General features: G+C 40.8%; 22 protein-coding genes (1 of these 22 running past the window's edge). 1 reads left to right on the plus strand and 21 read right to left on the minus strand.

The genetic code is table 11. The annotated features are described in order from the left end of the window. The 10 genes from AAC026_RS15710 to AAC026_RS15755 form a co-directional block, all read right to left on the minus strand. Positions 1-196, minus strand: the 5' end (the start) of a protein-coding gene (locus AAC026_RS15710; RefSeq protein ID WP_339699958.1) for a sigma-70 family RNA polymerase sigma factor. Its footprint begins 362 nt before the window's first position; the window shows 196 of its 558 coding nt (coding positions 1-196); its start codon is at positions 194-196; its stop codon lies off the left edge, out of view. Next, positions 196-1089, minus strand: coding sequence for a hypothetical protein (locus AAC026_RS15715; protein ID WP_339699961.1), 894 nt, complete (start codon positions 1087-1089; stop codon positions 196-198). Before AAC026_RS15715 ends, AAC026_RS15710 begins: the two co-directional genes overlap by 1 nt. Then, positions 1086-3473 (minus strand): ATP-binding cassette domain-containing protein, encoded by a 2388-nt coding sequence (locus AAC026_RS15720; protein ID WP_339699964.1) that lies wholly within the window; start codon positions 3471-3473, stop codon positions 1086-1088. Before AAC026_RS15720 ends, AAC026_RS15715 begins: the two co-directional genes overlap by 4 nt. 5 nt (positions 3474-3478) lie before the next feature. Then, a complete protein-coding gene (locus AAC026_RS15725; RefSeq protein ID WP_339699967.1) occupies positions 3479-4312 on the minus strand; it encodes a M48 family metallopeptidase in 834 nt (277 codons plus the stop codon). A gap of 419 nt (positions 4313-4731) precedes the next feature. Then, complete coding sequence (locus tag AAC026_RS15730; RefSeq protein WP_339699970.1) at positions 4732-6360, minus strand: PorP/SprF family type IX secretion system membrane protein; 1629 nt, start codon at positions 6358-6360, stop codon at positions 4732-4734. A gap of 11 nt (positions 6361-6371) precedes the next feature. Then, the gene (locus AAC026_RS15735) at positions 6372-21782 is read right to left on the minus strand and encodes a BspA family leucine-rich repeat surface protein (RefSeq protein ID WP_339699973.1); all 15411 of its coding nucleotides are present in this window, start codon (positions 21780-21782) and stop codon (positions 6372-6374) included. 534 nt (positions 21783-22316) lie between these two features. Beyond that, positions 22317-22694, minus strand: a complete 378-nt coding sequence (locus tag AAC026_RS15740; RefSeq protein ID WP_339699976.1) for a type II toxin-antitoxin system VapC family toxin — start codon at positions 22692-22694, stop codon at positions 22317-22319. Continuing rightward, complete coding sequence (locus AAC026_RS15745) at positions 22688-23041, minus strand: helix-turn-helix transcriptional regulator (RefSeq protein ID WP_339699979.1); 354 nt, start codon at positions 23039-23041, stop codon at positions 22688-22690. Before AAC026_RS15745 ends, AAC026_RS15740 begins: the two co-directional genes overlap by 7 nt. Positions 23042-23133: 92 nt before the next feature. Further along, a complete protein-coding gene (locus AAC026_RS15750; protein WP_339699982.1) occupies positions 23134-23862 on the minus strand; it encodes a response regulator in 729 nt (242 codons plus the stop codon). Between the two features lie 2 nt (positions 23863-23864). Then, positions 23865-25919: a sensor histidine kinase gene (locus tag AAC026_RS15755; protein ID WP_339699985.1), complete on the minus strand. Its 2055-nt coding sequence runs from the start codon at positions 25917-25919 to the stop codon at positions 23865-23867. Positions 25920-26355: 436 nt separating this feature from the next. Between AAC026_RS15755 and AAC026_RS15760 the strand changes: the two genes are divergently transcribed. Then, positions 26356-27639, plus strand: a complete 1284-nt coding sequence (locus tag AAC026_RS15760; protein ID WP_339699988.1) for a DUF3472 domain-containing protein — start codon at positions 26356-26358, stop codon at positions 27637-27639. A 23-nt stretch (positions 27640-27662) separates the two neighbouring features. On the opposite strand, the gene AAC026_RS15765 is transcribed toward AAC026_RS15760, so the two are convergent. The 11 genes from AAC026_RS15765 to murI form a co-directional block, all read right to left on the minus strand. Then, the gene (locus AAC026_RS15765) at positions 27663-29555 is read right to left on the minus strand and encodes an amidophosphoribosyltransferase (protein ID WP_339699991.1); all 1893 of its coding nucleotides are present in this window, start codon (positions 29553-29555) and stop codon (positions 27663-27665) included. A 9-nt stretch (positions 29556-29564) separates the two neighbouring features. Beyond that, complete coding sequence (locus tag AAC026_RS15770; RefSeq protein ID WP_339699994.1) at positions 29565-31076, minus strand: NADH-quinone oxidoreductase subunit N; 1512 nt, start codon at positions 31074-31076, stop codon at positions 29565-29567. Beyond that, on the minus strand, positions 31073-32788 hold the full coding sequence (locus tag AAC026_RS15775) for an NADH-quinone oxidoreductase subunit M (RefSeq protein WP_339699996.1): 1716 nt from the start codon (positions 32786-32788) through the stop codon (positions 31073-31075). Before AAC026_RS15775 ends, AAC026_RS15770 begins: the two co-directional genes overlap by 4 nt. A gap of 4 nt (positions 32789-32792) precedes the next feature. Further along, positions 32793-34922, minus strand: coding sequence for an NADH-quinone oxidoreductase subunit L (nuoL, locus tag AAC026_RS15780; RefSeq protein ID WP_339699998.1), 2130 nt, complete (start codon positions 34920-34922; stop codon positions 32793-32795). Between the two features lie 5 nt (positions 34923-34927). Beyond that, on the minus strand, positions 34928-35230 hold the full coding sequence (nuoK, locus tag AAC026_RS15785; protein ID WP_339700000.1) for an NADH-quinone oxidoreductase subunit NuoK: 303 nt from the start codon (positions 35228-35230) through the stop codon (positions 34928-34930). Then, positions 35220-35747 (minus strand): NADH-quinone oxidoreductase subunit J, encoded by a 528-nt coding sequence (locus AAC026_RS15790; RefSeq protein ID WP_339700002.1) that lies wholly within the window; start codon positions 35745-35747, stop codon positions 35220-35222. The genes nuoK and AAC026_RS15790 overlap by 11 nt, the downstream gene beginning before the upstream one ends. Positions 35748-35750: 3 nt before the next feature. Further along, the gene (locus AAC026_RS15795) at positions 35751-36782 is read right to left on the minus strand and encodes a 4Fe-4S dicluster domain-containing protein (RefSeq protein WP_339700004.1); all 1032 of its coding nucleotides are present in this window, start codon (positions 36780-36782) and stop codon (positions 35751-35753) included. Then, a complete protein-coding gene (locus AAC026_RS15800; RefSeq protein WP_339700006.1) occupies positions 36779-37876 on the minus strand; it encodes a complex I subunit 1 family protein in 1098 nt (365 codons plus the stop codon). The genes AAC026_RS15795 and AAC026_RS15800 overlap by 4 nt, the downstream gene beginning before the upstream one ends. 280 nt (positions 37877-38156) lie before the next feature. Further along, positions 38157-39428: a hypothetical protein gene (locus AAC026_RS15805; RefSeq protein ID WP_339700007.1), complete on the minus strand. Its 1272-nt coding sequence runs from the start codon at positions 39426-39428 to the stop codon at positions 38157-38159. Next, positions 39425-39670 carry a hypothetical protein gene (locus tag AAC026_RS15810; RefSeq protein WP_339700009.1) on the minus strand — a complete coding sequence of 82 codons (246 nt, stop codon included), beginning with the start codon at positions 39668-39670 and terminating at the stop codon, positions 39425-39427. Before AAC026_RS15810 ends, AAC026_RS15805 begins: the two co-directional genes overlap by 4 nt. A gap of 440 nt (positions 39671-40110) precedes the next feature. Then, positions 40111-40920, minus strand: a complete 810-nt coding sequence (murI, locus tag AAC026_RS15815; RefSeq protein WP_339700011.1) for a glutamate racemase — start codon at positions 40918-40920, stop codon at positions 40111-40113. Positions 40921-41227 lie beyond the last annotated feature (307 nt).

Consider the following 41227-nt stretch of genomic DNA (forward strand, 5'->3'; position numbering starts at 1 on the left):
TTCGGTGTTCATATTTATCCTGCATCAGGTTTTTATAAAAGACAATAATCGCTTCTTGGAAAAGATCCTTGGCTTCATCTTCTCCACCATTATTTCTCATTACCCAACGCTTCACCAGATTAAGGTGGACATATAAATATTTAAGGCAATATTCATTGCCCTTTTTCAATTCCGATATGATTTCTTTGTCGCTCATTACCTGTTCATTCCTACTAAATCACTTAAATCTATAAATTGAGAATCTTCAATGGGAACTGTGAATTTGTACCCTCCCATTTCAATTTCCATTTGGCCTTCCATTATAAAATCTACTTTTCGTAAGAATAACCACTTTAAATTAAGCCCACTCATCAGATTGAAGTTATTTGTAGTAACATCAGCTGTCAACTCTTGGAGCTCCATACTATTCATCACAATGAGTTCATCCAACTTCCAATTGGCAATTGGCTTTGATTTCTCCTTAATATAAAATGTCAGTTGCATATCGTCCAACCTATAACTGAAAGGCAAATCATTATATACTTGAATAACAGTCTTGAAATGCGTAACACCTAATCTAGGTGATATGCTCATTTTCACCTTCCTTAATTTAAAGTTGTCCCTGTTTTGTAAGTGCTTAGAAACTTGAGATTCAATAATTTCTCTAGTGTCAAGTTCGATTTGATCCTCAAATTTCATTTTGACATTACTCATAGCAAAACTCACTTCATTTTTACCTTTAATATTAAATTTGGCTTTCTCATATCTTAGCAATTCAGGATAGTACTTAGCCAATTTTGGAATATTCACTTCAAAATGTACTGGGATTCTCAGGGTATCCCTAGGGCTAAGTTGAGTGGAATTCTCTAGCCAACCTTTACCCACAAGTGTATCTTTGTAGTAAATTAGCATTTCTGAATCCTTCAATTCAGTCTTAGACCTATTAGGGTTATATATGATATAATCTAACCTAAGCATTAACAATGTATCTGTTACACCTTGAATTTCTACATTTTCAATAGCAACAAACTTTGGCTTTTTAGCACAAGAGTATACCCCCATCAATAGGGCTATTAAAAACAAGGGGACATAAAATAATCTATTTTTCATATGCTGTCCTTTCGCTTCAATGAATAATAAATCATTAGATATACCACAAGATTCATCACCATTACTACTGATATGTTAGCTTGAAGAGTATCAAATATTCCTCCGATCAAATCACCATTTTTCAATAATTCTTCATTATAATAATCAAGTCTGGTAAGTGCCGAGCCTGGTTGCATAGGGTTTATGCCAATAAAAAAAACACTCTGCACTTCTCCTTTTTCAGCAATTTGACTTGCTCCATCTTGAATTCTTGCAAGACCCTCAGTACCCCACCTTCCCAACATAAAAAAACTAAAGAATTCTATTAGAACATTGTCAATTTTGGTGATTACTCCAGACAGCATTATTTGGGGCATAAGTGCAATTGGAACAACAGTCATAACCTTTTCTGTTGTATCGAAATAGGAAGAAAGCCAAAGACCAATAAGTATAGCAGAAAACGATATAAAAAACATGTAAGCGATACTACCACTAAAAGATTGAAGGTATATATTGTCATATCCCTCAACAGTTAGAGCCCTAAACTTCACATAAAGAATAGCAACGAAAATGAGTGTCTGAACAAACGAAATTATAGCTAAAACACTCCATTTTGAAAAAATATAAGTATTGAGGTTGAGGTTGAACATCCGTTCTCTCCTATAAATTGCCAGTTCGCTTACTATTTCCTTTGAAGCATTGCTAACCCCAAACCAAATGGCGGAAACAGACATTAAAAAAAGGACTCCAACAGTCATTTCATCAAAAATGAGACATATTAAACTAGCAATTATTACAGGTTGTGACACTAATAACAATACACTGTTGTTGTCTGTGGTTTTGATTTTAAGGTATCTTGAAAACAGCCAAAAAAATTGCACCATGAGTGAGTCAGGCTTATCTCTTTCGATCTCCACGTTATTGGCAGAACGATGAGCTCGTTCTATGGGTCTTACATAATATTGTTCAATGTGTTTCTGAAGCTTGCCCTTATCACTTAATTTGGCATACACCTTTACAATGTCGTCAACTTGAAAGTGTGCATTCAAATTACCAGCTTTACCAAAATAGGTCAAATAGCCTTTTACCATTAAAAATATCACGTTGTCTACATAATTGAGATCTTCTGGTTTATGAGTGACCATGATAATGGTTGTTCCCTCTTTTGCTAGTTTCTGTAAGCTCTTGAGGAAACTATCGATAGACTCTGGGTCAAGAGGTGAAGTAGGCTCATCTAAAAAAAGAATAGTTGGTTCTACCAAAAGTTCAACAGCAATAGAAACTCGTTTTCGTTGCCCACCAGACAAATCCCTCACTCTGACTTTCCTTACATCAGTATCTTTGTCCTGATCTAGATTCAGACTTTCAATTACCTTATTAATTCTTACATCGATCTCTTTATTGCTTGTATCGTCCGGCAATCTCAGTTTAGCCGCATAAAAAAGCGTTTTGTAAACTGTTAATTCTGTATGAATTATATCATCTTGTGGTACATAACCTATTTTTCTCTTTAGGAGATTGAAGTTCTTTTTCAATGCCAAACCATGAATAAGAACCTCTCCTTGCGTTGCTGGATTATCACCGTTCAAACATTTTAGCAGAGTAGACTTACCGCAACCTGAAGGCCCCATTAGGGCCACAAAATTAGAGTAGGGAATGTCTACCGATAAAGGCTGGAGTCCGACTTTATTATTCGGATATTCTTTAAAGATGTTTTTCGCTGAAATAGCATACTTCTGTTTTCTCAGGTCAACCCTTCCTTCTAATAAATTGAAAGTATTCAGGGCAATGACAACATTGTCAGTATCAGTTAATAAGGTTTTTCCTTTAACTCGCTCATTCCCGTTGAGATAAGTTCCATTCAATGAATCCAAATCGACAAGCCAAAATTGACCCTCCTCATATATAACCTCAGCGTGATATCTTCCTACAGTGGGGTCATCTATCACAATATCATTATCAGGTTTTCTCCCAATACGTAATTTACCTTGGGACATAATCCTATCCTTAACCCCTGCAAACACTTGTTTAGGTTCAGGTTTTGAGTGTATGCTAGCCAAAGGATATTCTGTGTCTTCTTTAGATTTGTCGTCTGTAGGAGATGGTTCAGTATTCTCTGTGACGAGTGATAGATAAGAGCTAACTATCTTTACTTTATCATAGTTGCCAACCAAAACCCATTCATTCTCAGCAATCCTTCGCTCATTGAGATAGACGCCATTCAGACTTTTAGTATCTTGAATGAAAAGTTGCTGACCTCTCAATTCGATTGCAGCATGTCTTCTGGATGCCAAACGGTCATCTATTTCCAAATCAGCCCCAAAGCCTTTTCTTCCAATGCTCATCACTTGACCATCAGCTATCTCTATTTTATTATTATCAAAGTTGAAGTAAATATGATCCATCAGCATTATTTAGTTTTGATGTACCCATCGATACATGCTTTCCTATCTGCAGCGAAGGGATGCGTTGAAAGAAGTTTATTCAGTATATTTCTATCCTGATATTTCGATAGCTTTTCAAAAAAGGAATCGAATTTTTTAGCATCATACCCAGCCCTTTTTGCGAGCGAAACCCCGTATTCATCTGCCTCGTATTCGTCTATCTGATCAAATGGAGCATTTAACATAAGTTCTATATTTACTGCAATCTCAGTTAGATGTTGCATATCCATAAAGTCCGCAAACGCTGAAGCTAAAAGCAATTTCTTTTGTTTGCGAACGGTGTGTTCCTTGTCTATATGGGATACCTCATGACCAATTATAAAAGCTAACTCATCAAAGGAATCTACAAAATCGATAATTGAGGAGGTGAGAAAAATATTCCCCCCTACAGTTGCAAAAGCATTAATTTCCTCGGAATCGATAATATGAATTTGATATTTAATACCTTTTCGATCCACATATCTAACCATATTATTCAAAATACTCTGTACTTGATCTTTAGCCCAGTGGCTTGTCAATATCTTTTCCCTCTTTTGAATTTCCTTGAAAGCATCATTCCCCATCTCCATTTCATCACTTTCACTCATAAATAAAAGTGCATCTAAAGTAGTATTTTGCCCAATCTTCATTATGAAGGCTGGGCCATCTAGAATATTTCCACAACCTTGAAGATTCATAAATTGATCGCTATGAGCCTCGTAACTTTTCAGGATTTGATCAAATTCGTCTGAACCTTTGTTTTGAGCAAGCCCCTGCAAAGGCAGAATGATCAAAAGGGGGACTAAGTATCTTATTTTCATAGTAGAAAATTATTGGTTTCAGGGATGTATAACAGAAGTAGGCAAAACGTCATCGTCCAATAGATATATTTTTTTCTACTCAGCAGCAACAAATATAAATCTTGAAATAAATTAGGCGATTTTTTTACTCTTTTAAAAGTATAAAGCTTTCACCGAAACTGACTTGATTAAAAGGAACCCTCCTATAAGTATAAGATAGTAAAACCTTTAACCTTCTTAAATTATAAATAATGTAATATCGTTAATCTGTCCCGCCCTGAAATAGCGTTACAGTTTTACAAGGATAAGTATTAATGAGGCCGTCTGAAAAGTAATTTCAGACGGCCTCTTCATTGACTGTCATATTAATTACCTCAACCAATATAATCCGTCATCTTTGATTTCTTGCTTTTAGGAATCGAATCGCTAAAAACTATTTTCTACTTAATGATGGTCAGTTCCACTCTTCTGTTTTGAGCCCTGCCCTCCTTTGTTGTATTATCAGCTCTTGGATTATCAATCCCGAAACCTTTGGCTGTAAGTCTATTTTCTGAAACTCCCTTTTCAATGAGGTAAGCTTTTACCGCTTCAGCCCTACGTTTTGATAGCTCTAGATTAGAGGCTGCATCTCCGCTATTATCGGTATATCCGCTCATTGCTAGTTTTAGTTGTGAGTTATCTATCAGCAATTTGGCCACCTCATCCAATGATACTATTGAGCTTTCGACAAGTGTACTGCTACCGCTGGTAAAAGAGATTTCTTCGGTAGCCATCATCAGTATTTCATTGATTTTGGCTTCGGCTTTTTGGCGAGCGGCTTCTTTGGCTAGCCTCTCTAATTCTTGCAACCTCAAACGTTCCATTTCAGCGGCTTCCCTTTGCTTTTCTAGGCGCTCCGCTTCTGCTTGCTCAGCTTGTAACTTGGCTAACCTTTCGCTTTCTAGCTTGGCTAATTCAGCAGCCTTCACTTTGGCGAAAAGGGCTTGATATGCTGCTTCTGCATTCAAGTTCTTTTCCCTGCGATTACCTTCTTCCAAGCTTCTGAAGTAACAAAGGGCTTTCTCTTTGTCTTCCATGTTCACCAAGTCTTCATCAAAAATCCCTTGGTCAACAATGTAGTTTACTACTTTCTCTCCTGTCAAAGCACAGTCTTCTACTACTTTTGTATCCAACTTAAGGTGAAGCCCAAACTCATTAAAGCCATCGGCTAAGAATGGCGCATTCTTTTGCCCAAAATCATAATTATAGGTAAATAGTATTTTGGAAAATATCTGAACACCAAGGCCAGCGCTTACTCCAAAATTGTCGCGATAACCTAAGGTTGCCCTAAACTTATCTTTAAAATTCAGTTCGCCCATTACATCTAGTTCTGCTCCTATTGTCTTTCTCATTCTAACGCCTCCATAAGGGGTGAAATTCAGGTCTGGATTGATGGAAAAGTTATAGCGCACTCCACCTATAAAGTCGGGAAGATTGTCATCATTAATGCGCGTATAGGCGTCATCGGAAAGACTCTCGTTTATTACTGTGGGCAATGCCACATCTGCTCCAAAGTTGCCTTTACGATAACTGGCTGAGAAGTCAAAACTGAGTGCTGTACCACTTTGCCCTAGAAGGTCTGCTAGCACATTGTCTACTGGGTTTTCTGGATTCACTCTGTCTTCATTCAAACTGAAAAATGAAAGACTCATTTGGCTACCTACTGAAAAGCCATCTTTTCCTTCTCCAAAAAGTTTATAACCTATTCCTCCTGATACTTTTACCTGGCTTGTGAAACCAATGTCGGCCGTGGTAATATTGCTACTGAAAGCGACTCTATTTTTTACAGACGAATTGTAAGCCAAGGCAAAGTTTTTAGGAGAACCTACCAAACCCCCAAACTGGTCTCTGTAAACAAAGCTTACATAACGGTTCTCCTGAAAAACAGTGCCTGACGGATAGGCCAAACTGCCTGAATAATAGTATTGATTAAACAGTGGTACTTGCTGTGCTTTTGCGCTATTGGCTATCAAAGCCAAGGTAAACGCAAGGATGAATATGTTTCTTAAGTTTTTCATTTGCTTTTGCATGACTTTGATGTTTATCGGTTTCTAATGATGGTCAAGAAGCCTTTAATAGTTCTGGCTGGCGTGGTGGACTGAGCATCTGCGTAGATGACAATCTCATAGTAATAGGTCCCATCTGGCACCGGATTGTCCTTGAATGTTCCTGCCCAATCGTTAGAGTAGTTCACCTTACTATAGATGAGTTTTCCTCCCTGTGCAAAGATTTTCACTTGGTTGAACGGGTTGTCCAGCAAGTCTTCAATTACCCAGGTTTCATTGACTCCATCACCGTTTGGCGAGAACACGTTTTTCACATCGGCACCTGGTTGGTTCTGAGTGTATTCCCTCACCGGTTCGGCCACCACATCTTCAATAGTTATGCTGAAGGTTTGCTCGAAAGTAAGCCCTCCTGCATCAGCTACCTGCACGCGAATGCTTCGGGTTGCTCCATCTTCAAAATCGATGGCTCCAGCACTGCTTAATGTGTTTCCGCTGATGGCGAATTGCGCATTGTCCGTGTCGCCATCACCGGCCACTAGGCTATAGATGAAGGCGTCTCCATTGTCTGGGTCGAGCGACATGAACTGTCCTACTTCCTGAGCATCATCGGCTTCTTCAATGGTGGCATTCGTAAGGCTCAGCGTAAATGGTGTTTCGTTTACATTGGTTACCGTAATTTCAAAGGCCTTGGCAAAGGTTCCACCTTCTCCATCGTTGGTTTCAATACGAACCGAATAGCTGGTTTTATCCTCAAAGTTGAACGAAGTGTTGTTCGCCTTTAAGGTTGACCCATCCACCGTGAAGCTTGCATTGTCGGTATCTCCTGCCCCACTTACTAATGCATAAGTGTGGGTGTTACCAGCATCAGCATCGGTTGTAGCCAGTGTTCCAATAGCTGCATCCAACGCATTGTTTTCGGCTATCGAAGTAGCACTTATAGCGATGTCGGTTGGAGCGTTGTTGAAGTCATCGTTAACGATGGTTACCGTGGCTCCATCCGTGATATCAACCCCCAAGGCAGTGCTTAGCTTGCTCATTGAAACGATCAGTGTTTCATTGGCCTCAATAACCAGATCGTTGGTTGGAGTTACGGTAAAGGTTTGTGTTTCTCCGGCTGTTCCGGCAAAGGTCAGCGTTTTACCCGCAACGGCTGTGTAGTCGCTATCGGCTAGTGTTGCTGTTCCATCAGCAGTATTCACTTCTACCGTAAATCCTCCCTGAACCGCATTGTCCAGAGTGGCTGTGATTGTAATCGCTCCGCCTCCTTCATTTCCGCTGGCATCTGCAAGGGTTACAGCCGCGGCATCGTCATTCTTGATTGTCAATACAGCCTGATCTGTGATTACTACATTGGCTGTGGTTCCGACCAGGTTGCTCAAGGAAACGATAAAGGTCTCATCGGCTTCGAGTTTACTATCTACACCTGGAGCAATATCCAGCTTTTGAACTTCACCATCAGTTCCATTAAAGGTTAATGTAGTTCCACTTACAGCAGTGTAGTCTCCATCAGCCACCGTAGCCGTGCCATCGGCAGTCGATAAATCAACCGTAAATCCGCCTTCAATAGTCCCTTCAAGTGTAGCGGTAACTAAGAAAGACTCTCCGTCTTCAAACTGGCTCACATCTACAATGGTTACCTGTGCATCGTTGTTCACAATGGTATAAGTGTACACCGTATTGGTACCCAAGCTAGCACCAGAGGCGTTGGATAGGGTAATCACTACCGTCTCATTTTCCTCAATCATGGCATCGTCAACAATTGTCAGGCCTATCGTTTTGCTTAGCTCTCCTGTTGCAAAGCTGAGCGTACCATTAGCAAGCGTGTAATCAACACCTCCACCTGTGGCAGTTCCGGTTACTGTATAGTCAACAGTTGCCGCAGAAAGACCGGCCTGATCCAAGTTCACCACAATGCTACTGCTGGTCACTGATTCTGCATTACTCTGGGCCGTTGTGTTGAATGAGACTACTGGCACATCATCGTTTAGGATGGTTATTGTGGCCTCATCGGTAAGCGTCACCGTATTATTGGCGCCTGTTACCAGGTTGTCCATGCTTACTGTCAGGGTCTCATTGACTTCTACATCGGTATCAGCAGTTGGAGTGATCGTAAAAGTTTGCGTCTCTCCAACTGTTCCTGCAAAGGTGATGGTCTGAGAAGTCACTGCTGTGTAGTCTGTTCCCGCTTCAGCAGTTCCATCAGTCGTGCTTACATCTACTGTGAAGCCGCCTACTACAAATGTGTCAGAAGTTAAGGTTACCGTGATGGCACCATCATCTTCATTGGCCGATACATCGGCAATGGTTACCGTAGCTGAACATCCTTGGGTATCATTCTCGATAGTCCAGTTTAAATTATCAATCAATGATTGTCGGGCGGCTGTGCCTGCGCAGTATTGTAAGCCTTCGACATCAAATTGAACATCGGTTATTAGTTCTTGCTCAGAGAGCGAAATCAAGAATGCGTCATAGTTTTCAACTGAGAGCCCTGAGTTCTTGAGCATGGAACCAAAACTGGTCACACTGGTCAACTGCCAGCTACTGATATCCTGATCGAAGCTGGTCGCGTTTTCGAACATATAAGCGACATCGGTTGCCTTGCTCATGTTCCAATTGCTGAGGTCTTGATTGAAATTAGGTGAGTCTTCGAACATTCTGCCGAAGTCCTTAGCATTACTCACATTCCATCCACTGATATCTTGATTGAAAGGTGTTTCATTCATGAACTCGTCAAAGTCTTCCACATTGCTTACATCCCAATTGGAAATATTTCCATTGAAAGATTCTGCCTCCTCAAAGGTGCTAGCCATGTTGGTGATGTTAGAGACATCCCAGTCGTTCAGGTCTTGGTTGAATACCAGAGCTCCCCAGAACATCTGCTCTAAACTCTCGAGGTTAGGGAAGCGCCAGTCGTTAATAGGCTGATTAAATACCTCAGCATCCCTAAACATTCTTCTTACTCGTGTGGCACTAGCCAGGTTCCAATTACCAATAGGCTGATTGAAAGATTCTGATTCTTGGAACATTTCTTCAAAATCCTGTCCGCTGGACACATCCCAGCCTGTTATATCACCATTGAAGAGGGCCGTCTGCTTGAACATTTCGTCAAACTTCTCCACTTTACTCACGTCCCATGAATTCAAATCTTGATTAAAGGCATCTGCATTTCTGAACATGATTTCCATAGTAGTAACATTGCTAACATCCCAGGCATCCAATGGCTGATTAAATGCTTTTGTACCTGAGAACATAGCCGCCATATCTACTACATTCGAAACATCCCATGAAGAAATATCCTGATTAAATAGGTCTGCTTCGGAGAACATACCAGTCATATCAGTTACACTGCTTACATCCCAAGAAGAAATGTCACCATTAAAGGCATCCGCATTGTTAAACACGGATTCCATATTGGTTACGTTGGTTACATCCCAGTTTGATAGGTCACCATTGAAGTCCGTAGCCTGAATGAACATGCTCCTCATGGTAGTGACGTTCCCCACATTCCAAGTGCTGATGTCACCATTAAATGGTGTGCCACCAAATGCGCCACTCATATCTATGACATTGCTTACATTCCAGGTACTGACATCACCGTTAAAGTCAGAGCCATTGAATATATCAGACATGTTCGTAACCATTGAAACATCCCAAGCCGTTAGGTCTGGTGAGCCTATTTTGGCAGAGGCAAACATACTAGCCATAGAAGGTCCTTGCGTTAAATCTGGCACATCCGTTGCGTTGATTGTCAAATCCCTATTTTGAAAGGCATTTTCAAGACTCTCCCATTCTTGGCTACCCCACTGTTCAATGGACTTTATGTTGAAGTATTTCAATTGAAGCCCCGGGTAGTTTCCTGTTACTTTAACAGTAAATGGCCCCGCAGAAGTATAAGTATGCTTAGCTGCTTCCATCAGGTTCGTATCTATGTTTCCGTCTCCCCAGTCTACGGTATAATCATACGTTAGCCCTTCAATTATACCTAGCACCTCAATCTCTCTACCTATTGAATATTGTGCATCAACGGTAATTACGAATGGTTTTTGCTCTACAGTCAGTTGGCCATTAACTAAGTTGAGGTTATAGTTAGCTGCGGCACCACCGGAAAGGGTGATATCATACGTTCCAACTGGACTCGACTCGGTTGCCGTGGTGGCTATGGTCGGTTCTGTGATATCTGCCTTGGTATCTCCGTTCGCAAAGCCTGAATAGCTAATGGTAAGCTCAGGGTTGGCCTCTCCCAAGTATTTGGTTTGATCGTCTGCCGTGGCAGTCAAATCGGCCTTTTCAATGGTCAGGTCAGCACTCTCAAAACTTATGTCGTAGTTGGGGTTGAACAGACTACTCTGCAAGGCATAGCTACCTACATCTTCGCCTGCACCCCTGGTAATTGCACCGCTCAGTTCATCACCAGTATTCAATGAACCACTGGTAATTGAATAAGCAAAATCAGGGTCATTATCGCCATAGGTCTTGGTTGCTGCCTGGGCTGTTATGGTCAGGCTTCTTTGTGAAATAGTGAATAGTCCCGGAACAGTCGTTATTTCATAGTTGGCGGCATCGGCACCATCTGTCAAGTTGATGGCATAGGTACCCGGTGCTTCACCAGCATCTCTGCTTACGGTCGCCACTTCATCGTCTCCTACTATGGAACCGCTGATTACGGTAAATTCTAAGGTCGGATCGGTATCGTCAACTAACTTTTCGGCATCGGTTGCTTTCAATGCTATGGCCTTTTTAGCCACTGTTATGGTGCCTTGTACCTGACGAGCTGTATACTCGGCATCTTCGGCAAGGCTTACATTAACGGTAATCTCACCCGCATTGCCCAAAGTCACAGTAGAACCATTGATAGCCGCTCCAGTTTGGTCATTATCGAGGGTGTAGGTGATTGCACCAGAAGAGTTGGTCGTAGCCAATAAATCAAAGTCGGCATCGCCATAGGTTTTGGAAATGGCACTAAGTGAAAGGCTCGGTGTTTTCTTAATCACCGGACCGAAAGCAGCACTTTCTGCTAAAGTCCCATTCACTTTACCATCGTTTGGAGTTACTTCAAAACTGATGAATTTACCAGCATCTGCCGCCACCAATGTATAAGTTGTAGATGTAGTTCCGTTGATCTCTGTTTTACCAGTTCCCACATTATCATCAGATCTATACCATTTGAAGCTCGAGTTATCGGCATCTGATTCAGCATCTATAAAGTTGTAGCTAGCCGTCAGTTGGTCATCGATTGTAGTAGTTCCCGTAATTTCCAGACCATTAACAATTGGTGCCGTGTTGCTTGCCACAACGGTTAAGGTAAACTCCTGATAGGCCTTATCATCGAACTGATCTACCAGCTCAAGTATAATTTTATGATCTCCTACATCTGCCGAAGAAGGATTGCCAGAAATAACCATTCCGTTTACTGTAAGCCAAATAGGCCCAACTTCTTTGGATAGTATTGGTACATCATTGTTCAGGTCTTCATAGGTGATGCTGTAAGTATACGTCTCGTTGTCCTTCACACTGGTGACGGCATCGGAGGTAAAGGCAGGAGCAATATTGGTGAATCCATCGTTAATTACTATTGGGCCAAAGAATGCTCCTTGTTTTGCAGTTCCGGTCAATACACCATCGTTTGGAGTCACTTCAAAGCTTACATATTTTCCGTTATCATCGTTGACCACCGTATAGGTTTGAGATGAAGCCCCAGAGATGGCAGCTCTATTCGTTCCGTTGGCGTCATCGGCACGGTACCATTGGAAGGCTGTACCCGATTCAGGATCGTCATTTGCGTCTGAATACGTGTACGAACCTTCCAGTACCCCGTCAACAACCAAAGATTTCTTGATACTCACCCCTTGCGCTACAGGAGCTACATTGGCTTCTTTTACTGTGAAGTTCCAGACGGTTTGGCTGGTGAGTCCTGCCGAATTGTTGCCATCGGCATCTACAAAAGCAGCAGCATCGAAGGTAATCGTGTAGAATTGTCCTTCAATTAAATCCGTGCTTGGGTCGATGGAAACATTGGTGCCTGAAACGGTTACTTCTGCTGAAGTCACATCGATTACCGTGGCACTTCCTGTAACTGGGGTCAAGGTAATATTGCCCGTTCCTTTGGTAACTGATTCGCTTAAAACAAAACTGAGGTTTGCGTCTTTGGCCACATCAACCGTCCCATCGGCAGGCACCGTGCTTTCTATGGTTGGTATAACAGCAGCCACTACTGGCCCTGCATAAGTGGCAAAAGCCTGTGATCCTTCATCTGATCCATCGTTTGGAATCACTCTAAAGGTGATGAACTTACCTACTTCAGAAGAAGTCAAAGTAAAGTTGCTCGATGTTGCTCCGGAAATGGCCGCTCTGTTAGCACCTGAAGCATCATCTGCCACATACCACTGAAGTGTTGAACCAGATTCTGCATCGGTATCTACATCTGAATAGTCGTAGTTCCCGGTCAGTTGCTGATTGGCTTCCAAGGAGCCAGTGAAGGCAACATTTGAAGCTGCAGGAGCAGTGTTTGGCTGGCTTTCAGTAGTGAAGCGAATCAGAGCTGAATTAGTAATCGCTTCAGTCTTCACTCCGTTATTACTGATAAAAGCTTCATCTTCTGCTAACACGTAATAGGTAGTGCTGTACGCTAAATCATTGGTTGGATTGATAGTGACTTTAACCCCACTATAGCTCAATGTGTTGGAAGCAAAAGTCTCTACCACATTGTTATCAGCATCATATAGCACCACATTATTTACAGCATCAGGGTTGGCCTGAACGTTTTCGCTATAGTTCAATGCTATGTTTGCCGAAACTGGAACATCAGTAGCATTAGGGCCAGGGTTGATGCTAAACAAGGTTGGAGTAGTTGGCTCTTCAAGTGTAGTGAACCTCCATGTGGTTGGATCGGAAATTCCTACATGATAAAGCCCTTCTTCATAAGATATAATGAAACCGTCATTTACCAATACATAATACTCTGTGCCTGGTTCCAATTCATCATCATCGAACTCAAACTTGATGAAATTGTCTTCATCTCCATAGTCTAGGTCTCTATCATTCTCACCATCATATTCTATGGTCTTCACCAGCTCGTCATTGGCAGCCTTGTATATTCTAAACGACCCCAATGGATCTCTTTCCAAGCCAACACTCACACTTGTATAAATCACCAATTCATCTTCGGAATCGGCCTCATAAGTGGTACTTCCTGTCGCTGGGAAGAAGTTTGTAATAATGTTTTCGTTGAAACGCTCTGCTTTGAATGCGAAGCTGGTTTTATCATTGATTTCCTCAATCTCCTTACTTCCATCAAGACTTGTAATTAATCCAGCAGGATACTGAATGTAATAAGCCGTACCAACTTCCCATCCATTGGTAAGAGGCACTTGCACACGCTTAGGTGTTCCACCATTTGAAAATGTGAATTCAGAGACATCAATGGTCTCAAACACACTATTATCGTCTGCTCGGTAAATGGTTATGGCACCACTACCGGCTGCAGTTGTTTCTCCAAAAGTTAGATTTACATAAGGAAAATCTAATAATGCATCTCTTGTGGCACCAGGGAAAGTTGAAGTTACTTCCAGTGGTTCAGCGTCTAATGCTTTGGTAGTAAAATTCCATGCAGTTTTGTCCGAAATACCAGAGAACTCTTCGTCTGTGGCAACTGATTTATACATACCTGCATCCATCAAAATATAATAAGATGTTCCAGGTTCAAGCGTATAGTTATAAAAACCAAAGCCTGCCGTGGTATTTCCAATAGGTGGGCCAGCTAACGTGGATATAAGCGTTTGACTCGCCACAAGCTGGTCGTCTGCCGCGGTGTATAGTCTATACTCTGCAGATGTATTGCCGTATTTCGCACCTTCACTAAATGTGATCCAAAATTTGTTGAAGTTAGGAATAGTGGTGTTTAAATCTTCCGCACTTAAGTCAACCGCATCATCTGTTGGCGAAAGCGAGGCAATTGCCAGTTGAGCACCAGATGCTGCAGTTGTAAAACTCCAGGTGGTTTTGTCTGTAATTCCAGCAAAGGCCACCCCTTCCAAACTTTCAATAACCCCTTCGGCTATTTCAACATAATACTCCGTGTTGTTCTCCAACGCTTCCAAATCTAGCTGGAAGCTAATAATATTGTCATCAAAGCTTACATCAGATGTAACACCGATTAAATCTGCCAATTGGTCATTATCCACCCTCTTAATTAAAATAGAACCAGAGCCCTCTTGTACAGGAATATTGAATTCTGCGCTCAAAGCCGGGCTAATGGATACATCCGTTGCATCATCTGTTGGGGTAACAGACACAAGCGTTGGTGCAACTAAAACATCGCTAAAGCTAGAATAACCATAGGTTCCCAAATATTCCATTATGGCAAAATAGTGACCACTCTCTTCTATGTCGGATAGACTCAAGTTGGCAGTAGTCGAACCCTCAATAATATCTGCAAACTTCACCTTCACTAAGCTTCTGGAGCTATTATCTACGAGGTATAAATAGTTTTTATAGGCAGATTTTCCTTCATTAACCACGGCCTTTGTGCCAAAGGTGCTTTCCAGACTTAATTTATTTACGAATTCGGTCTTGGTTGTCAGGTCTTCTCTAATCAGTCCAAAATTTGATTGGTTATATGGAAACATTAATTGGTCTCCTACCAACAATGGTTCATAGACTGTTTTAGTTGAAGAAATAATCTTTGTTCTGGCCAACAGATTGGTAGGATCGGGTACATGATAGGCCACTCTTGGTGCCAAGGTGACATAAAGCTCATTGCCAATAAAATCAGCAGATTGAAACTTGGTTGAGTTCCTTGTGAAATCCTGACCACTATTCAATGAGTAAATGGCCGAAGCGTTAACTACAAAAACCTGCTCTTCATTTTGGCTAACTGCTACTGAAGTGAAACTAGAAAAACTTTGACCATCTGCAACATCGGTCAGGTCTATAAATTCAAAGGTCCCTCCAAAATCTACCGATTTAAATAAGCCAAAAGCATTGGGATTTATATAATCGCTTGGCATTCTTACAAACGTGTAGAATGTGCCGGAATCAGTGATAACAAAGTCGCTAGGTCTAAACTGATTAATTTCTGGGTATTGTTTTTCCTTGAAGGTTTTCCCTCCGTCCGTTGATATGTATAGATAGTTGACTCCAGAATTGGAGGCATCCGTACGATAAACAATCACTAGCTTACCTTTGACCTTTACTGCATTGAGGTAAGACCTTCCACCATAATCTATAGTTGTTGATTCAATACTCTCGCTTTCAAGATCGTAGATGAAGAGCCTGTTTTGATTTTCTGTGGTACCGTCTAAGTAATAGAATTTACCATCTTCAAAATCATTACCCTGAATACTTGCACCATTGAGGTTTACTTGCTCAACATTCAAGGTTTCATCTTCACTCTTCATTTGATACCATTGCAGAGTACCCTGAACGCCAGTGCTCAGTTCCAAGCCAGCATCATCTCCCAAACTGATCACCTGATCTTCAGCAGCGGCAGTAAAAAAATCAATTTTAGTAGTAAAGCTATAAGTGTCTTTAGTGTCAACCGCAAGGTTGGCAACCTCACTACCATCCAAAACCACTCCTTCATCTATTTTGAGATAATACTTTGTAGACAAGCTTAAACTCGCAGTTGGTAACACCACAGTATTACCATTGATTATCGAAGCATCATTTACATTTATATCCAATACTTCTTCATCCGTAACATAATTTAAAACAGAAATGCTGCCGGCCCCCAAAGTAACTGCGCGATTAAAGCTTAGGGTAATGTTTACATCCTTTTCTAGGTCGGAAGAGCCTTTAACGGGGGTGACGCGGGTAATAATCGGGACATCTACAATGGAAAGTGTCACCAAATCAGAAGTTTCCTCACACTCGGCTTTGGTTACAGACACAAAGTATTCCGTCTGGTCAAAATCTTCGGTAAGATTGCTAATTGTGAGTTCATGGGTGTTTGAACCAATTATATAGTTGTCAGCTGCCGAGTCTGTTCCATCGGAAAGACCTGACTCTAAAACATAAATAAATCCATTTGAGCCGTCAAATGCACTGAAGTAGAGATTGCCTTCAAACTCATCTACACCATATACCGCATTGCTCGCAAGCTCGGTAGGTGACTTACTGTTTGAAAATGAATTTCCACCATCTGTTGAAATAGAGAGGCCTCCAGCTGTGCCTACATATAACATTCCACTGGAACCATAAACAGTCAATACCCGATCATTTTCTAAACCATCAGTTGTTGACTTATTGACAAAGGAATCTCCATTATCTGATGAAATGGATAGCCCGTTTTCTGTGGCCACATACAGTTTGCCACTGAGTGCGAACACATCATTAATGGCATTGCTCCCTAATCCATCAGCAACCGTTTTTCTTTCAAATGTGGCGCCATTATCGGTAGAAATAGCCAAACCATCAGACTGAGTACCTAAATAGATACTACCATTATAGAATTCTAAAGAAGTTATTTTTTGCGCATTGAATGAAGCGTCTTGAGATGTTTTACTAAAGTTGTCCCCTTGATCTGTAGAGACATATAGCCCGTAATTGGTACCGAAGTAGATGTTTCCGTTGTGTTCTCGAACAGACGAAACCACAACCCCATTGTGTTCACTTTGAAAGGTTTTAGTCGACAACACCTGACTTTGGGTTTCTAATTTAACCGCGCTATTAAAAGCAGTAGCAGAGCTTGTGGCTATATAAATGGTGCTATTTGATTCAGCAACGCCTGTAAAACTGGATATAGGAAAGCCATTGACTACATTCTTAATTGAGAAAGTTTCTCCTCCATCAGACGATACTCCTAAACCATTTTCTGATGCCACATACAACAAGTCACCACTCTTAAATACCTGATAAGGTATATTTATAGATAATCCATTGTCTGAATTGATTGTCCTAGCTTCTGCCCCATTTTTTCTCCATTGGTAAGTAGCCCCCTCCACTTCTGGCACCGAGAAAGTAGCACTTTGTCCGATAAAACCTGTTTGATCTTCTGGCTGAGTAAGCACCAAAGGTTCGCAGACAGTTTTGAATGTCCAGAAATCTTTGTCGGTAATGGCCAAGCTTGGGTTATCGTCATCATCTAACACTACTCCTTCGTCCACCAAAACATAGTATTGAGTGTTATATTCTAGATTCATTGCTATAGAACGTATCTCCCCCCTACTATTCAAACCCAGTTCATGATCGCCAGCCCCAACACTTACCTCCGTACTAAAAGTTCTTATCAATTCATCTGTCGCATAGTCATACACCCTCATGGTTCCGGTTCCCAATTCTATACGATCGTTGTATTCTATTTCTAAATTTTCATCTATTTCAACATCTGTTGATCCACTTGCCGGTGACAATTCTTCGATTATTGGTGCTTCTACTACGGTTAGCGTAGCATCATCAGAGGTTTGGGTACAACCGTCCTTGCTTACTTCTACAAAATATTCTAAACCGCTTTGATCTAGACTTAGGTTGTTAATGGTAAGACGATGTGTGCTCGCCCCTTGGATTTGATTGGCAGCCGTATTGTCCGGTTCATCAGTTAATTCACTGGCTACATCTAATTTGAAAAGCTTACCTTGGCTATTCCCTGTGTAGATTACTTCATCTGTTGCATACAAGGCATAAATGGGATCTGACCCTAAAAGTACTGTCCAGGTATTTCCAAAATCTGTTGATTGAAATAAACCATCACCTGTACCTGCATAGATATTATTATCTTCAATGAATAAAACATTTACACGATTCGTATTTGGATATCCCTCCTTCAATATCGTCTTGATAGCCCAAGTTTGTCCTCCATCACTTGATATTGCCAAACCTGAAGTCTTGGTGCCAACAAAAATATTGTCTCCCAATGCCGCTACCGCCAGTTGATCGTCAGAAGTAGGGAAACCATTTTCTCCTGGTGCTGTCGTAGTCCAAGTGGAGCCTCCGTCTTCTGAAATCGAAATACCTCCGGGCCCAACTCCACTTCTCCATTCAGAAGTAAGATAAATGCTGTTTCCAGCAATAAAAACATCTGTAAGACTTCCAGAAACAGAAAATCCGGTTTTCTCTCGATCCACAACAGACCAAGTCTGACCATCATCAGAGGAGATTGCCAATCCGCTTTCGGTGGCGACATAGAGAGTTTCACCTACCTTTTTTACTTCTTTGGGGTTAAGTGAAGCGGGGAAACCATTTTCACGAGGCACGGTTGTTGTCCATGTTTGCCCAGCATCTATTGAGATGGAGAGTCCTCCATTCTGTGTTACCAAATAATATTTATCCCCATCAACTTCAATTTCACCAATATTACTGTTAGGAATTCCAGATGATTCCGTAATGATTGACCATGAGAATCCATCGTCATCAGAAATGGCTAACCCTTTTCTAGTAGCTACATATAAATTTGCACCATCAACTTTTATATCCTCTAATAAGCCTGGATTTTCGGGGAATCCAGTTTCTTCAGTCACCAACTCTTCAACGGGTTCTTTTTTAAACCATCTGTAGGTTGCCCCTGCAATCTCATCCACCTCAAAAATCACACTACCTAAGGCCCCAGCCGTCTTATCAGTAGGTTCAGTAGGTATAAGGTTGGTATAACTTAAGTTAAATTCATCGGTCTTTTGGAAAAGCGGTGTTCCGTAGGTTACACTATAATTTGTGGTTCCTTCATCAATGGTAATGTTTCCAACAGCATCGGTATCAAACTCTGTTCCTTCCTTTTTCCATGAGAAAATATAGTTGGCAGTAGCATTGTAATCTGTTAGTTCCGCTTCTTCTGTGGTAACAATAATCGAATTATGAGAAACTAAACCATCATTCCCGTTGGCAGTTAGGTCTAGTAAGCGGTTGTCAGCAATAGTCTTGAATGTACCGTAATAACTCACAAGGTTAGCAGCATTGTGAGCTGGGGCCGTAGCCATCAAAGCAGCAACCTGTTCTTCAGTGAGCGACTCATTCCATATGGTGATTTCGGTCATTTTTCCATCGAAATAATCTGAAGGCCCATTATCATCAAGCTCCATTCCCAGATACGCAGTGTTTCCGGAGGCAACTGGCATTTCTTCCGTAAAAGTCTCAATCACTGCACCATTGAGATACACCTTTGTTTCGAACGAAGCCGCATCATAAGTATATCCAACAAAATACCAAGTGTCATTGGCCAAGGCGCTACCGCCATCGACAGCATCGGCACCATCATAAATGGCCAGTTTCTCATTGTCTCTTATGTAAAAGTTAGTAACAGACTCAGTCCCATTGTCTGCATGAATGGAGAACAGAATATCATTATCTCCGCTGGCTACATTCGATTCTTTGTTAACCCACATGAAGATGGATCTGCTAGTTCCTACCAAGTCATTGACCACTCCTGATACATCGATATAGTTATTATCGGATTCTTCAAAATCCAGGTAATTAACAGCACTGGCACTCACCGTTCTGGTAATAGGATCATCTGAACAGAGTGTCTCGTCAGCAATTTGGTCTACTGTTGTCGCATTGGTGCTAGTAGTCAGCGTCCATGAATCTGAGCTTTGAATAAAGTTTCTGGTTGCAATGAATTCATAACTTCCTGTGGCTACATCAAATGTATAAGCTGGTGCGGTTGAAACTTCGGAACCGTCTTTTTTCCATGAGATATTTTCGTACCAGTCGATAGCGTTGAAGCCAGGAATGGACTGAACATTTTTAAAGTCAACGGTGAAGTTATTCACCATTACTCCATCATTACCTTTACCCGAATGGTCTTTCAATACATCAGTTGCATCATTGCAATCTCCAAATACCGAGTAATAACCTACCAGATTGGCATATTTAGGGTGGCCATCGTTAATTTTAGACCGCATGGCTTCTCTGATTTCGGCACCGGTTAACACCTCAGCCCAAACGGAAATCTCCGCCATATCTCCGTTCATGTGGTCAGAATCATTGGCATTGTCAAACTCTTGACCGAGTGAGTACTGACTGTCATTGGCTGTAGATTGATTGTCGTTGAATCTGTCGTTTTCAATTCCATCGACATAAATCACTGTCTCAGTAGTGGCTGCATCATAAGTATAACCTACATAATGCCATTGCTCATCACCCATATCAAAGGAGGCCGACTGGTTATCGCTACCATCGAATAATTCGAGATTTTCACCATCATTGTCTATTTTTAATAGGGCTACATTACCTCCTGAACCTGTATTAATGGCAAATAAGATTTGATCATCAGAAACCACATCGGCTTCAGACTTTACCCACATAAATACTGAGCGGTTAGTGCCATTCAAATCATCTTGCAAAGCATTGAGGTTTACCCAGAAGTCTTGTGCTTTATTGAAAGAAAGTACTCCTGTGGCATTGGTATTGGCCTGGTAGGTTACTAAGCCAGTTTCTGCAATAAGGCCATCCTGATAAATATCGGAGTTAACCTCAGTACGGTCGAAAGTGACATTATAAACTGTTCTAGTTTGGGCATTCACATCTTCATCTAAGATTGAGCCTGTTTCAGAAATAGTATTTCCGAAAGGTGTGGTGTACGTAGGACTTGAGCACTCTATAACATCTACGACATTACAGGTATAACCATCAGGGCAACAGTTAATAGATCCATCTACAGTGATATTATAAGTAGTGATGATCGTACCAATGGTCTCTTGAACAGAAGATGTTTCTGTAATCACCTGTCCATTTTGCGTGGTGAAGCTCTCTGAGCTACATATGGTTTCGGTTACCTGATTACAAGTGAAACCATCTGGGCAGGGATCGTACTCCACAAAATCTATCACTAATGTAAACCCTCCTAACCGGTCTGGCCCATTGATAGTCGTTTGCTGATTTGTATTGAATGCATAAATCCAATAAGTAGCTGGCTCTAAATAATGGGTGCCTGATTCAAGTTCCACATCTGCTCTAAAACCCTCATCAGGGTAACTATTAATATCAGTGGGTATGTGAAAAGGTGCTGAACCAGGATAATAAGTACTATTCCAGTCTAGACTATAATCATTACCTAATGCTTCCTTATGAGCGTCAGTAAAATACTTTTCACCCCAATTGTAACCCATATCTCCAGCAACAGCGGATTTATATCCACAAAAATTCATTGGAGAACTTACATAGGTTAATTCTGAAGTTTCGGTGATATTTTGGCTCTCTGCTTTATATAAAATCAAACTCGTAGCTAAAGGTTGATAATTGTCAAACGTAGCAAACAAAGACCCCTGTTTATCTATAGTTATCTTATACCATACCCCAGCACAACAGGAAATTTCAGAGCATGAACCTTGCATACCTGTGGGTGTACCACTGGCAATGGCATCAGAGTCAAAGCCCTCTTCAATATAAGGGAAGGAATTAACTTCAATTGGCTGAGGCAATATTGTATATGGAGTGCGACTTGCTTGACCCCAAGAGGTATTGGACATAGCCAACATGGTTACAAACAATAATACTTTCAGTAGTTGAAAAGACTTCATATTTCTGGTGTTAGGGTATAGCATATTTCAGACGAATAAAGTCATCGTTTTTTGCGCCTGAAAAATTATGTTCTGAACTAGGGCTGTCTTGTTCTGAAAGAGTGGATGGCTGTTAAAACCTCTTTGCCCAATTGATGTAGGAAGAGGAGAATCTCTTCTTCGCCTAGAAAGGGAAGGAAATCTTCTAAAGAAATCTATTTGGTGAATATTAGCTCACGTACCCAATAAATAGGCACATGTGCGGTATATCAATGTTGAGGTTCCCTGATGGGAATGTGATGTTAGTGAAGTGCAGGCTTAGAAACCTAAAATTGTTCTGAAGGGGTGGTTTTTTGTTCTGAAACCTTCCAGTGTCAGTCATGCTAAACTTGTTTCAGCATCTCAATGTAGAGACCCTGAAACAAGTCCAGGGTGGCGTGCTAAATAGGTGTTACTCTACTCAGGTTTTCTTTAGCGCGCGGTCATGGTAGTTCATTGGTTTGGCCACTTAGAATAGTCAAAGAGCGTTACTTTGGTTTACCTCAGAATATTCAGTTAAGGGATTACACTGATGACATCCAGCTCAGGTATCCTCAAAAATTGTTGATCAGCCGTTAGCAATCGGCAATTGAGGTAAACGGCTGTGGCAGCTATGATGGAATCAGGCAACTTCAAACCATAAAGCTTTCTGATTCTTTTAGTTTCTCTTTTAACGTCATCGTTTAGACCAATAACATTCATATCACTAATGAAGGAGTTAATCACAAACTCTTCTTTGGGAGTAATTTTGGGGAAACTCAATAGTTCAAGTTCAGATATTACAGACAGAAATGTATAGCGGCCATGCACATTCTCTGCCAATTCACGATTTCCATTTAGAATATAGATGATGACATTGGTATCGACTAAAACACGGTCTTCATAATTTACCATTCACCCCTCCATTTTCTTTGAAGCTCAAGACCATCTTTCTTTATGCCTAGTAAGCCACAGTATTGAAACGCATCTAATTTTTTCAATGGTTTTGGGGGGGCTGAAACTTCTCCATAAACAGATTCAGGTTCATTAATAGTCAAAGACTTCATTTGTACTGAATAAAAAATAGATGATTCAGCCAAATCAAGCGAATCGGCAATTCTCTGCTTAACGGAAGATTCAAGTATGTCTTTACCTAGCCAAAGGGTGATAGTGTTTGGGTGAACCGCCAACCTTTCAGCCAGTTCCTTTTTCTTGATGCCCAACTCTTTCAACTTCTGCTCTAATTGTTTTCCGTGACTCATTCTTCTAAAGTTGAGAATAAAACCAACGCAATCACAGTGATTTCACAATGATTTAAAAGAAATATTTGAAATTTTGTTGGTCTGACCAATGGCTATTCAACCCGAATTTTCTTCAGTAGGTCGTCTCGGTAGTTTTTGCCTATGGGTATTTGTTCTCCATCAATCATCACATAAGCTGAATTAATAGCATCCATGTGATCTACATTGATGGTAAAACTACGATGGGTGCGATAAAAGTTTTTCGGAAGTCTTTCTGAAAAATCTGTTAGACTACCTCGTATCAAGTGTTTTTGACCATCCGTTGTGTATACTTCTATATACACATGGTCACTCTTTAGGTAGCGAATATTTTCAAGCTTAATTTTATGAAACAGATTCTTCTCTTTCACAAAAATGGCATCCTTAATCAGTAAATCTTCATCAATACTTTTCTTGCTTCCCTTACTCTCTGCGTAATTATGAAGTGCTATTTCTACAGAAGTATAGAGGTCATCTTTTTTAAAGGGCTTGACCAAATAAGCAGGCGGGCTTAATTTTTTCACCCTTTCAATGGTTCCCGCATCGGCATTGGAAGTGAGAAAGATAAAAGGAAAATCGTACTGCTCTTTGATAGTCCATGCTAAATCTACCCCATCCTTTTTACCGCCCAACTGAATATCTAAAATGGCCATGTCTGGGCGCTCAGCCTCAATGGTCTCCAAAGCCTCTTCATAATTGATAGCAGGCTCTAAAACTTCATAGCCTAGATCTTCTAGTATCAAGCAGATGTTATCCGCTATCACCATTTCATCTTCTACTACGAGTATTTTTACTTTGCTCATTTTTAGATTGCCTTGCGCTGTAAGGTGTCGGTGAAGTTAATAACAAATTTTGCCCCCCCAATATTCGAATACTCTACATTTCCATAAAGCTGCTTTGCCAATCTTCTTACCAATCGCAAACCAAGGCTTTTGGCTTTCTGAAAATCAAACGAATCGGGCAAACCACCACCATTATCTTCAACTATCAATTGGTGTTTACCTTCACCCAATGAATGAATGGAAACGGAAAGGGCTCCTTGTTCTTCGCCACGGAAGGCATATTTATAAGCATTTGAGATCAATTCGTTCAAAATTAAGCCAAGCGGAATTGCCGTATCGATATCAAAATCGGATGCTCCTTTCCCATTCACTACAGTTTTCACATCAGACTGCTTATTATAAATAGTGCTCAATTCTCCAATCAACACATTTGCATAATCTTCAAAATTGATCGTGGCCAAATTCTCATTTTGATAAAGTTTTTGGTGAATCAGGGCCATGGCCTTCACCCTATTTTGACCTTCCATAAAAGTAGAAAGCGTTCCTTCATCTTCTATACCTCTCGACTGCAAATCGAGGAGACTGGAAACTACTTGCAGGTTATTCTTTACTCTGTGGTGAATTTCCTTGAGCAATAACTCCTTTTCCCTTAGCGACTTTTGCACGATGGCATTGGCCTTTTTGAGCTTCAATCTATTGCGTTGAATAATCAGCGAAATGGAAACAATCAAGATTAACACCAGCAAAGCACCAGCAATTAAGTATCGTTGCTGTTTGAGTTGGGCGGTTTGTCTCTTCTGAGTTTCCTGAAGCAGCGTATTCTCACCTTCAATTCTTTCCGTCTCAAACTCAGTGGTCATTCTTGCAATGGCATCTGCTTTGGCCTGATCATTAATTTCTTCTGAAAGTCGTTTAGCAATTTGGCTATACTTGAAAGCTTCTTCAAACCTTCCAATTTTTGAGTTAACCGTTGCCAACAATTCGGCTATGCCCAATTTCACATTTCCGGCATTAACGCTATCAGCTAAATGCCAGCCTCTTTCAGCATAGGGAAGTGCTTCTCTGTAAAGCTTGTTTTTTTCATTTGTTAAATCGAAATAGACGGAATCAGCTAACAGTAGCTTTGCTTCAACCAAAGTGCCCAATACATCTCCTGTTGACGAAGGGGCATAACCTTCTGGAATCGTCTTCACTGCTTCTAATGCATACTCATGATACTTCCTGTAATTACCTCTTTGCTTTTCAATCCACGCCACATTATTGTAATAGTCAACCTTAGAGAAGCCTAGCTTTTCCTGATAACTCCAGGCATCCGTAAACGATTGGAAAGCACCATCAAGACTGTCTTGCTTTATGAGCACTTGGCCAATATTAGTGTAAGTGAGTGCTATACCCCGCGTATGATCTATGAGCTTAAGCTTAGCCTGCGAGGCTCTCATATATTCTTTAGCCTTCTCGTACTCGCCTTGCTCCTTGAGTACGAGGCCATAATTAAGATAAGGAGCGTAGATTTTGGCGGTATCCCCCGTTGACTTACTATATCTTATGGCTCCTAAAAGACGCTCTGCAGCTTTATCTAAATGTCTGAGATAGAAACTATTTAAGCCTGAAGAACTATAACTCGTGGCCATATGATAGTCGGTTCCATTTGCCAGATTTCTTTCAATGATTTGATCGAAATGGTACACAGCACTATCGTACATAGAGAAATTACTGTAATGGGTTGCTAAGTTATTTTCTGCATTGGCTAGGTCTTCTAACAAGCCCTCCTCTTGATAAATAAACATCGCCATTTTTAGATTCTTGATCAGTTGATCTCTATCTCTTTTAGCCAAGTAATAGGCAAAACCCATATTTTCTAGAACAAGCCCTTCAAACCTTGGAAATTCTTTTAAACTTGAAGAGCGAGATAATTGTAGTGCCCTTTGATAATAAAATAGTGCGGAATCGAAGTCAGTATTTTCAAAAGCCATCCCCAACCCAATATCAATTCTTACGGAAGTTGTATCATGGTTTGCGACAAGCCTAGCTTCTATAAGTGAGTCTATCTTTGTCTGAGCGCTAACAACTGGACACATCAACAAAATGCTTATACAAAAAATGAATCTAATATAAGCCAAGGTGAAATTTCGCATTGATCTAGCGGACTAATTAAGGTTTGTTGAGCAGACTAAAATACAACTCATTTCTGAAAATGAAGCCTTTTCTTTTATAACCCACTACTAAAGCCTAATCGTCAAACATACACTAACACACGCTCACTTTTGGATTTTCTCTCAGGTATCTTTACTACTCTGCCGAGCAAACATAAACATTGTAATTATTCAGCTATCTAAAATAAAAATAGACATAAGGCACACCAGAAATAGGTTACCAATCTTTTCCCATTTTATCAATCTAGCTCTCAATCATTCATGATAAATGGTATTAGCAAGATTGATATTTACCATAAACATCAAACTCATTTTTCCATAATGTATCAATCGCTATTTTAGAATCTAAAACTATATTCTGATGCATAAATTGGCCTTACTATTTCTTATTTTTGCTGTTCTCGGCTGTACTAACAAAGCCAAAAAATTCACCCCCGAAGAGCTTCCTATTATAATTCTTACCAAAGGAAACACTTGGATTGAAGGAATGGATTCAAAGCAAGATCGTAATCTATTGGACAACGGAGTAAAGGATTGGACCCCAAATGAAGCAACCGCTAAAACCTACTTTTATACTGCCGAAATAGGCGAAATCAAAATCGGTATGTTAGCAAAAGCTGATAAGCCCAGTACACTAAAGGTAAATTTTAATGGTAAATCTCAAAGTGTAAAAATCTCCAATACTGAACTCGAACTGGTCTCAATTGGCAGTTTTAATATCGAAAACTCAGGTTATCATACGCTCGAAATCACTGGAGAAGACAATGCTGCATCTGTAGATATTTCAGAAATAATGATTGGAGGGGCTGCCACCGAAGGTAAGGTCTATTTCGCCAAAGATGATTTCTATTGGGGCAGAAGGGGGCCATCTGTTCATCTGACTTATCAATTGCCAGAAGAAGCTTCAGATGTTCTTTATTTCTATAATGAAATTAATGTACCCGAAGGCGAAGATGTATTGGGCAGTTATTTTATGGCCAACGGATTTGCAGAAGGCTATTTTGGAATACAGGTAAATGGTGCTGATGAAAGAAGAATTCTCTTCTCAGTTTGGAGTCCGTTCAAAACTGATAACCCGAAAGACATTCCTGAAGACCAACAGATCAAAATGCTGAAAAAAGGCGAAGGTGTTTATACAGGTGAGTTTGGTAATGAAGGTTCTGGCGGACAGAGTTACCGCAAATACATGTGGAAGACTGGAACGAGCTATCGCTTTCTTTTAAAAGCAGAACCAGCAGGAAATAACAATACGGACTACACTGCCTATTTCTTTGCTCCTGAAATTGCTAAGTGGGAATTGATTGCTTCTTTCAGAAGGCCCAAAACCAATACTTATGTAAAAAGGCCTCATTCATTCTTAGAGAACTTCCACACCGAAACGGGCAATCAAACGCGCAAAGGACTCTACTCAAACCAATGGGTGTGCGACACCAAAGGCAATTGGTATGAAATGACAACGGCAAAATTTACCGCTGATGCTACGGCCAGAAAAGAATCCAGAATGGACTATGCTGGTGGAGCGGAAGGTACTTCCTTCTTTATGCAAAACTGTGGTTTCTTTACGGGCTGGACAACCGTTGACAGCATGATTGACCGTGAACCATTGGGCCTTGCTCCTAATATTGATTTTAGCTTACTGCCTTAAAAATTAAGGTATAAAAAAAGGGCTTAATAAGCCCTTCCCTCTTTTCCTTCGTAGAAATTCATAAATGATTTATTCACAACCCGATGACCACCTGGCGTTGGGTAATTACCAGTGAAATACCAGTCGCCAGCATTATTAGGGCAAGCCTTATGTAAGTTTTCAACGGTTTGATAGACCACTTCCAATTCAGCCTTCATGCCTTTAGGGCGAACAATCTCAGTGATCTTAGCTGAAATTTCATCATCAGTAAATTGATCGTATAAGCTCTGAGCGTAGTTAATCTGATCTGCCGTATTGATATTTTTGGAAGCTAATTCATATGCCTTTTGAAGTTCCTTATGGTCTTTACCATACTTTTCCTCCAACAAAAGAAGCATGGCTCTAAAAGCCACAAACTCCTTCATTTTCGACATATCTATTCCGTAGCAGTCTGGGTAACGAATTTGAGGTGCTGACGAAACAATAACAATCTTTTTAGGCTCAAGTAAATCGAGCATTTTTAATATGCTTTTCTCCAACGTAGTTCCCCTAACAATCGAATCATCTACCACAACAATCGTATCGACATTCTTCCTAATTACCTCATAGGTAGTATCATAAACGCTGGCTACCAACTGATCTCGGCTTTCATCACTCGCGATAAAAGTTCTCAGTTTAGCATCCTTAATCACCAATTTTTCTACTCTCGGCTGAAAGCTTAAAAGTTCTTCAACATCGTCAATATGCGGTTTTCCGTCAATAATAATGTCCTTCCTTTTACGAAGAAGATATTGATCTACTCCTTGCATCATACCTAGGAAAGAAATTTCGGCAGTATTAGGGATGTATGAGAAAACTGTATTTTTCAGGTCGAAGTTAACGGCCTTTAATATTTGAGGAATTAATAACTTGCCAAGTTCCTTTCTTTCGCGATAAATATCTGGATCGGTACCTTTTGAGAAATATATCCTTTCAAATGAACAAGCCTTAAGTTCACGCTTCTTCATAATCGGCACTTCATCCCATTCACCATCCTTGTGCACAATCAGTGCATGGCCCGGTTCCACTTCAGAAATGTCGGAATAGTTTACGTTGAAAGCCGCTTTAATTGCCTGCTTTTCAGAGGCCACCACGATCACTTCATCATCAATGTACTTGAAGGCTGGACGAATTCCATTTGGATCACGTACCACAAAAGATGCTCCGTGCCCCAACAAACCAACCATGGCGTAACCACCATCAAAATCTTTGAACGAACGTTTCAGCACGCGCTGAATATTCAATTCATTTTCTATAATCTCGGTAATTTCAGCGTTGCTCTTTTTCTTTTTGTACTTATCGAAAATGCGCTGATTTTCCTCGTCCATAAAGTGACCGATTTTTTCCATTACAGTAACGGTATCGGTTTTTTCTTTGGGGTGCTGGCCGAGGCTGACAAGTAGGTCGAAGAGCTCGTCTACGTTTGTCATATTGAAGTTACCTGCCATTACAAGGTTACGGCTTCTCCAATTATTCTGTCTTAAAAACGGATGGCAACTTTCAATGCTGTTTTTGCCATGCGTTCCGTACCTAAGATGCCCCAACCAAAGCTCTCCTGTAAAGCCCATGTTGTTTTTTAGCCACTGTGCATCTTTAGGGTTATAGCCTTCCTTTTTCTGCGCCTTTTCGAATTTCTTGGTGATTTTTCCGAAAATGTTCGTGATCGGTTGCTGACCAATGGTTCGGTAACGGCTTATATATCGAATTCCTGGATCTACCCCAAGCTTGATGTTAGCAACTCCAACCCCGTCTTGACCACGGTTGGCTTGTTTTTGCATCATGATGTAAAGCTTGCTTATGGCGTAGGTGGCTGAGCCATACTTATCGATATAGTATTGGAGGGGTTTTCTGAGACGGATTTTAGCAATCCCGCACTCGTGTTTAATCTGTTCGCTCATTTAGTCGATTCAAAGGGCAAAGTTAATACTATTCAAAACGTTCAACAACCAATCTGATTTAAAGAATAACAATAACAGGGGCAAAACTAAAATAGTGCCCAAAATTTTGTCGGTCAAATTGCCAGTTCGCTCGCCCAAAACTTCTTTACCACTTTTGAAAAACATATAATAAGGTATTTTCAGGTAGAAGAATAACGAAACCACGGTATTCAACAAGCCGAAAATAAAAACCCAAAGTAAAATATTAGAACCTTCAATTTGCCATGCTTCCCAAAGGCTAGAAAAAACATAAAGCTTCGCATTAAAACCTGCCATAGGCGGAAGTCCTGTCAGCGAAATCATGACTATAAGAAGTAAAGCGCCTAAATACGGCACGGTCAACCCCATTCCTTTAAATACATCAAAAGAAGTTTTACCCTCATTGTTTTCGAATAATTGTACCAAGTAGAAAGCCCCGAAATTCATCAACAAATAAATACTTCCATAGAATAAAGCTGAAGTTGCTCCACTTTCAGAAAAAGCTAAAATCCCCACCAAGAGAAAGCCTGCGTGGGCAATGGAAGAATAAGCCAACATTCGTTTTACATCTTTTTGCCAGAGGGCTGAAAAATTACCCACCGTCATGCTGGCAATGGCAATAATACCTAACCATAACTGCCAATCGATTATGGCTACATCAAGGTTTGCCACAAAGCGGAACAAAATGGCCAAAGCCGCAAGTTTTGGTAACGAAGAGAAAATAGCCACAATAGGTGTTGGGCTGGCCTCATATACATCGGGTGACCAAATATGAAAAGGAAAAGCGCCTAATTTGAAAACGAAACCTCCAATGGTCATGATCAAAGCCAAGGAAAGCGGAAATACTGCCACTTGAGAAATACCTTCTGCAAAGGTATTTGAAGTAAAATCTAATGTACCAGTAAAACCATAGAGCCAGCTCATTCCGTAAATCATTACGGCAGAAGCCACAGCGCCAAACAGCAAATATTTCATGGCTGCTTCAGAATTTCTTTTGCTTTTAAAAAGCCCCGTAAGCACGTAAGAACAAATAGACACCAGTTCAATGGCCACATACACCATTAAAAAGTTAATGGACATGGTCATCAAGAAAGTGCCCAAAACCAAACCGAAGAACAACAATAGCGTTTCGCTTGATTTAAAAAACTTCTCTTTCTGCTTAGAGCGAAGCATCATCACTAAACCGATCAATCCACCAATACTGAAAAGTGCTTTTAGGTAAATGGCTGCTCCATCCAAACGGATCATTCCTCCCATAAGGGTTCTATCTCCTCCGACATTTCCCCAATCAGCAATAAGTAAAGCCAAGGAGAAAGCCAGACCCGCAAAAGCAATGGCAGCCAAGCCAACAGACTTATTTTCTTTGAAAATTAGATCGTAAATCAACAAAAGCACTGCTGTGATGACCAAAGTAATTTCTGGCGCTAACCAAGCAATATCAGCCGAAATGCCTTGAATTTGCTCCTTCAGCCCGAGTGCCATATTGGATTGAAGCAACATCATTCAACCGAAAGGATTAAAAGTTGTGTAAAGCCTTCCACTGAATTATTGATGAGATCGAGCAAAGTGGCTGGGTAAATGCCGAACCAAATGATCAGTATTACCAATGGAACCAACATCACATACTCTCTGGCGTTTAAGTCCACCAAAGCCTCTCTCCAAGCCTTGTCTTTCACCCAAAACTTGCCAAAAAACATACGCTGAAGTGTCCACAAATAATAGCCTGCGCCTAATACTAAACCTAAAGTAGCCACTACTGGCATCCAATATGGAATGGCGCCAATTACAGTTGAAGATTTAAACGCTCCGATAAACACCATCAGTTCGGCAATAAAGCCTGAGAAGCCCGGCAAGCCCAATGAGGCAAAGAAAGCGATGGTAATCAGAATAGTGAATTTCGGCATTTTAGAAGCCAAGCCGCCATAGTTTTCGATTCCACGGTCATGGGTTCTGTCGTATAAAACGCCCACCAAAAGGAAGAGCATACTTGAAATTAATCCATGACTGAACATTTGATAAATCGCGCCAGTGACACCCTCCACTGTCATGGCGGCTAAACCTAGTAGCACAAAGCCCATGTGAGAAACGGAACTGTAAGCGATCAATCGCTTTAAATCTTTTTGTGCAAGAGCGTTCATCGCGCCATACAATATGGAGAACAAGCCAAAGAAGCCGATCAGCCACGAATAATGAAATGCACTATCAGGGAAAAAACTAAAGGCCGTTCGGATGATTCCGTAACCGCCAATTTTCAATAGAATTCCCGCCAGCACTACAGAAACTGCGGTTGGTGCTTCTACGTGTGCATCGGGTAGCCAAGTGTGGAATGGAAAAGCCGGAAGCTTAATCGCAAAACCAATCAACAAGGCTAAAAATGCCATCCATCGGGCAGATTGGCCGAAAATTTCACCATAACTGTTCTTACCTAAAAAGGAATCAGGCAGGTAGTTAGCGTCATCCGCCATAGAAATCATGTTGAATGACTTCACAATATTTCCACTTTCCATTTGCCCCGATTGCACCGCAAACTGGATACTGCTGATCATGTCCAGAGAAGCCTCAGAAACATGCTCAATCACTCCCGCTTCCATACCGGTTTTTACTGGATCGTAAACCGAATTGTACAGCCCAATCATAACGATCAGGATTAAGATGGAACCGACTAGCGTATAAAGGAAAAATTTAATGGCAGCGTATTCTCTTTTTGACCCACCCCAAATTCCGATAAGGAAATACATGGGCAAAAGCATAAATTCGAAAAAGAGGTAGAAGAGGAAGAAATCGAGGGCAACAAAACAACCTAAAACCGAAGTAGAAAGTAGCAAGTACAACCCAAAATAACCCTTCTGTTTTTGCTTAATTCCGAAGGAAGAAATAGCTCCTATAAAAAGCACAATGGCTGCCAGAAGCAGTAAAGAAAGGTTCAATCCATCTACCCCTACAAAATAATCGACAGAGAATTTGCCAAGCGAACCCAGTTCGACTGAAAACCATTCGGCTTTATCCACCAGCTGAAGCTGGCTTTCTGAATTGGTAAGTCCTTCTACAGAAGCATCGAAACTAGTAACTGCCAATACGGATAGTACAAGCGTAACGCCCAATGCGCCAAGAGCGACCCATTTGAAACTACTGGTTTTAGACTGTGGTAAAAATAAGACCACAAGTGCGCCAAGCAGCGGGGTAAATATGATATAGGTTAAAAGATTTTCTATCATTTCACTAAAATAGAAGCCAGATTAACATGAGAATTAAAAAGGCCAAAGCAGCCATAATATATGCTTGTAGATTGCCCGACTGCACCGAACGCGTCAGTTGCCCAACGCGCCCTGTTGTATAAGTCGTCAAATGTACGAATCCATCAATGATATTCCTGTCGAACCAAGCAATGAGGTGAGCGAACACCACCTGAAACTTGGCGATAAAGTTGATGAAACCGTCCAAAATCACGCGGTCGAACCAAGCAATTCGATTCGCCTTCCACAATATAAATTTCAATATAATTTTTTCGTAAAGTGCATTCTGGTACCAGTGGTAAAATGAAACCTGACCGACTAGCCCAATTGGTTCGCGCTTTTCTGCGAACGAAGCTGAAAATTTTGCTCCTGGTTTGAATAAAAAATAGGCGATGACCAGCCCTGACAATGCCAAACCAATTGAAATGGCCGCCACACGGAAATGCAAATTCTCGAACCATTCATGAGGCAAATCCATAAGGTTAAATGCCGCATAACTTTCGGGCACCAAGAAAATTGGATCTTGAATTAATTGATAGAACCAAGTGTTTTCGGCCTTCATTGTAAAGCCAAAAATCATGCTGATAGAGCCAATGGCCAATAACACCATCGGCAACTTCAAGAACACATTCCCGTCCTTTAAAGGCTTTAGTGTAGCACTCGCTGGAATAAGTTTAGGTAACCTAAAATCACCCGTAAACACTAAGAAGATCATTCTGAAAGTATAGAATGCAGTAATCAACACTGTAGCAAAAGCCAGTACTTCTATAAAATAGAAGCCTCCACCCTTTTCATCAATCCACACTGCGGTGTTCAATAAAATGGCATCTTTTGAAAGGAAACCAGAAAAACCAGGTAAGCCCGCCAATGCCAATGCGCAAATCAAAAAGCAAATGAAGGTCACTGGCATGTACTTCCGAAGCCCACCCATCACGCGCATGTCTTGTGGATCGAAATTGACATCCTTGCCCTCAAGCTGATGCAGTTGGTGAATGATAGTTCCTGCACTTAAGAAAAGTCCAGCCTTAAACATGGCATGTGTTACCAAATGAAAAAGCCCAGCGGTATAAGCGCCCACTCCCATAGCCAAAACCATATAGCCCAATTGTGAAATGGTGCTATAGGCCAAAACTTTTTTAATGTCGAATTGTGAAAAGGCCGCAACTGCAGCCATGAAAGCAGTAATGGCACCTACAACAGCCACAACTTCCAAGGCCTGAGCATCTAAAATCACAAAGATTCGTGCGATCATAAACACACCAGCCGCCACCATGGTAGCCGCGTGAATCAATGCCGAAACTGGTGTTGGGCCTTCCATCGCATCGGGAAGCCAGACTTGTAAGGGGAATTGAGCCGATTTACCTACAGCCCCACAAAACAACGCAATTCCTGCTGCACTGAGCCATCGGCCATCGAGGCTATTTCTGACCAATTCTCCATTTTTAAAGTATTCTGCTACCCAATTTCCATCTTCAATACTGCTGAGTACCGTCAATGATTTTATGCCTTCTAAATCGAAAGTTTGAAACTGGGAATAGAGAATCATCAAACCAGTGATGAAACCTAAATCACCAATGCGGTTCATGATAAAGGCTTTGTTGGCAGCAAGAGAAGCTGATTTCTTTTCGAACCAAAAACCAATAAGCAGGAAAGAAGACAAACCCACCAGTTCCCAAAAAATGAAAATGAAGAGCAAATCGTAAAACAGAATAATGCCCAACATGGAGAAGGTAAACAGGCCAAGCAAACCAAAATAACGGGACTTGTTCTCATCATGGCGCATATATTCCATGGAAAAGAAATGCACCAATACCGAAATGAAATTAACCACCACCAGCATAATCAGCGCCAGTTGGTCGATCAGAAAAGAGTAAGTGAGTTGCGTATCGCCAATACTGAACCAGTTACCGCGAATGGACACTCCCGTAGTGTCCCAATATTGCGAAGCCAGATAAATGGAAATCAAAAGGTTAATTCCCAATAACAGTGTGGCCCAAGCAGGCGCTATTTTCTTTAGGAAAGTAGTAGTGAAAAACGACAGTAACGGAATCGCCATCAAAGCGATGATCCAATAAATCAAAGGGTTAAATTCCGTGGCCGATATGATGTCATTCAAATCAATCATCCTTTCAGCTCATTGATTTTATCCAAATTGGCGGTTTGGAAATGTTGATAGACTTTGATTACGATTGCCAAGGCAACAGCGGCTTCGGCAGCGGCTACGGTAATGACGAAAAGCGCAAAGATCTGGCCTTGCAATTCTATTGCATCAAAACGGCTAAAAGCAACTAAGTTTAAGTTGGCAGCATTCAACATGAGTTCGATGCCAATCAAAACGGCAATGGCATTTTTGCGAGTCACCACAACGGCCAAACCAATACAGAACAAGGCAGCGCCCAACAACAGAATAGTATTAAGTGGCATCGATTCCCTCCTCTCTTGTATTACCTGCAATGCGTACTGCGCCAATTAAAGCCAGCAAAAGCAAAATGCCAATGACTTCGAAAACCAGTACATAATCCGTCATAATTTTCATTCCTAAATCTCGCACACTTGAAGGTGCTGAAGGAGTATTTTTCATCCAGCCCATATTGGCAAAATCTGCCATTTCAATGGCTTTGGCCAAAATATAAAACAGCCCTGCCGAGATTAATATACCAAAGAATTTATTGTACACCTCTGTCTCCACTTTGGCTTGCGACAAGCGATTGGTGAGCATAATGCCAAAAACCATCAATATGAGGACACCACCGACATAGACTAAAATTTGGGTGATAGCCACAAATTCAGCACCGAGTAAAACGAAAATACCCGCCATTCCAATAAAGGTTGCGATCAGCGCAAATGCCGAATACAGAATATTCTTCGACATAAGAATAAACAATGCCGACAGACCCGTAAGTCCTAAAAACGCATAGAATATGATGTTCTCTATTGGCATCCGTTAATCGTTTGTCTCATTTTCATCTTCATCATCCTTTTTCTTCGGCTGGATTTTTGGCCGCATTATCGGACGAGGTTTTGGCTTGGCTTCTTCCGAAGAACCTTCCTCCTCTTTCTTCCTCACATGAATTTTAGGTCGAATGACCACACGCTGCACAGGCTTTTCTTCTGAAGGCTCAGCTTTAGGCCCAGCAGGAATTTTCGGCTTCATCGGGATTTTCGGCCTTGCAGCTTTTGGAGCCTCACCTGCTTTAGCCTCTTCCTTTGAATCCTCTGTTTTCTTGGCCTGAATTTTTGGTTTCATCACCACTTTTGGCCTTACTGGCTTAGGTGCATCATCCTTTTTTTCTTCGGTAGAAGTTGTAGCCGCCTTTGGCTTCATTGGCTTAGGCCTGAAAGCTGGTTTTGCACCTGCGGGTTTTGCGGCCGTTGCTGAAGCTGGCTTACTTTTAGCCAAAGCTGCCATCTTCTCTTTCTCTTCTTCCTTCTTTTTGTTGAACTCTTCTAAAGCCTGCTTTTTCTCCAGAATTTCCAGCGGTGTCATTTCGCCAAAAGCAAAATTATGGTCCGCAAAATCGAAAGCACTGAAATCGTATTCCTTCGTCATGGTGAGACATTCCGTAGGGCAAACGGTAGTACACAAACCACAGAAGCAGCATTTCGCCATATCGATATCGAATTTGGCGGCATGAATCCGTTTTGGTGTGCCATCGGAAGTTTTTCCGATTTCTTCTACCGCCCTTACCGGCTCAATGTCAATACAGTCTACAGGACAAATCTTAGCGCACTTATCGCAGACAATGCAATCTTCAATTTCATTGTGAAGCTTATAGCGCCCATTGTCGGGCACCGGAATAATTTCTTTAGGGTATTGTGTGGCGAAAATTCCGTTCTGTTTCTCGAAGTAATTTTCATCGTCCACATACAATGGATCGCGCTGAGTAGTCGCATCCTTCATGTGCTCAAAAGTAACCTTGAGCCCTTCTTTCAGGGTTTTTGTAGCAATGGCGATATTTTTCCAGTACTTACTCATATCATCAGCAATCTCCACAAAGCACTCACCAAAACCAAAACTATAGCGCCCGGAGTCAGGTATTTCCAGCTTAAATTCATGAGCTGATCTAGCCTTAATCTAGGGTAGGTCCAGCGGATCCAAATCTGCAAACCAACAGTAAACAAAGCCTTCGACACCAACCAAAATGCGCCCCATAAATGTCCTGCAATCGTGCCGGGCTCGCCACTGGTCCAATCGGCCAAGGCCACAGAACCAATATTGGGCAGAGGGGTATTCCAACCACCCCAAAACAGAATTGCTCCTAAAAATGAAATCAAGAGCATCATGCCATATTCTGAAAGCATGATCATGGCCCACCTAAAGCCAGAATATTCTACATGGAAACCAGCAACCAATTCCGACTCTGCAATCGGAATATCAAATGGAGCACGGTTAGCTTCGGCCAAAGAGGCAATGAAAAAGATTAGGTAAGCCAAGAAAAAAAATGGAATTCTGAAAATGTTCCAAGTCAGGAAACCGCCAATGTGAGTGGTTTCAATCCCTAAAGCTTTAATACCGAAAAGGAAGTTCTGAGCATTCGGGTCGATGGCATTGATGAATATTCCTTGCTGATAAACGATCTCTTGTAAGTTGAGGGACTGAGAAACCATGATGACGCAAACCACGGACAGCCCTAAAGGGATTTCATAAGAAATAATTTGGGCCACAGAACGCATGGTGCTTAGCAAGGCATATTTACTGTTGGAACCCCAACCTGCCATCAAAATACCAATCACATCTAACGACACGATGGCCAGCAGATAGAATATTCCCGTTTCAATTTGAGAACCCCCAAAATCTGAAGTGAGCGGGAGCACGGCAAAACCAGCAAATACCGAAGTAAAAATGATGAGTGGCGCTACTTTGAAGATTCTTTTATCAGCCGCTAAGGGAACGATATCTTCCTTTTGGAGCAGTTTAAGCAAATCGGCTACGGTTTGGAGTAAACCATAAGGGCCCGTTTCCATTGGGCCATACCTGTCTTGAATGAATGCAGAGATTTTTCTTTCCGCATACACCGCAAAAATGGTATAGATGAGCACAAAATTTAAAAAGAATAAAAACGCGTACACGATCCGAATTTCCCTTGTTCACTGCAAAGAAAGTATATAATTCGTTAAGTCGAAGTGTAAAGTCTACAAGATGTGTAGGATAAAGTCAGAAAAGGAGAAGGTCGTATTTCACTTATTGAAAATCGGTACTAAATAGAAGTAGTTAAACTTCTTCTTCCTATCAAGCGCTATCTCCTTCTTTATTAAAATCTGGCCATTGACAATTGCATCGTAAAAACCCTGTTGTGTACTTACCAAGGTCTTCTTGTTGGTCTTTAAGTCGATGTGGAATTAGTTGAGCTTACTGACCAATCGGGTTTGGCAGTGTATATTTCATCAAGTAGAATCCCTCAATATCATTAAATCTTTTTTCTACTACCATTCTTTTTTTATCCAGAAAAATGCCTGTTAAATATTCAGGTGGCAGCTTAATCAACTCTTCTTTTCCATTTTTTAGATTGTAAATCAACCAGTATTGATCACGCTTTTGACTAAAACCACCCACCTTACCTTGATTAACTTGATTTCTGGTGGGAAACTTGGGCAAGAAATCCTTCCCCTTTAAAGGCTTCGAAAACTGTACGATAACTAAATCACCCAAGACTTGGAGATTATTGATGTATAAATTGCTCAAAAAATTCTTATACTGATAATATGTCATGTCATAAAATTGATAAGGGGTTTTAAGGAGAAAATTCGATCCATCTTTAATTTTATTCACTTCGGAAAGCACCTTAGGCTTTATCATTTCCTCAATCTCCAAATCCTCATTCAAAACATAAATACCGTCTGAAAACGAAAGCATAAAATAGGTTTTATTCCCAATTATCTGGAACAATGGGTTTGGGTTGAACCAGTACGTTTTACCTTCTTTTAAACTCTCTTTTATTTCAGGTAAACCTTTATTAGGCATAAATGTCTCTGCAGAAACAATTTTCTGTTGATATTCATTGATTTCAAAGCGAGCTAGGACATCGGTGTTTTCATAATAAGATTTGGTAAATGGACTATATATTGTGCTACCTACCGCAAGAGTTAAGTAAAATTTACCCACTTCATTCTTTTCCGTAAAATGAAATGAGGTGAGCGGGAAACGATAGTAATCGGGCAAGGCTTGGAAAAGCTTCAAAGAGTAACGAAAGTTCGCATATTTATCGTAAACAAATAGCATATAAGCGTTTCCACCTGTAAGCACGTATATTCCCCCATCGATGCTCTGCCATCCTGATGCATTGTTGCCAACTGGAATTTCACCCGGACCATTCCCCTTTCGGGTAATATGCCTAGTGAACCTTCCTGTGGTGTCTATAACACCCACATTTAAGCCATTGTATCCCATCAAAAACAATTGATTGTTTAAATATTGTTCTCGATCGAGTTTTGGAATAGAGTTATAAAACAAATCGCCATGAGTATCTATTAAGATACTGTCTTTAGCAATAGGCGACAAGAAATCGGCTTCAAGATTAACTGAATATTCTTCGCTTAAAGATTGTTCCTTTGACCTTTTAGAACAAGAAAAAAAGGGCAGGAAAAATAAAAGTCCTGCCCCAACTAAAATAATACTTTTCACTCTTGCTCTTCTCGACAACCTATTACAAATACGTCAGTACAGTTTGTAAATGCACCCATACACTCGTAAATCCAAGGATCATTCGGGTTTATGGTCATTTTGGTACCGGAAACCGCAACAACTTCTCCCTCACAAGGCGGAGGCGGAGGCGGATCTTGAGACTTAACTTTAAAGGTTAATGCTACTATAAAGAAAGCAACTAACCCTAAAACTGACAATAGACTTTTTAGATTTTTTTTCATAAAATTAACCATTGATTAAAATTTTTTGTTTACTCATTTATATCTCAACAAACCAAATTAAAAATCAACTTACTTAAGTTAAGATTGATGCCATCTTCACTTATGCATTGTATCTGTTAAACACTAGCCTGTCTGAGTAAAATTCAGTAACACTAATTACTTTGAGAAAACCCCTAGGGACAACCACCTTTCAAGAAGATAGAACGAGTGCGCATACCATTTGCAAATGAATAAGGTAATACTGATCAGTTATTACATAATTATATAAAATTAAATCAACAAATATAAAGGGAGCTTTTTTTTCAATTTAATACATACAGCATTTTTATGTATATACAATTCATATACCGCCAATGTTATTAGAACATCTCATGCTATTCTGTGCATAGAATTAGATGCAAAGAAAATGTTTAGTGAAAATAAGAGCAAGAGTATTGTATTCACTCCCACAAAACATGTTTCTCTAATTTAATTTCTTCTTGAAAAAAGAGTTCGGCAGCGGCCTGAAAAGAAGGGGTAAAGTCAGAAACCAAGAACCTGTTCTTTCCTGAACGCTCAGTGGCAAGTAAATCGCTTTCTTGGAGCATACTCCGCAAAGCTCGAGCTACTATGGTGGAAGAGTCAATCACTTCGATTTTATCTTGAAAAAATGCCGACACCTGCTTTTTGATCAAAGGGTAATGTGTACAACCTAAAATCAAGGCTTCTATCCCTTCAAGTTCTTCTCGTCCCAAATACTGATTTATGATTTGTTCCGAAATATCATTCTTGTAGAAGCCTTCTTCTATCATCGGTACTAAAAGCGGTGTTGCTAAAGCTCCAAAGTTAATTTCTGGGTTTTCACTTTTAAGTTTTCGTTCATAAACGCCAGAACCAACGGTTTGCTTTGTTCCTATCAGACCAATGTTAGCGTCATCATTATACTTCTCCGTCACATAAGCTACCACAGGATCAATAACATTCAGTACTTGTGCCTTGCTGCCCACATAAGCTTTAACAAGCTCATAAGCAGCCGCAGAAGCCGAGTTACAAGCGATTAAAATCACCTTACACCCTTGCTGTAATAGTACATCACAAATTTTGACAGAATAAGCTTGAATGGTAGCTGCAGATTTATCGCCATAAGGCAAATGCGCGCTATCACCAAAATAGATGATTTGTTCATTTGGAAGCAGGTTCTTTACGGCATGGGCTACGGTAAGCCCCCCCATTCCACTATCAAAAATTCCTATGGGTTGATTTCTTGTCATGTATAACTACGAAGGTATTTGTTTCGAATAAAAACTTAACGCGGCTGTGCTAAATTATTATTGGCCTTTCTGGTTCAATAAATAACTGCAATTATTCTTCCACTAGTCGTTAAATAATGTGAAAGGCAAGTAGACTGCCAATTGACCTTACTATCTTCGTGAATGCTAGATCGCAGAAAAAACACGAGTATTGAGCAAAAAGTGGGGACACAAAAAAAGTCTCAACTTTCGCTGAGACTTTTAGAAGTGATCTGGCTGGGGCTCGAACCCAGGACCCTCTCCTTAAAAGGGAGATGCTCTACCAACT

This window comes from uncultured Roseivirga sp. (genome assembly GCF_963973945.1).
Lineage (GTDB): Bacteria > Bacteroidota > Bacteroidia > Cytophagales > Cyclobacteriaceae > Roseivirga.

Bases quoted from the DNA above. Each gene is read 5' to 3' on its own strand.
- AAC026_RS15715 (WP_339699961.1), bottom strand. From the start codon at position 1,089: ATGAAAAATAGATTATTTTATGTCCCCTTGTTTTTAATAGCCCTATTG.
- AAC026_RS15720 (WP_339699964.1), bottom strand. From the start codon at position 3,473: ATGGATCATATTTACTTCAACTTTGATAATAATAAAATAGAGATAGCT.
- AAC026_RS15725 (WP_339699967.1), bottom strand. From the start codon at position 4,312: ATGAAAATAAGATACTTAGTCCCCCTTTTGATCATTCTGCCTTTGCAG.
- AAC026_RS15730 (WP_339699970.1), bottom strand. From the start codon at position 6,360: ATGCAAAAGCAAATGAAAAACTTAAGAAACATATTCATCCTTGCGTTT.
- AAC026_RS15735 (WP_339699973.1), bottom strand. From the start codon at position 21,782: ATGAAGTCTTTTCAACTACTGAAAGTATTATTGTTTGTAACCATGTTG.
- AAC026_RS15740 (WP_339699976.1), bottom strand. From the start codon at position 22,694: ATGGTAAATTATGAAGACCGTGTTTTAGTCGATACCAATGTCATCATC.
- AAC026_RS15745 (WP_339699979.1), bottom strand. From the start codon at position 23,041: ATGAGTCACGGAAAACAATTAGAGCAGAAGTTGAAAGAGTTGGGCATC.
- AAC026_RS15750 (WP_339699982.1), bottom strand. From the start codon at position 23,862: ATGAGCAAAGTAAAAATACTCGTAGTAGAAGATGAAATGGTGATAGCG.
- AAC026_RS15755 (WP_339699985.1), bottom strand. From the start codon at position 25,919: ATGTGTCCAGTTGTTAGCGCTCAGACAAAGATAGACTCACTTATAGAA.
- AAC026_RS15760 (WP_339699988.1), top strand. From the start codon at position 26,356: ATGCATAAATTGGCCTTACTATTTCTTATTTTTGCTGTTCTCGGCTGT.
- AAC026_RS15765 (WP_339699991.1), bottom strand. From the start codon at position 29,555: ATGAGCGAACAGATTAAACACGAGTGCGGGATTGCTAAAATCCGTCTC.
- AAC026_RS15770 (WP_339699994.1), bottom strand. From the start codon at position 31,076: ATGATGTTGCTTCAATCCAATATGGCACTCGGGCTGAAGGAGCAAATT.
- AAC026_RS15775 (WP_339699996.1), bottom strand. From the start codon at position 32,788: ATGATAGAAAATCTTTTAACCTATATCATATTTACCCCGCTGCTTGGC.
- nuoK (WP_339700000.1), bottom strand. From the start codon at position 35,230: ATGCCACTTAATACTATTCTGTTGTTGGGCGCTGCCTTGTTCTGTATT.
- AAC026_RS15790 (WP_339700002.1), bottom strand. From the start codon at position 35,747: ATGCCAATAGAGAACATCATATTCTATGCGTTTTTAGGACTTACGGGT.
- AAC026_RS15795 (WP_339700004.1), bottom strand. From the start codon at position 36,782: ATGAGTAAGTACTGGAAAAATATCGCCATTGCTACAAAAACCCTGAAA.
- AAC026_RS15810 (WP_339700009.1), bottom strand. From the start codon at position 39,670: ATGAAAAAAAATCTAAAAAGTCTATTGTCAGTTTTAGGGTTAGTTGCT.
- murI (WP_339700011.1), bottom strand. From the start codon at position 40,920: ATGACAAGAAATCAACCCATAGGAATTTTTGATAGTGGAATGGGGGGG.